The organism is Streptomyces sp. WM6378, assembly GCF_001279695.1.
In the GTDB taxonomy this organism is placed as follows: Bacteria; Actinomycetota; Actinomycetes; order Streptomycetales; family Streptomycetaceae; genus Streptomyces.
On the sequence record NZ_LGDD01000047.1, the window covers coordinates 55633 to 113303 of the forward strand.

Annotated in this window: 50 protein-coding genes and 2 tRNA genes (2 of these 52 only partly in view); 32 read left to right on the forward strand and 20 right to left on the reverse strand. The window is 68.9% G+C overall.

Annotation, left to right across the window (positions count from 1 at the left end; genetic code table 11):
* Window positions 1-477 carry the 3' end of an alanine racemase gene (locus ADK54_RS07275; RefSeq protein ID WP_053724704.1) on the forward strand. 555 nt of this gene lie to the left of the window's left edge, so 477 of the gene's 1032 nt are visible here — the last part of the coding sequence; its start codon lies beyond the left edge, outside the window; its stop codon occupies window positions 475-477.
* A gap of 92 nt (window positions 478-569) precedes the next feature.
* On the opposite strand, the gene ADK54_RS07280 is transcribed toward ADK54_RS07275, so the two are convergent.
* Window positions 570-2078 carry a glycosyltransferase family 87 protein gene (locus tag ADK54_RS07280; RefSeq protein ID WP_053724705.1) on the reverse strand — a complete coding sequence of 503 codons (1509 nt, stop codon included), beginning with the start codon at window positions 2076-2078 and terminating at the stop codon, window positions 570-572.
* Window positions 2079-2211: 133 nt separating this feature from the next.
* Window positions 2212-4887: a transglycosylase domain-containing protein gene (locus tag ADK54_RS07285; RefSeq protein WP_078966178.1), complete on the reverse strand. Its 2676-nt coding sequence runs from the start codon at window positions 4885-4887 to the stop codon at window positions 2212-2214.
* 375 nt (window positions 4888-5262) lie between these two features.
* Here ADK54_RS07285 and ADK54_RS07290 point away from each other — a divergent pair, with 375 nt between their 5' ends.
* From ADK54_RS07290 to ADK54_RS07305, 4 genes are all read left to right on the forward strand, one after another.
* The gene (locus ADK54_RS07290; RefSeq protein ID WP_053724706.1) at window positions 5263-5946 is read left to right on the forward strand and encodes a PadR family transcriptional regulator; all 684 of its coding nucleotides are present in this window, start codon (window positions 5263-5265) and stop codon (window positions 5944-5946) included.
* A gap of 50 nt (window positions 5947-5996) precedes the next feature.
* Window positions 5997-7079 carry an inositol-3-phosphate synthase gene (locus ADK54_RS07295; RefSeq protein WP_053724707.1) on the forward strand — a complete coding sequence of 361 codons (1083 nt, stop codon included), beginning with the start codon at window positions 5997-5999 and terminating at the stop codon, window positions 7077-7079.
* A gap of 83 nt (window positions 7080-7162) precedes the next feature.
* Entirely contained in the window at window positions 7163-8431 is a 1269-nt protein-coding gene (locus ADK54_RS07300) for an MFS transporter (protein WP_053724708.1), read from the forward strand.
* 105 nt (window positions 8432-8536) lie between these two features.
* Window positions 8537-9010 (forward strand): LppU/SCO3897 family protein, encoded by a 474-nt coding sequence (locus ADK54_RS07305; protein WP_053724709.1) that lies wholly within the window; start codon window positions 8537-8539, stop codon window positions 9008-9010.
* 84 nt (window positions 9011-9094) lie between these two features.
* Here ADK54_RS07305 and ADK54_RS07310 read toward each other — a convergent pair whose 3' ends face one another.
* Window positions 9095-10537 (reverse strand): CCA tRNA nucleotidyltransferase, encoded by a 1443-nt coding sequence (locus ADK54_RS07310; protein ID WP_053724710.1) that lies wholly within the window; start codon window positions 10535-10537, stop codon window positions 9095-9097.
* A gap of 193 nt (window positions 10538-10730) precedes the next feature.
* On the opposite strand from ADK54_RS07310, the gene ADK54_RS07315 reads away from it, so the two are divergent.
* The 7 genes from ADK54_RS07315 (at window position 10731) to trxA (ending at window position 20313) form a co-directional block, all read left to right on the forward strand.
* Entirely contained in the window at window positions 10731-13052 is a 2322-nt protein-coding gene (locus ADK54_RS07315) for a DUF6049 family protein (protein WP_078966179.1), read from the forward strand.
* A 45-nt stretch (window positions 13053-13097) separates the two neighbouring features.
* Window positions 13098-15266, forward strand: a complete 2169-nt coding sequence (gene murJ / locus ADK54_RS07320) for a murein biosynthesis integral membrane protein MurJ (protein ID WP_053724711.1) — start codon at window positions 13098-13100, stop codon at window positions 15264-15266.
* A 128-nt stretch (window positions 15267-15394) separates the two neighbouring features.
* Window positions 15395-17143, forward strand: coding sequence for a protein kinase family protein (locus ADK54_RS07325; RefSeq protein ID WP_053724712.1), 1749 nt, complete (start codon window positions 15395-15397; stop codon window positions 17141-17143).
* A gap of 26 nt (window positions 17144-17169) precedes the next feature.
* On the forward strand, window positions 17170-17874 hold the full coding sequence (gene sigM, locus ADK54_RS07330; RefSeq protein WP_053724713.1) for an RNA polymerase sigma factor SigM: 705 nt from the start codon (window positions 17170-17172) through the stop codon (window positions 17872-17874).
* Window positions 17871-18827 (forward strand): anti-sigma factor family protein, encoded by a 957-nt coding sequence (locus tag ADK54_RS07335; protein WP_053724714.1) that lies wholly within the window; start codon window positions 17871-17873, stop codon window positions 18825-18827. Before sigM ends, ADK54_RS07335 begins: the two co-directional genes overlap by 4 nt.
* A gap of 139 nt (window positions 18828-18966) precedes the next feature.
* The gene (trxB, locus tag ADK54_RS07340; RefSeq protein WP_053724715.1) at window positions 18967-19926 is read left to right on the forward strand and encodes a thioredoxin-disulfide reductase; all 960 of its coding nucleotides are present in this window, start codon (window positions 18967-18969) and stop codon (window positions 19924-19926) included.
* 51 nt (window positions 19927-19977) lie between these two features.
* Window positions 19978-20313 (forward strand): thioredoxin, encoded by a 336-nt coding sequence (gene trxA / locus ADK54_RS07345; RefSeq protein ID WP_053724716.1) that lies wholly within the window; start codon window positions 19978-19980, stop codon window positions 20311-20313.
* 79 nt (window positions 20314-20392) lie between these two features.
* Here trxA and ADK54_RS07350 read toward each other — a convergent pair whose 3' ends face one another.
* The 9 genes from ADK54_RS07350 to rpmH form a co-directional block, all read right to left on the reverse strand.
* On the reverse strand, window positions 20393-21010 hold the full coding sequence (locus ADK54_RS07350; RefSeq protein ID WP_053724717.1) for a GNAT family N-acetyltransferase: 618 nt from the start codon (window positions 21008-21010) through the stop codon (window positions 20393-20395).
* 306 nt (window positions 21011-21316) lie between these two features.
* Window positions 21317-22414 (reverse strand): ParB/RepB/Spo0J family partition protein, encoded by a 1098-nt coding sequence (locus tag ADK54_RS07355; protein WP_078966180.1) that lies wholly within the window; start codon window positions 22412-22414, stop codon window positions 21317-21319.
* Window positions 22411-23487, reverse strand: coding sequence for a ParA family protein (locus tag ADK54_RS07360; protein WP_078966181.1), 1077 nt, complete (start codon window positions 23485-23487; stop codon window positions 22411-22413). Before ADK54_RS07360 ends, ADK54_RS07355 begins: the two co-directional genes overlap by 4 nt.
* 292 nt (window positions 23488-23779) lie before the next feature.
* The gene (gene rsmG / locus ADK54_RS07365) at window positions 23780-24505 is read right to left on the reverse strand and encodes a 16S rRNA (guanine(527)-N(7))-methyltransferase RsmG (RefSeq protein ID WP_053724719.1); all 726 of its coding nucleotides are present in this window, start codon (window positions 24503-24505) and stop codon (window positions 23780-23782) included.
* Between the two features lie 110 nt (window positions 24506-24615).
* Window positions 24616-25128, reverse strand: coding sequence for a protein jag (locus ADK54_RS07370; RefSeq protein WP_053724720.1), 513 nt, complete (start codon window positions 25126-25128; stop codon window positions 24616-24618).
* A gap of 14 nt (window positions 25129-25142) precedes the next feature.
* On the reverse strand, window positions 25143-26441 hold the full coding sequence (gene yidC, locus ADK54_RS07375) for a membrane protein insertase YidC (RefSeq protein WP_053724721.1): 1299 nt from the start codon (window positions 26439-26441) through the stop codon (window positions 25143-25145).
* 3 nt (window positions 26442-26444) lie between these two features.
* Entirely contained in the window at window positions 26445-26780 is a 336-nt protein-coding gene (gene yidD / locus ADK54_RS43020; RefSeq protein WP_078966182.1) for a membrane protein insertion efficiency factor YidD, read from the reverse strand.
* Window positions 26777-27148, reverse strand: coding sequence for a ribonuclease P protein component (rnpA, locus tag ADK54_RS43025; RefSeq protein WP_078966183.1), 372 nt, complete (start codon window positions 27146-27148; stop codon window positions 26777-26779). The genes yidD and rnpA overlap by 4 nt, the downstream gene beginning before the upstream one ends.
* Before the next feature lie 20 nt (window positions 27149-27168).
* The gene (gene rpmH, locus ADK54_RS07380) at window positions 27169-27306 is read right to left on the reverse strand and encodes a 50S ribosomal protein L34 (protein WP_006381191.1); all 138 of its coding nucleotides are present in this window, start codon (window positions 27304-27306) and stop codon (window positions 27169-27171) included.
* 381 nt (window positions 27307-27687) lie between these two features.
* Here rpmH and dnaA point away from each other — a divergent pair, with 381 nt between their 5' ends.
* The 9 genes from dnaA (at window position 27688) to ADK54_RS07425 (ending at window position 40277) form a co-directional block, all read left to right on the forward strand.
* Window positions 27688-29499, forward strand: a complete 1812-nt coding sequence (dnaA, locus tag ADK54_RS07385) for a chromosomal replication initiator protein DnaA (protein ID WP_078966184.1) — start codon at window positions 27688-27690, stop codon at window positions 29497-29499.
* A gap of 936 nt (window positions 29500-30435) precedes the next feature.
* Window positions 30436-31566 (forward strand): DNA polymerase III subunit beta, encoded by a 1131-nt coding sequence (dnaN, locus tag ADK54_RS07390; protein ID WP_053724723.1) that lies wholly within the window; start codon window positions 30436-30438, stop codon window positions 31564-31566.
* 132 nt (window positions 31567-31698) lie between these two features.
* On the forward strand, window positions 31699-32574 hold the full coding sequence (gene gnd / locus ADK54_RS07395; protein WP_053724724.1) for a phosphogluconate dehydrogenase (NAD(+)-dependent, decarboxylating): 876 nt from the start codon (window positions 31699-31701) through the stop codon (window positions 32572-32574).
* A gap of 42 nt (window positions 32575-32616) precedes the next feature.
* Window positions 32617-33738 (forward strand): DNA replication/repair protein RecF, encoded by a 1122-nt coding sequence (recF, locus tag ADK54_RS07400; protein ID WP_053724725.1) that lies wholly within the window; start codon window positions 32617-32619, stop codon window positions 33736-33738.
* Window positions 33735-34277, forward strand: coding sequence for a DUF721 domain-containing protein (locus ADK54_RS07405; RefSeq protein ID WP_053724726.1), 543 nt, complete (start codon window positions 33735-33737; stop codon window positions 34275-34277). The genes recF and ADK54_RS07405 overlap by 4 nt, the downstream gene beginning before the upstream one ends.
* A gap of 487 nt (window positions 34278-34764) precedes the next feature.
* Window positions 34765-36828, forward strand: coding sequence for a DNA topoisomerase (ATP-hydrolyzing) subunit B (gene gyrB, locus ADK54_RS07410; protein WP_053724727.1), 2064 nt, complete (start codon window positions 34765-34767; stop codon window positions 36826-36828).
* 44 nt (window positions 36829-36872) lie between these two features.
* The gene (gene gyrA / locus ADK54_RS07415; protein WP_053724728.1) at window positions 36873-39470 is read left to right on the forward strand and encodes a DNA gyrase subunit A; all 2598 of its coding nucleotides are present in this window, start codon (window positions 36873-36875) and stop codon (window positions 39468-39470) included.
* Window positions 39471-39473: 3 nt separating this feature from the next.
* Window positions 39474-40106, forward strand: coding sequence for a DUF3566 domain-containing protein (locus ADK54_RS07420; RefSeq protein ID WP_078966185.1), 633 nt, complete (start codon window positions 39474-39476; stop codon window positions 40104-40106).
* Between the two features lie 97 nt (window positions 40107-40203).
* Window positions 40204-40277: transfer RNA gene (locus ADK54_RS07425), tRNA-Ile, on the forward strand.
* Window positions 40278-40566: 289 nt separating this feature from the next.
* Here ADK54_RS07425 and ADK54_RS07430 read toward each other — a convergent pair.
* Window positions 40567-40995 carry a DUF6344 domain-containing protein gene (locus ADK54_RS07430; RefSeq protein ID WP_063801911.1) on the reverse strand — a complete coding sequence of 143 codons (429 nt, stop codon included), beginning with the start codon at window positions 40993-40995 and terminating at the stop codon, window positions 40567-40569.
* Window positions 40996-41217: 222 nt separating this feature from the next.
* Between ADK54_RS07430 and ADK54_RS47325 the strand changes: the two genes are divergently transcribed.
* Complete coding sequence (locus ADK54_RS47325; protein ID WP_003958712.1) at window positions 41218-41352, forward strand: DLW-39 family protein; 135 nt, start codon at window positions 41218-41220, stop codon at window positions 41350-41352.
* A gap of 137 nt (window positions 41353-41489) precedes the next feature.
* Complete coding sequence (locus tag ADK54_RS07435; RefSeq protein WP_063801912.1) at window positions 41490-42782, forward strand: hypothetical protein; 1293 nt, start codon at window positions 41490-41492, stop codon at window positions 42780-42782.
* Between the two features lie 20 nt (window positions 42783-42802).
* On the opposite strand, the gene ADK54_RS07440 is transcribed toward ADK54_RS07435, so the two are convergent.
* A complete protein-coding gene (locus tag ADK54_RS07440) occupies window positions 42803-44104 on the reverse strand; it encodes a serine/threonine-protein kinase (protein ID WP_420717270.1) in 1302 nt (433 codons plus the stop codon).
* A 30-nt stretch (window positions 44105-44134) separates the two neighbouring features.
* Window positions 44135-44683, reverse strand: coding sequence for a helix-turn-helix domain-containing protein (locus ADK54_RS07445; protein ID WP_053724731.1), 549 nt, complete (start codon window positions 44681-44683; stop codon window positions 44135-44137).
* Window positions 44684-44835: 152 nt separating this feature from the next.
* On the opposite strand from ADK54_RS07445, the gene ADK54_RS07450 reads away from it, so the two are divergent.
* A tRNA-Ala gene (locus ADK54_RS07450) sits at window positions 44836-44908 on the forward strand.
* Window positions 44909-45272: 364 nt separating this feature from the next.
* Here ADK54_RS07450 and ADK54_RS07455 read toward each other — a convergent pair.
* Window positions 45273-45977, reverse strand: coding sequence for a DUF5324 family protein (locus ADK54_RS07455; protein ID WP_420717271.1), 705 nt, complete (start codon window positions 45975-45977; stop codon window positions 45273-45275).
* Between the two features lie 304 nt (window positions 45978-46281).
* On the opposite strand from ADK54_RS07455, the gene ADK54_RS07460 reads away from it, so the two are divergent.
* Together ADK54_RS07460 and ADK54_RS07465 are read left to right on the forward strand one after the other, a co-directional pair.
* The gene (locus ADK54_RS07460) at window positions 46282-46815 is read left to right on the forward strand and encodes a peptidylprolyl isomerase (protein ID WP_053724733.1); all 534 of its coding nucleotides are present in this window, start codon (window positions 46282-46284) and stop codon (window positions 46813-46815) included.
* Window positions 46816-46900: 85 nt separating this feature from the next.
* Window positions 46901-47788 (forward strand): rhomboid family intramembrane serine protease, encoded by an 888-nt coding sequence (locus ADK54_RS07465; protein WP_053724734.1) that lies wholly within the window; start codon window positions 46901-46903, stop codon window positions 47786-47788.
* A 277-nt stretch (window positions 47789-48065) separates the two neighbouring features.
* Here ADK54_RS07465 and crgA read toward each other — a convergent pair whose 3' ends face one another.
* On the reverse strand, window positions 48066-48320 hold the full coding sequence (gene crgA, locus ADK54_RS07470; RefSeq protein WP_053724735.1) for a cell division protein CrgA: 255 nt from the start codon (window positions 48318-48320) through the stop codon (window positions 48066-48068).
* A gap of 137 nt (window positions 48321-48457) precedes the next feature.
* On the opposite strand from crgA, the gene ADK54_RS07475 reads away from it, so the two are divergent.
* The 6 genes from ADK54_RS07475 to ADK54_RS07500 all read left to right on the forward strand — a co-directional run bounded on the left by ADK54_RS07475 (window position 48458) and on the right by ADK54_RS07500 (window position 52735).
* Complete coding sequence (locus ADK54_RS07475) at window positions 48458-49237, forward strand: DUF881 domain-containing protein (protein WP_078966187.1); 780 nt, start codon at window positions 48458-48460, stop codon at window positions 49235-49237.
* A gap of 22 nt (window positions 49238-49259) precedes the next feature.
* Entirely contained in the window at window positions 49260-49943 is a 684-nt protein-coding gene (locus tag ADK54_RS07480; RefSeq protein ID WP_053724736.1) for a class E sortase, read from the forward strand.
* Window positions 49944-50011: 68 nt separating this feature from the next.
* Complete coding sequence (locus ADK54_RS07485) at window positions 50012-50191, forward strand: hypothetical protein (RefSeq protein WP_053724737.1); 180 nt, start codon at window positions 50012-50014, stop codon at window positions 50189-50191.
* A complete protein-coding gene (locus ADK54_RS07490; RefSeq protein WP_053724738.1) occupies window positions 50188-50826 on the forward strand; it encodes an aminodeoxychorismate/anthranilate synthase component II in 639 nt (212 codons plus the stop codon). The genes ADK54_RS07485 and ADK54_RS07490 overlap by 4 nt, the downstream gene beginning before the upstream one ends.
* Window positions 50757-51968 carry a class E sortase gene (locus tag ADK54_RS07495; RefSeq protein ID WP_078966188.1) on the forward strand — a complete coding sequence of 404 codons (1212 nt, stop codon included), beginning with the start codon at window positions 50757-50759 and terminating at the stop codon, window positions 51966-51968. Before ADK54_RS07490 ends, ADK54_RS07495 begins: the two co-directional genes overlap by 70 nt.
* Before the next feature lie 26 nt (window positions 51969-51994).
* A complete protein-coding gene (locus tag ADK54_RS07500) occupies window positions 51995-52735 on the forward strand; it encodes a class E sortase (protein WP_053724740.1) in 741 nt (246 codons plus the stop codon).
* Between the two features lie 112 nt (window positions 52736-52847).
* Here ADK54_RS07500 and pknB read toward each other — a convergent pair whose 3' ends face one another.
* The 3 genes from pknB to ADK54_RS07515 all read right to left on the reverse strand — a co-directional run.
* Window positions 52848-54884 (reverse strand): Stk1 family PASTA domain-containing Ser/Thr kinase, encoded by a 2037-nt coding sequence (pknB, locus tag ADK54_RS07505; RefSeq protein WP_053724741.1) that lies wholly within the window; start codon window positions 54882-54884, stop codon window positions 52848-52850.
* A gap of 188 nt (window positions 54885-55072) precedes the next feature.
* Complete coding sequence (locus ADK54_RS07510; RefSeq protein WP_053724742.1) at window positions 55073-56536, reverse strand: penicillin-binding transpeptidase domain-containing protein; 1464 nt, start codon at window positions 56534-56536, stop codon at window positions 55073-55075.
* Window positions 56533-57671, reverse strand: the 3' portion of a protein-coding gene (locus ADK54_RS07515) for an FtsW/RodA/SpoVE family cell cycle protein (protein ID WP_053724743.1). 277 nt of this gene lie beyond the right edge of the window; only the last 1139 of its 1416 coding nucleotides appear in the window; its start codon lies off the right edge, out of view — the gene reads right to left on this strand; the stop codon is at window positions 56533-56535. The genes ADK54_RS07510 and ADK54_RS07515 overlap by 4 nt, the downstream gene beginning before the upstream one ends.

The following is a 57671-nucleotide window of genomic DNA, read 5'->3' on the forward strand; positions in this document are numbered from 1 at the left end:
GAGGAGCAGGCCCGGCTGCAGCAGCAGTTCCCGCAGACCCGTTTCCGGGCCCGCATCGGTACGCGGCTGTGGCTCGGCGACCACGAGGCGACCGAGTACCGCGGCTCCGTCCTCGACGTCACCCGGGTCGCCAAGGGTGACCGGTTCGGATATCGCCAGCAGAAGGTCGCCTCGGACGGCTGGCTGGTCGTGGTCGCCGGCGGCACCTCGCACGGAGTGGGCCTGGAGGCCCCGAAGGCCCTGCACGGCGTGATGCCGCGGGCCAAGGGCGTCGCCCGCGCGGGGCTCGCCACCGTCAACCGCAACCTGTCGCCGTTCGTCTGGGCGGGCAAGCAGCGCTGGTTCGCGGAGCCGCCGCACATGCAGGTGTCGATCCTGTTCGTGCCGTCGGACTCCCAGGAGCCGCACGTGGGCGACGAGTTGGTGGCCCACCTGCGCCACACCACCACGCAGTTCGACCGCCTGGTCGAGCGCTAGACAGAACCGCCCTCGGGGCGCTCAGAACATCGGGCCCCTGGCCGACGACAGCCGCCGTCGGCCAGGGGCCCGAGCTTTTTCTACGCGCTTCTCTAGGACGCCGGGGTCCTCGTGCCCCACTCGACCCGCGGCCCCTCTTCGAGCGTCGCCGCATGCCGCGGGGGATGTGCCGCCTGGCCCAGCACGAACACGTCCTCGGCCCGGTCCAGAACCCCGCCCGACGGGTCGTCCGAGCCGTCCCGCCGTACGACGTCCCGGTCCGGCAACAGGATGTCGCGCACCACGACGGCGCACAGGTAAAGGGTGGTCAACAGGTGTGCGGCGATGGCCAGTTGATAGCCCTCGGGCGGCAGGCCCTGGTGCTTCTCGCCGCTCATCGTGTAGGCGAGGTACAGCCAGATCCCCAGGAAGTAGACGACCTCGCCGGCCTGCCAGATCAGGAAGTCCCGCCAGCGCGGCCTGGCGAGCGCGGCCAGCGGGACGAGCCACAGGACGTACTGCGGCGAGTAGACCTTGTTGGTGATGATGAACGCGGCGACGACCAGGAAGGCGAGCTGCGCGAAGCGCGGGCGGCGCGGTGCGGTGAGCGTGAGCACCGTGATTCCCGCGCAGGCGAGGACCATGAGGAGCGCGGCAAGGGTGTTCACCATGTCGGTGTCCAGGCCCTTGCCCGTACGCTGCGAAATGATCAGCCAGAACGAGCCGAAGTCGACGGACCGCTCCTGGCTGAAGGTGTAGAACTTCTTCCACCCCTCGGGCGCGAGCATCATCACCGGCAGGTTCACGACCAGCCAGGCACCGGCGGCGCCCAGCACCGCGGCCCCGAACTCCCGCCATTTCCCGGCCCGCCAGCACAGCACGAGCAGTGGTCCGAGGATCAGTACCGGGTAGAGCTTCGCGGCCGTCGCCAGGCCGATCAGGATGCCGAAGGCGAGCGTCCGGCCACGCGACCACATGAACATGGCGGCGGCGGTGAGCGCGACGGCGAACAGGTCCCAGTTGATCGTGGCCGTGAGCGCGAAGGCGGGGGCCAGCGCGACGAGGAGGGCGTCCCAGGGCCGGCGGCGGTGCGTGCGCGCGACACAGACGGCGATGACGGCCGTGCAGGCCATCAGCATCCCCGCGTTGACCATCCAGTACATCTGCTCGCGGTGCTGCATGTCGCCGCTGCCCGGCGTCAGCCAGGAGGCGACCTCCATGAACAGGCCGGTCAGCACCGGGTACTCGAGATAGTTCATGTCGCCGTTGAGGCGGTCGAAGTACGGCACCAGGTTGTCGGCGAAGCCGCGGAGCGAGTACAGGTGCGGGATGTCCGAGTAGCAGGCGTGCGTGTACTGCGAATTGGCGCCGCGGAACCAGGCCCAGTCGTAGCACGGCAGCTTCTGGGCCATTCCCAGGGCGAACATCCCGATCGCGACGAGCACCACGATTCTGATCGGGGTGAGCCAGTGGTAGCCGGGCCTGGCCCAGCGGCCGAGCGGGCCGCCGATCAGCTCGCTGCCGGCCGCGGCGACCTCGTCCTGTTCCGTGGGGCGCACGACGGGTTCCGCGGAGTCTCCGCGCCGGTCCTCGTACACACGGGGGCTCGTCTCGCTCGTCATGCCGACATCCTGCCGTACAGCGCTGTGGATACGGGGAGCGGCCGTGTTTCACGTGAAACGGAGACGCTGTTTCACGTGAAACGAGGGGTGGTGTTTCACGTGAAACACCACCCCTCGTCTTCAGTCGGCGCGTCTAGCCGTTGGGTCCTGCGATCCAGCCGCCAGGGCCATTACCGGGTTTCGATCTGCTGGGCGTCGGGCTGGGACTGATCCCGCCGTCTGCTCCACCAGTCGTCGGGCCCTGATTGGTGCCGCCCGTGTCGTTACAAGTCCAGTCCCACTTGCTGCAGGAACTGCTTGGACTGGGGGATGGAGACATCGACGGCGTGCTGGAGGGCTTACCGGACGGGGACTGCGAGGGCGCGGGGTTCGAGGATGGGGGCGCGCTGGGGGCGGGCGACATGCCGCCGCCGTAGACCTTGTCGCCGATCTTCTCGGGAGCCGGGAAGGACTCGGCAGGGGAGTCGCCAAGCGCCTGCTGCATGTAGTCGTGCCAGATGGTCGACGGGAACGACGCACCATGGATCTTCTCCTGGCCGCCCGTCCCGAACATCTTCAAGAACTCGCGCTTCTTGCTGGTCTCGTTGTCGTCGAGGCGGTACATGCCGACGGCGGTCGAGTACTGCGGGGTGTAACCGACGAACCACGCCGACCGGTTGCCGTCGGTGGTACCGGTCTTGCCCGCCACCTGACGCCCGCTGAGCTTCGCGTTCGTTCCGGTGCCCTTGTCGACCACGCCCTTCAGCACGTCCGTGACGTTGTTGGCCACAGCGGCGGGGAAGGCGCTCTTGGCCTGGTCCTCGTGCTTGTAGATCGTATTGCCGTTCTTCTTCACCAACGTCACGGAGAACGGGTCGCGCTGCGTGCCGCTGGCGGCGAAGGTGGCGTACGCACCGGCCATCCGGATCGCGCTCGGCGACGACGTACCGATGGAGAACGACGGCACGCTGGAGGAGGCCATGCTGGTCTTGCTGTCGCGCAGGCCCGCCGCCATGGCGGCCTGCTTCACCTTGTCGGTGCCGACGTCCATGCCGAGCTGGACGTAGGGCGTGTTCACCGACTCCTGCATCGCGTAGCGGAGGTCAATGGCGTAGCTCGGCGGGTTGTACGACTCGTTGCCGTCGTTGGTCTGCAGCCACTCGCCGCCGTTCTGGTCCTTCCAGACGGTCCCGTCATAGTTCTTGATCTTCAGCTTGTTCTTGCCGCTGTAGATGCTGTCCGGCGAGACGGGAGTGCGATCCGCGTCGCTCTGCGAGGCGGGCTTGTTCGGGTCGCGCTTTCCGTACTCCATGCCGGCCGCGAGGACGAACGGCTTGAAGGTCGAGCCGACCTGGGCACCGGTCTCGTCGGCATTGTTGGTGAAGTGCTTGGTCGCGTCGTCACCGCCGTAGATGGCCACGATGGCCCCGGTCTTCACATCCACCGAAGCGGCGCCGAACTGGACGAAAGTGTCCACATCGGGGCGCTTCTTCGGGTCAATGTTCTTGTCCCGGACCTTCTTGACCACGCCCTCCATCTCCTGGACCTTCTTCTTGTCGAAGGTCGTGTAGATCTGGTAGCCGCCCTTGGCCATGTCGATGTCCGGGTTGTTGTTCTTCGCGGACGCCTGGGCGAGGGACACCAGGTAGCCGATCTGCCCGCCCAGATTGGCGTTCTTCTTCGGCTTGTCGGGCATCGGGAACATCTTGTACTTCGCGCGCTCGGCCGCGTCCATGTGCTTGTCCTTGACCTCTTGGTCGAGGATCCAGCCCCAGCGCTCCGTAGCGTTCTTGGTGTTCTGCTCGGCGGTGGCCGCCGGGTCGATCTCCGGGGCGCCGGCCGGGTCGAAGTAGGTCGCGCCCTTGAGGAGCGAGGCGAGGAAGGCGCACTGGCTCGGGTCGAGGTCCTTGGCGTCCTTGCTGTAATACGTGCGGGCCGCGGCCTGGAGGCCGTAGGCGCCCCGGCCGTAGTACGCGGTGTTCAGGTACCCCGCCATGATTTCGCTCTTCTTCCTGGTCGCGCCGACCTTGATGGAGATGAAGAGCTCTTTGAACTTGCGGGTGATCGTCTGCGACTGGTCGTCGAGGCGGGCGTTCTTCACGTACTGCTGCGTGATGGTCGAGCCACCCTGGGTCTGACCGCCCTTGGCCATGTTCAGCAGGGCGCGGGCGATGCCCTGGGGGTCGACGCCGCTGTCGGTCTCGAACGTCTTGTTCTCGGCCGAGATGACGGCGTACCGCATCGCCGCCGGGATCTGCTCGTACGGGATGATCTGGCGGTTGACCTCGCCGCCGGTGGCGACCATCTGCGAGCCGTCGGCCCAGTAGTAGACGTTGTTCTGGGCCTGCGCCGCCTGGGCCACGTCCGGGACGGCCACCATGTAGTACGCCGCACCGATGAAGGCGACGAGCAGGCCGAAACAGCCCAGGCAGCAGGCGCTGACGAGCTTCCAGGACGGCACCCAGCGCCGCCAGCCCTGCTTCCCGAAGCGGGGGTAGTCGATAAACCGCTTCTTGGGCGGCCGGCCGCCTGCCGCGCCGCCCCGGCCCGCCCGGCGCCCCGGCCCGCCCGGAGGCCCCGCGCCGTCGGGGCCGCGCCTGCGGCCGCCTCCGCGCTGGGCCCGGCGGGCCTCGGCCCGGCCACCGTAGCCGGACTCCGCGTGCGGGGCCGACGGCGATCCGTACGAACCGGACGGCGAGTGGGCCGAGGCGTCCGGGGATCCGGCCGCAGGCCGGGCCGCTCTGCGACCGGAGGGCTGCTGCGCGGCGCGCCGGGCCGCGGCACGCCCACCGCCCTGGGGCTGCGGCGGTTTGCGACGGTGCTCGCTCATCGAACGACTACTCCTCGGGCAGGCGAGAGCGCCTGGAAACGGCAGCTGATTTCCTGTCCCCCCGGCGTGCGCGGCTACCCCGTGAAGGGCACGGCCACGCCGCAGCCCGTGTGCCGATGGCGCTGGACACGCCGACGCCCCCTGACGTCACTCGGCACACAGTGATCTGCATGGCGCACAGACTACGCACGCTCAAAACCGCCCTAGGGCCGAAGTTCACCCCAAATCAGGCATGTTGCTGGCTATGAATTGAGGATGTGACGCCGTTCACCATGACCCCTCTTGTCGCAGCTGCGACTCCGTTCTATCGTGCTGATGTATCGAGTCGATACATCAGCACGGCATAAAGGTCCCCGAAGGCCGAGGAGGCGAAGGATGAGCAGGCGCTCCGGCATCCTCGAATTCGCCGTACTCGGGCTGCTCCGCGAGGCTCCGATGCACGGTTACGAGCTGCGCAAGCGGCTCAACACCTCGCTGGGAATCTTCCGGGCCTTCAGTTACGGGACCCTCTATCCCTGCCTCAAGACACTGGTCGCCAACGGCTGGTTGATCGAGGAGCCGGGCAGCGCTCCCGAGGACGCGGTCGCCGCTTCACTCGCAGGGCGCCGCGCCAAGATCGTCTACCGGTTGACGGCGGAAGGTAAGGAGCACTTCGAGGAGTTGCTCTCCCACACCGGCCCCGATACCTGGGAGGACGAGCACTTCGCCGCCCGTTTCGCCTTCTTCGGCCAGACGGAGCGGGAGGTGCGGATGCGCGTGCTGGAAGGTCGTCGCAGCCGCCTGGAGGAGCGCCTCGAAAAGATGCGCGCCTCCCTGGCCCGCACGCGCGAGCGTCTGGACGACTACACGCTCGAACTGCAGCGCCACGGCATGGAGTCCGTGGAGCGCGAAGTGCGCTGGCTGAACGAGCTCATCGAGAGCGAGCGGGCGGGACGGGATCAGCGATCCGGCCCCGCCACCGGCTCGGCTCAGCAGGACCACACATCAGGAGAGACGGGCGGCCTGCCCCGGCACCGGGACAGCACCCGGCCGGATCCGTCCGAGGACACCGCCAACTGAAGGCCCTGCGCACGCAGGACTTCGAAGAGATCACACAGGGAGCAACCGGAATGGGTTCGGTTCGCGTAGCCATCGTCGGCGTGGGCAACTGCGCCGCCTCGCTGGTGCAGGGCGTCGAGTACTACAAGGACGCCGACCCGGCCACCAAGGTCCCGGGTCTGATGCACGTCCAGTTCGGCGACTACCACGTCGGTGACGTGGAGTTCGTCGCCGCGTTCGACGTCGACGCCAAGAAGGTCGGCCTCGACCTCTCGGACGCCATCGGTGCCAGCGAGAACAACACCATCAAGATCTGCGACGTCCCGAACAAGGGCGTCACGGTCCAGCGCGGCCACACCCTGGACGGTCTCGGCAAGTACTACCGCATGACCATCGAGGAGTCCCCCGAGGCTCCCGTCGACGTCGTCCAGGTCCTCAAGGACAAGCAGGTCGACGTTCTGGTCTGCTACCTGCCGGTCGGTTCCGAGGACGCCGCGAAGTTCTACGCGCAGTGCGCCATCGACGCCAAGGTCGCGTTCGTCAACGCTCTCCCGGTCTTCATCGCCGGCACCAAGGAGTGGGCGGACAAGTTCACCGAGGCGGGCGTCCCGATCGTCGGCGACGACATCAAGTCGCAGGTCGGCGCCACCATCACGCACCGCGTGATGGCCAAGCTGTTCGAGGACCGCGGTGTCCGTCTTGAGCGCACCATGCAGCTCAACGTCGGCGGCAACATGGACTTCAAGAACATGCTGGAGCGCGACCGCCTCGAGTCCAAGAAGATCTCGAAGACGCAGGCCGTCACCTCGCAGATCCCCGACCGCGACATGGGCGAGAAGAACGTCCACATCGGTCCGTCGGACTACGTGGCCTGGCTGGACGACCGCAAGTGGGCGTACGTGCGCCTCGAGGGCCGTGCCTTCGGTGACGTTCCGCTGAACCTGGAGTACAAGCTCGAGGTCTGGGACTCCCCGAACTCGGCGGGTGTCATCATCGACGCCCTGCGCGCCGCGAAGATCGCCAAGGACCGCGGCATCGGCGGCCCGATCCTGTCGGCGTCGAGCTACTTCATGAAGTCCCCGCCGGTGCAGTACTTCGACGACGAGGCCTTCGCCAACGTCGAGAAGTTCATCAAGGGCGAGGTCGAGCGCTAGAGCTCGCACCCCTGAGGACCGCCGAAGGGTCCCCGTGCGCCATGTGCGCCCGGGGACCCTTCGGGTATGTGACGCTTGCTCACATGCCCGTCGTACGTGATCTCCGCGTGCTCCTGCGCCTGAAGCATTTCCGGCATCTGCTGGCCGTACGGCTGCTGTCCCAGGCCGCGGACGGCGTCTACCAGGTCGCGCTGGCCACGTACGTCGTCTTCTCCCCCGAAAAACAGGCCTCCCCCGGGGCGATCGCCTCTGCCATGGCCGTCCTGCTCCTCCCGTACTCGCTCGTCGGCCCCTTCGCGGGAGTCCTGCTCGACCGCTGGCGCCGGCGCCAGGTCTTTCTGTACGGCAATCTCCTGCGGGCCGCCCTCGCCGGCTGCACCGCGCTGCTCGTCCTCGGGTCCGCGCCGGACTGGCTGTTCTACGCCTCCGCGCTCGCCGTGACGGCCGTCAACCGCTTCGTCCTGGCAGGGCTCTCGGCCTCGTTGCCGCGGGTGGTCGATGCCGAGCGGCTGGTCATGGCCAACTCGCTCTCCCCGACCGCCGGAACGCTGGCCGCCACCGCCGGCGGGGGACTGGCCTTCGCGTTACGTCTCGTGATCGACGCGGATGCCGCGATCGTCATTCTGGGCGCCGTCCTCTATCTCTGCGCGTCCCTGGCCTCCCTGCGCCTGCCACCCGGCCTGCTCGGGCCGGACCCCACAGCCGTCCAGCCCGGCCTGGCCGCGGTGATCCGCTCCACGGCACGCGGACTGGTCGACGGCGTACGGCACTTGAACCAGCGCAGGCCGGCCGCCCGGGTCCTCACCGCCATGACGCTCATGCGGTTCTGCTACGGGGCGCTGACCGTGATGCTCCTGATGCTCTGCCGGTACGCCTGGGCCGACGGGCCCGGAAAACACGCCGGGACCGGGGGTCTCGCTCTGCTCGGGCTCGCCGTTGGCGTCTCGGGAGCGGGCTTCTTCGCGGCGGCCGTGATGACCCCATGGGCCGTTGCGCGGCTCGGTCAGTACCGGTGGATCGTGGTGTGCGCGGCCACCGCCGCGGTCCTCGAACCCGCCCTCGGCCTGCCCTTCGCCCCCGCGCCGATGCTGGTCGGCGCGTTCGTCCTAGGCCTCGTCACCCAGGGGGCGAAGATCACCACGGACACGGTGATCCAGTCCACGGTGGACGACTCGTTCCGGGGCCGGATCTTCTCCCTCTACGACGTCCTCTTCAACATGGCGTTCGTCGGCGCCGCCGCGGTCGCCGCCCTGATGCTCCCTCCGGACGGCCGCTCGCCCTCCCTCGTCATCACGGTGTCCCTCATCTATGCGGCGGTAGCAGCGTTTATGACCCGGTTTCCGCGCGCGTGAGTGTCACATCGGGGCCACAGAGTGGACCGCGGTATCGGCGTTGATCTGGGAGCCCGCTAACTTACGGGCGTCATACATCGCCATCTTCATAGGGGGACCCTTTCCGTGACCACGCCGCCCCAGGGCCAGAACCCGTACGCCCAGAACCCCAACGCACCGTACGGGCAGCCGCAGGGGGGTGTCCCTCAGCAGCCGTCGCCCTACTTCAACCAGGGTGCGCCCATACCGAACGCCCCTGTGGGCACCCCGCCCCGCAAGACCAGCAAGGCGGTACTCCGTATCGTCGCCGTCATCGTGATCGCGATCCTCGTCGCGGTCGGCAAGTGGTGGTTCAGCCAAACCGACGCCGAGACCACCGCGGTCGGCAGCTGCATGCACAACAGTGGGACGGAGCTGAAGCCGGATCTGTCCACCGTCGACTGCTCGGCCGGCAACGCCCAGTACAAGGTCGTGGGCAAGTTCGACAACACCAGTGACGACAGCAAGTGCGCGGCCATCTCCGAGGCCCAGGTGTCCTACATCCAGTCGGGCAGCAGCGACCACAACGTGGTGCTCTGCCTCGCGCCCGTGAAGAAGTGACCTGCACGCGGGGGCGGTGTTTCACGTGAAACACCGCCCCCGCGTCATGCCGTCACCCGGTCATGTTTCACGTGAAACACGACCTCAGCCCTGCGCCGCCCACCATTCCTTCAGCGCCGCGACCGCCGCATCGTGCTCCATCGGCCCGTTCTCCAGGCGCAGTTCCAGCAGATGCTTGTACGCCTGACCGATCGCCGGGCCCGGGCCGATGCCCAGGATCTCCTGGATCTGGTTGCCGTCCAGGTCGGGCCGGATCGAGTCCAGCTCCTCCTGCTGCTGAAGCTCCTCGATCCGCTCCTCCAGGCCGTCGTAGGCCCGTGACAGGACGCTCGCCTTACGCTTGTTGCGCGTGGTGCAGTCCGAGCGGGTCAGCTTGTGCAGCTGCTCAAGGAGCGGGCCGGCATCGCGGACGTAGCGGCGCACCGCGGAGTCGGTCCATTCCCCGGTGCCGTAGCCGTGGAAGCGCAAATGCAGTTCCACGAGCTTCGAGACGTCCTTGACCATGTCGTTCGAGTACTTCAGCGCGGACATCCGCTTCTTGGTCATCTTCGCGCCGACCACCTCGTGGTGGTGGAAGGAGACCCGCCCGTCGGACTCGAAGCGCCGCGTCCTCGGCTTGCCGATGTCGTGCAGCAGCGCCGCGAGCCGCAGCACCAGGTCCGGCCCGTCCTGCTCCAGGTCGATCGCCTGGTCCAGAACCGTCAGCGAGTGCTCGTAGACATCCTTGTGCCGGTGGTGTTCGTCACTCTCCAGCCGCAGCGCCGGCAGTTCCGGCAGTACGTGATCGGCGAGCCCGGTGTCGACAAGGAGTCGCAGCCCCTTCTTCGGGTGGGCGGAGATCAGCAGCTTGTTGAGCTCGTCCCGCACGCGTTCCGCGGACACGATCTCGATACGACCCGACATTTCCGTCATGGCCGTGACGACCTCGGGGGCCACCTCGAAGTCCAGCTGGGCGGCGAAGCGCGCGGCGCGCATCATCCGCAACGGGTCGTCGGAGAAGGACTCCTCAGGAGTCCCGGGCGTGCGGAGCACCCGCGCGGCCAGGTCTTCGAGGCCCCCGTGCGGGTCGACGAACTCCTTCTGAGGCAGCGCCACCGCCATCGCGTTGACGGTGAAGTCCCGGCGGACGAGGTCTTCCTCGATGGAGTCGCCGTAGGACACCTCGGGCTTGCGCGAGGTCCGGTCGTACGCCTCGGAGCGGTACGTCGTGACCTCGATCTGGTAGCCGTCCTTCTGACAGCCGACGGTGCCGAAGGCGATCCCGACCTCCCAGACCGCGTCCGCCCACGGCCGCACGATCTTCAGTACGTCCTCGGGACGCGCATCGGTCGTGAAGTCCAGGTCGTTGCCGAGCCGCCCGAGCAGAGCGTCCCGGACCGAGCCGCCCACGAGGGCAAGCGAGAACCCCGCCTCCTCGAATCGGATGGCGAGGTCGTCCGCGACTGGGGACACCCGCAGCAATTCGGTCACCGCGCGGCGCTGCACCTGGCTCAGTGCACTGGGATTGTCTTCGTTGGCGTTCGGCACAACAGAAAAGGGTACGTGGCCCGGCCGACCGGGGCGTCACCGTTTATGACCGGCCCCGGTACGCACGCGCCCTCGTCGGTACGGCAATCTTCCGATCATGTGGAGCAGTCCGCGGCACTTCGCCACAGTCCGCCTCGTTACCATGCGTGGACGCAGCAACCGACAGCGACGACAGCGAGGGACGGGCGAGCGCGTGGCCGAGGCGGCAGATTCCCAGGGGATGACTCCCTCTCCTGCCCGCCGGTGGCTGCGCCGCACAGCGGCGCTGCTCGTCGGCGCCCCTTTGTTCGCGGGCCTGCTGTCCGCCACGGCCGCCCCTGCGGCGCACGCGGCCGAGGACGTGGTGGGCGGCCAGAGCGTCCAGGTGTCCCTCGACTCGGTGGCCCCCAAGGCCCCCGTCAAGAGCGACACGCTGACGATCTCCGGCACGGTGACCAACAAGGGCAAGCAGGCCGTCACCAGCGCCCATGTGGGGCTCCGGGTGGGGGCGAAGCTGCCCGGACGCAGTGGGATCGACGAGACGGCCGCCCGCACCGCCTACGCGCCGGGCACCGACGGCGCGGAGGTCGCCGACGGCCCCACGGCCAAGTTCGCCAGACTGGAGGCGGGGGTCAGCCAGGACTTCACCCTCTCCGTGCCGGTCTCCAAGCTGGGCCTGGGCGAGGACGGGGTGTATCCGCTCGGCGTCTCGCTGTCCGGCCAGACCCCGACCCAGCAGTACGACCAGGTGCTCGGCATCCAGCGCACGTTCCTGCCGTGGCAGCCGGATGCCGTCGAGGGCAAGAAGAGCCAGCTCACCTTCCTGTGGCCGCTGATCTCCTCCTCCCACCTCACCGCCCAGACCGGCTCGGACGCCCAGCAGACGCCGGTGTTCGCCGACGACTCTCTGGCCAGGGACATCGGCCCCGGCGGCAGGCTGGAGCAGATGGTCTCGCTCGGCAAGCAATTGCCCGTGACCTGGGTGATCGACCCCGACCTGCTGGCCACCGTCGACGCGATGACCCGCAACTACAAGATCAAGGCCGGCGACAACCTGGTCACCGGCACCAGCCAGGACGTGGCCAAGGCGTGGCTGAGTTCGCTGGAGGCCGCGGTGCAGGGCGAGAAGGTCGTCGCGCTGCCGTTCGCCGACCCCGACCTGGCCTCGCTCGCCCACCACGGCAGGGACGTCCCCGGCTCGCTGGGCCATCTGCAGAGCGCCACCGAGGTCGCGCAGAAGACCATCGACACGATCCTGCACGTGACCCCGTCGGTCGACTACTCATGGCCCGTGGACGGCGCCGTCGACCCGTCGATCGTCGACGTGGCCACCTCGGCCGGCGCGCACAACGTGATCGCACGCAGCGACAGCCTGCGGGACGGCGCCCTCGCGTACGCGCCCACGGCTACCAGGCCGATCGGCGGCGGCGCCAACGCGATCGTCGCCGACGCCCGGCTCTCCACCGCCTTCCAGGGCGATATGTCCATGGCCGACACCTCGACCCTGGCCGTGCAGAAGTTCCTCGCGCAGACCCTCTCGATCACGCTCCAGGACACCGAGAAGCAGCGCAGCATCGTCGTCGCCCCGCAGCGGATGCCGACCGTCAGCCAGGCGCAGACGATGGCCGCCGCCCTGCACGCGCTGGATCCGCAGCGCTGGACCCAGCCCCTCGACCTGTCCGCGGCGGCCACGGCCAAGCCCGACCCGCTCGCCGCCACCAAGGTGCCCGGCGCGGGCGCGTACCCGGACGCGCTGCGCCAGCAGGAACTGCCGCTCGACGCCTTCCAGGACATGAAGAACACCCAGGGCACCCTGGACCGGTTCAAGGTCATCCTGACCGCGCCCGACCGAGTGGTTACGCCCTTCGGCAACGCGATCAACCGCGAGATGTCAACGTCCTGGCGCGGCGACTCGGGCGGCGGCCAGAACTACCGGGCCGGCGTTCAGCTCTACCTGGACGGTCTGGCCGACCAGGTCCACCTCATCCAGAAGTCGACCGCCACCATGTCGGGGCGCAGCGCCACCCTCGCCGTCACCGTGCAGAACAAGCTGGTACAGGGCGTCGACCACCTGGTGCTGAGACTCCAGCCGAAGAGCCCCACCCGCCTACAACTGGGCGATGACGGCAACGCGATCGGCGAACAGCCGGTCAAGGTGGACGGCGACCGCAGCCAGTCGGTGAAGTTCACCGCCATCGCCAACGCCAACGGCCCCGTTCCGGTGACCGCTCGGCTCTACACCGAGGACGGCACGCCGTACGGTGAGCCGATGGAGTTCACCGTCCAGGTCTCCGAGATCACTCCGACGGTGATGCTGGTCATCGCCGGCGGTGTCCTGCTCCTGGTGCTCGCCGGCATCAGGATGTACACCCACCGCAAGCGCTCCATGGCTCGCGAGGAGTCCGAGGACAACGACGACCCCGGTCAGTCGAACGGTTCGGCGGACGCCGATCCCGGGCAGCCGAGTGACCCGACACCGGACACCGGTCCGGAAAGCGGGGCCGCACCCGGCCCGGGTGAGAAAGTGGACCATTGAGCTATGTCGTGGCCGGTCGGCCGGGGACGATGAGGTGGGGTAACCATGAACGCGCCGTACGACGGTGACCGTGGGCAGGGCGCTGGCAGCGGTGCCGCGCCCTCCGGGGGCATGCCTCCGGCACCCGCCCAGCCGGGCCAGGTCCCGCCGCCGCAGTCCGCGCCTGACCCGTACGTCCAGGACGCCTACGCCTACGACCCCTACCGGTCGCAGGACCTCTCCGCCCAGGACCCGGTGACCGAGGCGCTCTACGACCGCGCCGCGCACCCGCCGCCGCCCCCGGGCACCTACGCCGAGCAGCCGCCGCTCTACCAGCAGCCCGCCGCCCAGCAGTACGCGCCCGACCCGCGGATCTGGGCGCAGACCCCGCCGCCCGAGCCCGAGGGCCCCTCGCGCCACCTGCCCTACGGGGACGACGCGAGGACCACGCAGTTCGTGGGCGTCGACGACCTGGTCACCCAGGCGGGTGAGGAACTTCCCGAGCAGGACGCGTTCGCCCACCTCTACCGGGACCAGCAGCAGGCGGGCCAGCCCCCGGCGCCCGCGGCAGCGGAACCGGCCCCCGCTCCGCCCCGGAAGCCAGCTGGCCGCGCCTCCAGCCTGATGAAGTCCAGCGCCGTGATGGCGGCGGGCACGCTGGTGTCCCGCCTCACCGGCTTCGTACGCAGCCTGGTGATCACCGCGGCGCTGGGTGCCGCGCTGCTCGGTGACACGTTCACCATCGCGCTCACCCTGCCGACGATGATCTACATCCTCACCGTCGGCGGCGGCCTGAACTCGGTGTTCGTGCCCCAGCTGGTGCGCTCCATGAAGGACGACGAGGACGGCGGCGAGGCCTACGCCAACCGTCTCCTCACCCTCGTCATGGTCGCGCTCGGCGCCATCGTCGCGCTCGCCGTCATCGGGGCGCCGCTGCTGATCCAGCTGATGTCGCCGACCATCGGCAACGACGCGGCCGCGAACAGCGTCGCCGTCACGTTCGCCCGCTACTGCCTGCCCACGATCTTCTTCATGGGTGTGCACGTGGTGATGGGCCAGATCCTCAACGCCCGCGGCAAGTTCGGCGCGATGATGTGGACCCCGGTCCTCAACAACGTCGTGATGATCTGCACGTTCGGCCTGTTCATCTGGGTCTACGGCACCTCCGCCGAGTCCCACATGGGCGTCCAGACCATCCCGCACGACGGTGTCCGGCTGCTCGGCATCGGCACCCTGCTCGGCCTGGTCGTGCAGGCCCTGGCGATGCTTCCGTACCTCCGCGAGACCGGCTTCCGCTTCCGGCCGCGCTTCGACTGGAAGGGCCACGGGCTCGGCAAGACGGTCAAGCTCGCCAAGTGGACCGTGATGTTCGTACTGGCCAACCAGGCCGGAGTCATCGTCGTCACCCGCTTCGCCACGGCCGCGGGCAAGGAATCGGGGCGTTCCGGCGCCGGCTTCCTCGCCTACTCCAACGCCCAGCTGATCTGGGGCATGCCGCAGGCCATCATCACCGTCTCGGTCATGGCAGCCCTGCTGCCGCGCATCTCGCGTGCCGCGCACGACAACGACCCCGGCGCGGTCCGCGACGACATCTCGCAGGGCCTGCGGAACTCGGCGGTCGCGATCGTGCCGGTCGCCTTCGCCTTCCTCGCGCTCGGCGTCCCCATGTGCACCCTGCTGTACGCGTCCAGCGGCGTCCAGGCCGCCCAGTCCATGGGCTTCATCCTGATGGCCTTCGCACTCGGCCTGATCCCGTACTCCGTGCAGTACGTCGTCCTGCGCGGCTTCTACGCGTACGAGGACACCCGCACGCCCTTCTACAACACGGTCATCGTGGCCGCCGTCAACGCGGCCGCCTCGGCCGTCTGCTACGTAGTGCTGCCCGCCCGATGGGCGGTCGTGGGCATGGCCGCCGCATACGGCCTGGCCTACGCCGTGGGCGTCGGGGTGGCCTGGCGACGGCTGCGCAACCGGCTGGGCGGCGATCTGGACGGCGCGCACGTACTGCGTACGTACGCCCGCCTCTGCCTCGCCGCGGTGCCGGCCGCGGTGGTCGGTGGCGCGGTCGGCTTCGGCCTGCTGAAGTTCCTGGGCGAGGGCGCGGGAGGATCGGTCGTGGCGCTGGTCGCCGGCGGTGCCGTGCTGCTCGGAGTCTTCTTCGTCGCGGCCAAGCGGATGCGCATCGAAGAGCTCAACGCCATGGTCGGAATGGTGCGCGGGCGGCTCGGCCGCTGAGGCCGGAGCCCGCGCACAACCATCGTCGGCCACCGCGTGTCGTGCATAGTGCCGGACTGTGGGCACAATTGGCATGACTTTGCATGGCTGGCCTACAGCACGCAACGGATGGGGAGGCAGGAGCGACGGTGGCGGAACGTAGCACGGCTGCCGTCGACGTGGCCGACAACAGCGGCGACAACCCGCTGACCGCCAAGGCGGACAAGGCGACGACCGACGGGGTGACGGAGTCCATCGACACGGCAGACACGGCAGACACGGCTGAGCAGAGCACGAACGGCACCGGCGGCGAGCGCAAGGCCAGTGAGCCGTCCATCGCGACGCCGGAACTGCACAGCGGTCACAAGCTGGCCAGACGCTACCGTCTCGAGGAGTGCGTCACCCGTCTGGACGGTTTCAGCAGCTGGCGTGCGGTCGACGAGAAGCTCCGCCGGGCCGTCGGCGTCCATCTGCTGCCCGCCGACCACCCGCGGGCGCGCTCCGTACTGGCCGCAGCCCGCTCGTCAGCGCTGCTCGGCGACCCCCGCTTCGTGCAGGTCCTGGACGCCGTCGAGGAGAACGACCTCGTCTACGTCGTCCACGAGTGGCTGCCCGACGCCACCGAGCTCACCGCCCTGCTGGCACTCGGCCCGCTGGAAGCGCACGACGCCTACCAGATGGTCACGCAGGTCTCCCAGGCCATGGCGGCCGCCCACCGCGAGGGCCTCGCCCACCTCAGGCTCACCCCGAGCGCGGTCCTGCGGACCTCCACGGGTCAGTACCGCATCCGCGGCCTGGCCGTCGCCGCGGCGCTGCGCGGCATCAGCTCCGATACCCCGCAGCGAAGCGACACCGAGGCCATCGGCGCCCTCCTGTACGCCGTCCTCACCCAGCGGTGGCCGTACGAGAGCGATGCCTACGGTCTGCACGGGCTGCCCAAGGGGGTCGGCCTGATCGCCCCCGACCAGGTACGGGCGGGCGTCCACCGGGGCCTCTCGGAGCTCGCCATGCGGGCCCTGGTCAACGACGGGGCCACCGCGTCCCGCCAGGAGCCGCCCTGCACCACCCCGGACGAGCTGGTCAAGGCCGTCGGGGAGATGCCGCGCATCCGCCCTCCGGAGCCCGCGTTCACCGCCCCGCCCGAGTACCAGCGCACCACCTACCAGCAGGGGACGTATGGCCGCCCGGCCGCCGGCCCCGGCCCCTCCGTCACCCAGCCCGTGACGCCTCCGCCCCCGGCCCTCCAGGGACGCACCGGCAAGGCGCTCAAGTGGGCAGTCTCGGCGCTCCTCATCGCCGCGCTGGGCCTCGGCAGCTGGCAGCTCGCCGACGCCTTGCTCAACCGCGACAAGGGCGGCTCCACCGAGACGGGGAACACCCAGACGACGGACCACGGGAACGGGGACGGAGACAAGCCGAAGGCTCCCGTGCCGATCAAGATCCAGGATGCTCAGGAGTACGCGCCGGACGGGTCGCCGCAGAACGCGGCCGACGTCAAGAACACGTACGACGGCAGCACGGCGAGCTACTGGCGCACCAAGAAATTCAACGACGGCCCCGACTTGGTGCCGTCGGTGAAGACCGGCGTCGGGATCGTCTACGACCTCGGCTCGGCCAAGGACATCTCGACCGCGTCGATACTGTTGCGCTACGGCGGCGATCACACCACCATCACGCTGTACGCGACGGACTCGCTTTCCCCGTCGTCACCGGTCAAGTCGATGCAACAGATCGCCACCATCAAGACCAGTGACACCAAGGCCAATCTGAAGGCGAACACCCCGGTCAAGTCGCGGTACGTACTGCTCTGGATGACGGCCATGCCGTACTCGGCCCAGGACAACTACAGCGGCGAGGGCTTCAAGCAGGCCATCACCGACGTGAAGTTCGCCGGCTGACCGAAACGGCAGGGGGAGGCTCACCGTTGGACGAAGCCACACTGGGCGACATAAGCGACCAGGATCTCCTGGCGCGCCATGTCGAGGGAGACCCCGACGCCTTCGGTGAGATCGTGCGGCGTCACCGCGACCGGCTCTGGGCAGTGGCGCTGCGCACGCTCGGCGACCGCGAGGAGGCCGCTGACGCCGTCCAGGACGCCCTCGTCTCCGCCTACCGGGCTGCTCACACCTTCCGCGGCCAGTCGGCCGTCACCACGTGGCTGCACCGCATCACCGTGAACGCCTGTCTCGACCGGGCCCGCAAGGCGGCCTCCCGCAAGACGTCGCCGGTCGACGACACCGAACGCCTTGAGCAACTCCTTGAGCCACACGAGTCGGCCGAGGCACCCGCCGAACGGCAGGATCTGCACCGGCAGCTCATCGAGGCCCTGGGCACCCTCCCGCCGGACCAGCGCGCTGCACTCGTGTTGGTCGACATGCAGGGCTATGCAGTGGCGGAGGCAGCCGAAGTGCTCGATGTCCCCACCGGCACGGTGAAGAGCCGCTGCGCCCGTGGGCGGGCACGGCTGTTGCCGCTGCTCACTCATCTGCGCGCTGACGCGGGGGGTAGCGGTGAGTCCAGTGGGGGAAGGAACCGGACGCCGGGGACATCCGTCCCACCGGCGTCGGGCACGAACGATGCAGGACCGAGCGATTCGGCTGCCGTGAAGGGCGGAGGTGGGCGCGCGTGACATCCACGACCGGAACGACACAACACCCGGACGTCTCGGAGATCTCCGAACTCACCGAGGGCCTTCTGCCGCCGTCCCGCACGGCGGACGTCCGTCGGCATCTGGAGGACTGCGCTCTCTGCGCCGATGTACGGGCGTCCCTCGAAGAAATCCGTGATCTGCTCGGCACGCTGCCCGGGCCGCAGCGCATGCCCGCGGACGTAGCCGGACGCATCGATGCAGCGCTCGCCGCGGAAGCACTGCTGAACGCCACGGCTCCCGACGACCCCACGCGTGAAACCACGCATGTTTCACGTGAAACAGCCGCTGCGGAGACCGAATCGGCCTCAGATCCCGTCCCGCTCGCCGCTGGAGCCCCCGTGCCGTCGGCCGACCGGCCTGCCGGGCACAGCCGCGCCGCCACCGGTCCCGGTCGCGCCGCCAAGGCACGACGCCGCCGTGCGGCCGTGCTCAGCACGGTCCTCGGGGCCGCTGCCATCGGAGCGGGGATCTTCTTCGTGCAGAACAGCCAGTCGCCCATGCCGTCCTCTCGCGCCGACCACATCACGTCCGGCACGCCCGTGCCCGGCGGCACCGTCTACTCCTCGGGCATGCTTGAAGGGCGGGTTCAGTCACTTCTTGCGGCCCAGCACAGCCAGACCGCCCAGAGCGCTCCCTCGGCGAAGATCGCTCCGTCAACAAAGAACGCGCCCAGCGACGAGAACCCTTCGGACAGCGTGCGCTCCGCCGTCAGCGTCCCCGCCTGTGTCCAGGCAGCGACCGGGCAGACCTCTCGGGCGCCCCTGGCAGCCGAGCAGGGCACGTACGAGGGGGCCAAGGTGTATCTCGTGGTCCTGCCCGACCAGGCGAATCCTGCCAACGTGGAGGCCTACATCGTTGACGCTGCCTGCGAGAGCGCCGGGCCCTCGGCCCAGGGGAAACTTCTGCTGACCCACTCCTACCCGCGCCGCTGAGGCCTGGCGAGGACCGAGTCGCCGCGTCGCCCGTCCGGCTCGGGAATGCATCCCCCGTAGGATCCGTTGGGTGGGGTGAGAGTCCTGGACCGGGGCCCCGACAGGCAGTAGGCAGTCCGCAGAGACGAGGAAGAAACCCGTGAGCGACGTCCGTAACGTGATCATCATTGGCTCGGGCCCGGCCGGATACACAGCCGCGCTGTACACCGCACGTGCGTCGCTGAAGCCGCTGGTGTTCGAGGGCGCCGTCACCGCCGGCGGTGCGCTGATGAACACCACCGAGGTGGAGAACTTCCCGGGCTTCCAGGACGGCATCATGGGCCCGGAGCTCATGGACAACATGCGCGGCCAGGCCGAGCGCTTCGGCGCCGAGCTGGTCCCGGACGATGTCATCGCCGTCGACCTGACCGGGGACATCAAGACCGTCACGGACACCGCGGGCACGGTCCACCGCGCCAAGGCCGTCATCGTCACCACCGGCTCGCAGCACCGCAAGCTGGGCCTGGCCAACGAGGACAAGCTGTCCGGCCGCGGTGTCTCGTGGTGCGCCACGTGCGACGGCTTCTTCTTCAAGGACCAGGACATCGCCGTGGTCGGCGGCGGGGACACCGCAATGGAGGAGGCGACCTTCCTCTCGCGCTTCGCCAAGTCGGTCACGATCATCCACCGCCGCGACAGCCTGCGCGCCTCCAAGGCTATGCAGGAGCGCGCCTTCGCCGACGAGAAGATCAAGTTTGCGTGGGACAGCGAGGTCGCCGAGATCCACGGCGACCAGAAGCTCTCTGGCCTGACGCTGCGCAACACCAAGACCGGCGCCACCTCCGAGCTGCCGGTGACGGGCCTCTTCATCGCCGTGGGCCACGACCCGCGCACCGAGCTCTTCAAGGGCCAGCTCAACCTGGACGACGAGGGCTACCTGAAGGTCGACGCCCCGTCGACCCGCACCAACCTGACGGGTGTCTTCGGCGCCGGCGATGTCGTCGACCACACCTACCGGCAGGCCATCACGGCCGCCGGCACCGGCTGCTCCGCCGCCCTCGACGCCGAGCGCTTCCTCGCCGCCCTGGCCGACAGCGAGAAGGCCGCAGCCGGCGTCTGATCCGCCCGTTCCAGCTTCCCCCCTCCCCCCAACACCCCCTAGGAGACTGCCGTGGCCGGCACCCTGAAGCACGTGACCGACGCCGACTTCGACGAGGTCGTCCTCAAGAGCGACAAGCCCGTCCTCGTGGACTTCTGGGCCGAGTGGTGCGGCCCGTGCCGCCAGATCGCCCCGTCGCTGGAGGCCATCGCCGCCGAGCACGGCGACCAGATCGAGATCGTCAAGCTCAACATCGACGAGAACCCGACGACCGCCGCCAAGTACGGCGTGATGTCGATCCCGACGCTGAACGTCTACCAGGGCGGCGAGGTCGCCAAGACGATCGTCGGCGCCAAGCCGAAGGCCGCGCTGCTGCGTGACCTCGACGTCTTCATCGCCGAGAAGTAAGTCTCGACGCGCTCGTTGTTTCACGTGAAACGGGCCCGCTCCCTGATGGGGGCGGGCCCGTTTCACGTGGATGCGCCTTCTACAGCGGCCTGAGGGCCGGCTCTTTCTGGACCGCGCCGAGCAGCCGGTCCAGGGCCAGCTCGACGTCCTCCTTCCAGGACAGCGTCGTTCGCAGTTCAAGCCGCATCCGCGGATATCTCGGGTGGGGCCGTACGGTCTTGAAACCGACCGCCAGCAGATGATCGGCGGGCAGCACACACGCGGGCTCTCGCCAACGGGCGTCCCCAAATGCCTCGATGGCCTTGAAACCCCGGCGCAGCAGGTCCTTGGCGACCGTCTGCACCAGCACTCTCCCCAGCCCCTGCCCCTGATAGCCCGGCATGATCCACCCCGTCATCAGCTGTACGGCGTCGGGGGACACCGGGCTGGTGGGAAAGGCGGTGGAACGAGGCACGTAGGCCGGGGGCGCGTAGAGCACATAACCGACCGGGATGTCGTCGACATAGACGACCCGGCCGCAGGAGCCCCATTCCAGGAGCACTCCCGAGATCCAGGCCTCTTTCTCGAGTTCGGGCCTGCCCGCCTTTACCGCGGCTTCTCCGCTGACCGGATCGAGTTCCCAGAAGACGCAGCCGCGGCAGCGCTTGGGGAGGTCCGGAAGGTTGTCCAGCGTGAGCGGTACGAGCCGACGCCCCATGGAGGCTGTTCCTCACTTCCCTCGCCTGCCGCACCCTGCGCGGCCGACAGCGCGCTCCACTCCCGGAGCAGGCTGCCGACGAACCCGCCGACCGCCCCGAGACCGAGCCCTGCCGTCACCAGTTGAGTGCGGCTCACCGTTCGCATGGCCCCCGCCCTCCCTAGAGGATGGATCAAGGTGGATGTGCCATACCAGAACGCATCGTATCCACCACCTCACAGCGGGGATAGCGTCCTCATGCAAAGGGCGGGCCGTGTTCCGGTAAGAACCGGAACACGGCCCGCCCTCAAGCGGCGTTGAACGGACTCAGGTGTCGTCGTCCTCCGAGGCGTCCTCGGCGAGGCTCTTCTCCAGAACCCGTCCCTCACCCGGTGCGAGGGTGCCGAGAATCCTCTCCAGATCGTCCATCGAGGCGAACTCGACGACGATCTTTCCCTTCTTCTGGCCGAGATCGACCTTCACCCTCGTCTCGAACCGGTCCGAGAGCCGGGTCGCCAGGTCGGAGAGCGCGGGCGACAGACGAGTCCCCGCCCTCGGTCCCTTGGCCTTGGGAGCGGCCTGGGGCTCCGAGGACATCAGGCTGACGATCTCCTCGACCGCTCGCACCGAGAGCCCCTCCGCCACGATGCGGTGGGCCAGCCGGTCCTGCTCCCCGGTGTCCTCCACCGAAAGCAGCGCCCTGGCGTGGCCCGCCGAGATGACACCGGCGGCAACCCTGCGCTGCACGGGGGCCGAAAGACGCAGCAGACGCAGCGTGTTGGAGACCTGCGGCCGCGAGCGGCCGATGCGGTCGGCCAGCTGGTCGTGGGTGCACTTGAAGTCCCTGAGCAGCTGGTCGTAGGCGGCTGCCTCTTCCAGCGGGTTCAGCTGAGCCCGGTGAAGGTTCTCCAGGAGGGCGTCGAGCAGAAGCTTCTCGTCGTCCGTCTCCCGGACGATCGCGGGGATCCGCTCAAGGCCGGCCTCCCGGCAGGACCTCCAGCGCCGCTCGCCCATGATGAGCTCGTAGCGCTCGGGGCCGGTCTGCCGGACGACGACGGGCTGGAGAAGGCCCACTTCCTTGATGGAGGTGACCAGTTCGGACAGCGCGTCCTCGTCGAACACCTCACGCGGCTGACGTGGGTTCGGCGTGATCGAGTCGATCGGCAGCTCGGCGAAGAACGCACCGGCCGGGGTCACCGGCTCCGGCACGGCCTCCGGCTCGGGCGTCGGCGGCGTTTCACGTGGAACAGGAGCCGTTGGCAACGTCGTCACCTTCGCGGCCGCCACCCCCCGCTCCGCCGTCAGCACCGGCACCGACGACGGGGACGTGGAAGCCGTCCCCACCGAGGTCCCCGGCTTTTCCTGCGTGGCGGACGGGATCAGCGCACCGAGCCCACGCCCCAATCCTCTGCGTCGCTCACTCACTGGTTCCCCTCCGACATGCTGTGCTGGTTGTTCTGGCCGACCACATGCGCGTGCGTGGGGTCGTACTGCACGCCGACACCGCGCAGGGCGATCTCGCGGGCAGCTTCGAGATACGACAGCGAGCCGCTGGAGCCCGGGTCGTAGGTGAGCACCGTCTGCCCGTAGCTCGGCGCTTCGGAGATGCGGACCGAGCGCGGAATGCTGGTCCGCAGCACCTCCTTGCCGAAGTGGCTGCGCACCTCGTCGGCCACCTGCGAGGCGAGCCTGGTCCTGCCGTCGTACATGGTGAGCAGGATCGTCGAGACATGCAGCGCCGGGTTGAGGTGGCCGCGTACGAGATCGACGTTCCTCAGGAGCTGGCCCAGGCCCTCCAGTGCGTAGTACTCGCACTGGATCGGGATCAGGACCTCGGCCCCCGCGACCAGTGCGTTGACCGTCAGCAGGCCCAGCGAGGGCGGGCAGTCGATCAGGATGTAGTCCAGCGGCTGCTCGTACGCCTGGATGGCGCGCTGCAGTCGGCTCTCCCGGGCCACCAGGGACACGAGCTCGATCTCCGCACCGGCGAGATCGATCGTGGCCGGTGCGCAGAAGAGACCCTCGACGTCCGGGACAGGCTGCACCACTTCGGCGAGCGGCCTGCTCTCGACCAGGACGTCATAGATCGAAGGGACTTCGGCGTGGTGGTCGATACCCAGTGCCGTCGAGGCGTTGCCCTGCGGATCGAGGTCGACGACCAGGACCCGCGCGCCGTGCAGCGCGAGGGAAGCGGCGAGGTTGACCGTGGTGGTGGTCTTCCCTACGCCGCCCTTCTGGTTGGCAACGACCATGATTCGGGTCTGCTCCGGCCGGGGCAGACCCTCGCCAGCGCGGCCGAGAGCTTCCACCGCCAGCTGGGCAGCGCGACCGATGGGGGTGTCGTCCATCGGGGGCGGTGTTTCACGTGAAACATCCTCCCCCGCCGATTCGGTTCGGGGACCGGGGACCGGATCGGTCATCGGTCCCGCGATGTTGGCGTCGGACCGCAAGGATTCACTCTCCTCGACTTCAGGCTCGCAATGAACAGAGCCTCCCATGTCTTCGGGGTCGTGAACCAGCGAGGCCCGGTCTTCTGTGGATGAATCCACCTCTGTGGACAACTCCATGGCCCCCGCGGGGGACTCAGGGCCCCCCGCGAACGGTTTGCGGTCGCGCGGCGAGGAAGCCGCACGGCCGCGGCTGATGATTCCGTGCAGCAGTGAGCGACGTTTCACGTGAAACACGATGCATCCGCGCTACCTGGAGACCGTTACGACACTCCGAAATGCGTACGTATGCCGCCTTCTATGGAGCATTTGTCCACTGAACACCCCGGCCTGGGGCGAAAGCTCAGCGGCGGCGCCGGGTGCGGCTGGTCCTGGCGGCCTTGGCACGCTTCGCGGCGAACCGCACACCGCCGGGGCTCTCGCCGACCTCGACCCGTACGACCGTGGACAGCGGGTCCACAATGCCCTCGCCCACGTGAAGCACCGTGGTCTCCACCACACCGAGCTTGCTCAGCGCGGCACGCGCGCCCAGGATCTCCTCCTCGGCCGTGTCGCCCTTGAGCGCGAGCATCTCGCCGTACGGACGCAGCAGCGGAACACCCCAGCCGGCCAGCCGGTCGAGCGGTGCCACCGCGCGGGCCGTCACCACGTGTACCGGCGCGACCTTGCCCAGCATCTCCTCGGCACGGCCACGCACCACGGTGACGTGGTCGAGGCCCAGGAGCTCCACGGCTTCCTGGAGGAAGTTGGTGCGCCGCAACAGCGGCTCAAGCAGCGTGATCTTCAGGTCCGGGCGCACCAGCGCCAGCGGGATACCGGGCAGTCCCGCACCCGAGCCGACGTCGCACACCGTGACGCCCTCCGGGACGACCTCGGAGAGCACCGCGCAGTTGAGCAGATGCCGCTCCCACAGACGCGGCACCTCACGCGGCCCGATGAGACCTCGCTTGACCCCCGCATCCGCGAGCAGCTCCGCATACCGCACGGCCTCCGGGAAGAACTCACCGAAAACCGTCCGCGCCTCTTCGGGCGCCGGGGGAAGCTCCGCTGCTGCCTCTGCCTCCGTCACGGGGACCGTCCTTCCCTACCTATGCGTGACCGCACTCCGGCGGCTGACTATCAGGCTGACAAAGATCGGCCCCGCCTGCGAACAGACGGGGCCGACAAAGCAATGACCGCTCAGGCGGGCAGCACGACGACGAAGCGCTGCGGCTCCTCGCCCTCCGACTCGCTGCGCAGCCCCGCGGCCGCGACGGCGTCGTGCACGACCTTGCGCTCGAACGGCGTCATCGGGTCCAGCTTCACCGGCGCACCGGTGCTCTTCACCTCGTCCGCCGCCTTGGCACCCAGCTCGGCGAGCTCCGTGCGCTTCTTGGCCCGGTAGCCGCCGATGTCCAGCATCAGCCGGCTGCGGTCACCGGTCTCACGGTGCACCGCGAGGCGCGTGAGCTCCTGGAGCGCCTCCAGCACCTCGCCGTCCCGGCCGACCAGCTTCTGCAGGTCACGGCTGCTGCTGTCACTGATGATCGAGACCGCGGCCCGGTCCGCCTCGACGTCCATGTCGATGTCGCCGTCGAGGTCGGCGATGTCGAGCAGGCCCTCGAGGTAATCGGCGGCGATCTCCCCTTCCTGCTCCAGGCGGGAGAGGGTGTCGACGCCCTCAGCGGCCGGGGAGGTGGTGCCTTCCGTCACGGATGGACTCCTTCTTACTTCTTGGTCGGGTGCTTGGGCCGCTGCTGACCCTTGCGCTGACCCGACTTGGCTCGTGCCTGGCCGGCGGTGGGCTTGCCCTGCTTCGGCTTGGCATCCTGCTTGGGCTTCGCGTCCTGCGGTTCGGCCTTCTCCCCGGACGCCTCGTCCACGGAGTCACCGGCATCGGCGGAGTCCTTCGACAGCGAGGTCTTCGCGGCCGCGTCGTCCTGCTGAGCCGCGCCCGCCTGCCGCTGCGCCTTGGTCTGCCGCTTGGGCTGCTGGCGCTTGGGTGCCGCCGTGCCATCGGCCTCGGCGGCCGCCGTGTCGCTCTTCACCACGGAGCCGTCGGCCTGGGCGGCGAAGCCCTGCTTGGCGAGCCCGGTGACGAACTTGCGCTCGTTGTCGTTGCGGTCCGGGCCCTTGGCCACGATCGCCTGGACGACGGCACGCCGCCGCTTGCCGCGGACCTCACCGTGCAGGGAGACGCTCTTGACCAGGCGGTCCAGGTAGTGCGCCTGAGCCTTGGAACCCGGCGTCGGGTTCTGGTTGATGACGTACATCTGCTGGCCCATGGTCCACACGTTGGTGGTCAGCCAGTAGACGAGGACACCGACGGGGAAGTTGATGCCCATCACGGCGAACATGACGGGGAAGACGTACATCAGCATCTTCTGCTGCTGCATGAACGGCGTCTTGACCGTGAGGTCCACGTTCTTCGTCATCAGCTGGCGCTGGGTGAAGAACTGCGAGGCCGACATCAGCACGATCATGATCGCGGTGACGACCCGGACGTCGGTCAGCGTCGCGCCGAGGCCCTCGACCTTCGAGGCGCTGTCCATGAACTTCGCGGCCAGCGGAGCACCGACGATGTGGGCCTTCTGGGCGCTCTCGAGCAGCGGCTGATTGATGACGCCGATGGTCTTGCCGTTGGCGATGCCGGCGAGCACGTGGTAGAGCGCGAAGAAGAACGGCGACTGAGCGAGGATCGGAAGGCACGAGGAGAGCGGGTTGGTGCCCGTCTCCTTGTACAGCTTCATCATCTCTTCGGACTGACGCTGCTTGTCGCTCTTGTAGCGCTCCTGGATCGCCTTCATCTTCGGCTGGAGCGCCTGCATGTTCCGGGTCGACTTGATCTGCTTCACGAAGAGCGGGATCAGGCAGATACGGATCAGCACCACAAGGGACACGATCGACAGGCCCCAGGCCCAACCCGTGTCCGGCCCGAAGATCGCGCCGTACAACTTGTGGAACTGGACGATGACCCAGGAAACAGGCCAGGTGATGAAGCTGAACAGACTGGCAATCGTGTCCACTAATCAGGCTCCTTGAGCATTGGGCGGGGTCTCTGCGGCCGGGCTTGTCTCGGTCTCAGCGGCGGACTGCCCGCCCTTGTCGCCGCGCCAGGCAGCGCGCAGCGCCTCGTGCCATCGAGGTCGCTTGCGCTCCGGTACGTAGTCCACACCGCCCGGCGACCACGGATTGCACCGCAGAATGCGCCAGGCGGTCAGGGCTGTGCCTTTGACGGCACCGTGCCGGTCGATCGCCGTATATCCATAGTGGGAACACGACGGGTAGTACCTGCAGACGGGCCCCAGAAGTGGGCTGATCGTCCACTGGTACAGCTTGATCAGGGCCAGCAGCGGGTACTTCATCGCGCGCCCCCTCCCAGCAGCCGCGCGAGGGCGGCGTCCAGGTCTCGGGCCAGCTGTGCATGGTCTGCATCACCCGCACCGGGCAATGCCCGTACGACCACCAGGCTACCGGCGGGCAACTGGGGCAGCCGTTCGCGCATCAGATGGCGAAGCCTGCGCTTCACCAGATTGCGGACGACAGCCACGCCGACGGCCTTGCTGACAACGAAACCCGCACGCGTCGGGGGAGCGCTCTCCCCAGGCGCATGCGGGTCCGTTGTACCGCTGCGTAGATGGACGACGAGGAGCGGGCGGCCGGCCCGGCGTCCTCGGCGTACCGCGGTCGCGAAGTCCTCGCGCCGCCTCAGCCGATTCTCGGTAGGCAGCACGTCATGACCTGTTAGCTGATTTACGCGGACAGGCTGGCGCGACCCTTGCCACGACGGTTCGCGAGAATCGCGCGGCCGGCGCGGGTACGCATCCGCAGGCGGAAGCCGTGGGTCTTGGCGCGGCGACGGTTGTTCGGCTGGAAGGTGCGCTTGCTCACTCGGGGGCTCCAGAAATGATTCGTTGGCGGCGGGACATCGCCTGGCTGTCACCGTGCGCCCACGAGTAGCTCGCGTATACGCCCGTGTGCACCGCTTCACGATCACAGATCGTGATCTTTGCCCATCGGAGGCAGGCGGCAGCAGCCATCGACAACTCGACCTGGTTACGGTACGCGCGGCTACGCCATCCGGTCAAACCGGCGGCTGACCGGCCCTCGGTATGCACAGGCTGTGGACAACAACTTGAACCACGTCAGTGGGCCCGACTACCGTGGCTGAACTCCGAATCTTTTCCCCATCTGTCCTTGCCTGTCTGTCTGTGCCAACCCATCCCGTCCCGAGAACCACACATTCGTGGGACCTGCGAGAGAGCGTGCCCTGTGGCTGAAGTACCTGCCGATCTTGCCGCAGTGTGGCCACGAGTGCTGGAGCATCTCCTCGGGGAGGGGCAGCAGGGCATCGAGTCCAAGGACAAGCAGTGGATCGAGCGCTGCCAGCCGCTCGCGCTGGTGGCCGACACCGCGCTGCTCGCCGTACCCAACGAGTGGGGCAAGCGCGTCCTGGAGGGCCGGCTCGCCCCGCTGATCAGCGAGACCCTGAGCCGGGAATGCGGCCGCACCATCCGGATCGCGATCACCGTCGACGACTCGGTGGGCGAGCCCACGCCGCCCGCCCCGCAGCAGCCCTCCCAGCAACAGCAACAGCCGCGCTACCAGGACGACCCCTACGCCCGGCCCGCCGACGACGGACTGCCCACCGTGCGCCCCGCCTACCCCGGCGAGTACCAGCAGCGCCCCGAGCCCGGCTCCTGGCCGCGCGCCCAGGAAGACCTGTGGCAGCAGCCCCGGCTCGGCGGCTTCCAGGACCGGGACTCCCCGGGCGAGCAGTGGCGCGAGCCCTACGGCGGCGCCCGCCCGCAGCAGCCCCAGCACGACTACCGCTCACAGCAGCTGCCCGAGCGCGGTCAGTACGACCAGGACCGCGGCCAGTACGAGCAGGGCCGCCCCTCCTATGAGCAGCCCAAGGCACAGCAGTACGAGCAGCAGCGGTCCGAGCGGCGCGAGCTGCCGGACGCACAGCCCCCGCAGCGCGGCGGCTCCGGCCACCTCGCGCCGTCCCCGGCCGGCGGGGCGCCCGCGCAGGGCGGCCCGGGCGAGCCGCACGCGCGGCTGAACCCGAAGTACCTCTTCGACACCTTCGTCATCGGCTCGTCGAACCGGTTCGCGCACGCCGCGGCCGTCGCGGTCGCCGAGGCGCCGGCGAAGGCGTACAACCCCCTCTTCATCTATGGGGAGTCGGGCCTCGGCAAGACCCATCTGCTGCACGCGATCGGGCACTACGCCCGCAGCCTCTACCCCGGCACCCGGGTGCGCTACGTGAGCTCCGAGGAGTTCACCAACGAGTTCATCAACTCGATCCGCGACGGCAAGGGCGACACCTTCCGCAAGCGTTACCGCGATGTCGACATCCTGCTGGTCGACGACATCCAGTTCCTGGCGAGCAAGGAGTCGACGCAGGAGGAGTTCTTCCACACCTTCAACACGCTCCACAACGCCAACAAGCAGATCGTGCTGTCCTCGGACCGGCCGCCCAAGCAGTTGATGACCCTGGAGGACCGGCTGCGGAACCGTTTCGAGTGGGGCCTCACCACCGATGTGCAGCCGCCCGAGCTGGAGACGCGTATCGCGATCCTCCGTAAGAAGGCGGTGCAGGAGCAGCTCAACGCCCCGCCGGAGGTCCTTGAGTTCATCGCGTCCCGGATCTCGCGGAACATCCGCGAACTGGAGGGCGCGCTGATCCGGGTGACGGCGTTCGCCTCGCTGAACCGGCAGCCGGTGGACCTCGGGCTCACCGAGATCGTGCTCAAGGACCTGATCCCCGGCGGCGAGGACTCGGCGCCCGAGATCACCGCGAGCGCCATCATGGCGGCGACCGCCGACTACTTCGGTCTGACGGTGGAGGACCTCTGCGGATCCTCGCGCAGCCGGGTCCTGGTGACGGCCCGCCAGATCGCCATGTACCTGTGCCGCGAGCTCACCGACCTCTCCCTGCCCAAGATCGGGGCCCAGTTCGGCGGCCGCGACCATACGACGGTGATGCACGCCGACCGCAAGATCCGCGCGCTGATGGCCGAGCGCCGCTCCATCTACAACCAGGTCACCGAGCTCACCAACCGCATCAAGAACGGCTGACGCAGCCGGCACGGACACTCCGAGGGGCGCCCAGGGATCCATTCTCCGGGCGCCCTTCGGCGTTCCCGGCCCCCGATCCGAGCCCCGTCCGGACGCCGAGAAGCCGCCGAGAAGCCGCCGAGAGCCCTCCGAGAGGCCCCTCGATACGTGCGTACGACGCCGAAGGAAGCGTGTGTACGAGTCCGGCGGAGCCCCCGGCGTTCGAATACCGGCTGGTCAGAGGCGGTTCTCCACAGATCTGGGGACTTTCCTCCGTCCACACCCTGGGGACTGTGAAGTTGTCCAGATTGCTTCCACAGGCACGGCGGCTGATACTCCATCACCCCAGGTCAACAGCCTGTGGATTTGTGGGCAGGCTCGTTCCACAGCTTGTGGACGAATCCTCTGTCCACAGCCTGTGGGTTCAGTTGTCCACCGGCGGCCCACAGGTCTTGATCTGTTGTCCCCAGCTTCTCCACACCCCTGTCCACTGTTCGGCAACGAAACACCCGGGATCACCGGACCGAGTGAAAGCCGTCACACGATGGGGACGGGTTGGCCTGTGGGGAACCTGGGTAAAGCTGGGGACAGCGTTGGGGAGAAGTACCCCTGTCCTGTGCATTGGATGTGCAGAACTTTCGGGCGTCCACAGAAACCCTGAGTTGTCCACCGGCTCCACCCACAGGGGCGGTGGACAAAAAAGCGGCCTTGACCTGCGCAAACGGGGTTATCCACGGTTTCCACAGGCCCTACTACTACTCCCACTCAGAGTTAGCTAGGAATCCGTTTCGAAGTGGGGCCTGTGCACAACTGGCCGCCGGAGCTTCTGGCGCCGCTCGACGCGACTTGACCCCGACTCGCACCGACTGTCAGCGGCGTACGTCAGACTGGTCCCCGGCGATACAGCCGACGACGAAAGCCAGCAGGGCGAGCCAGCAACAGCAGGAGGCGGTTCCGGTGAAGATCCGGGTGGAGCGCGATGTACTCGCGGAGGCGGTGGCCTGGGTGGCCCGCAGCCTCCCGGCCCGTCCGCCCGCGCCCGTACTCGCGGGCCTTCTTCTGAAGGCGGAGGACGGCGCGCTCAGCTTCTCCAGCTTCGACTACGAGGTCTCGGCGCGGGTCTCGGTCGACGCCGAGGTCGACGAGGACGGCACGGTGCTCGTCTCCGGCCGCCTCCTCGCTGACATCTGCCGCGCCCTGCCCAACCGGCCGGTGGAGATTTCCACAGACGGTGTACGGGCGACCGTGGTCTGCGGCTCCTCGCGATTCACACTCCACACCCTTCCTGTGGAGGAGTACCCGGCGCTGCCGCAGATGCCGACCGCCACGGGCACCGTTCCCGGTGAGGTCTTCGCCTCCGCCGCCGCCCAGGTCGCCATCGCGGCCGGCCGCGACGACACGCTGCCCGTCCTGACCGGTGTGCGCATCGAGATCGAGGGCGACACCGTCACCCTGGCCTCGACGGACCGCTACCGCTTCGCGGTCCGCGAGTTCCTGTGGAAGCCGGAGAACCCGGAGGCCTCCGCGGTCGCCCTGGTGCCCGCCAAGACGCTCCTGGACACCGCCAAGGCGCTCACGAGCGGCGACACGGTCACCCTGGCGCTGTCGGGCTCCGGTGCCGGTGAGGGCCTGATCGGTTTCGAGGGGGCCGGCCGTCGCACGACCACACGTCTTCTTGAGGGCGACCTGCCGAAGTACCGGACGCTTTTCCCCACCGAGTTCAACTCGGTCGCGGTGATCGAGACCGCTCCGTTCGTCGAGGCCGTCAAGCGCGTGTCCCTGGTGGCCGAGCGCAACACCCCGGTGCGGCTCAGCTTCGAGCAGGGCGTCCTCATCCTGGAGGCCGGTTCCAGCGACGACGCACAGGCTGTGGAAAGGGTCGACGCCAATCTGGAGGGCGACGACATCTCGATCGCCTTCAACCCGACCTTCCTGCTCGACGGCCTGAGCGCCATCGACTCGCCGGTCGCCCAGCTCGCGTTCACCACCTCGACCAAGCCGGCGCTGCTCAGCGGCAAGCCCGCCCTGGACGCCGAGGCGGACGACGCGTACAAGTACCTGATCATGCCGGTGCGTCTTTCCGGCTGAGTGGCTTGAAGACGTACGCCCCGGGCTCCCCGGGGCGTACGTCTGAGCGGCTGACCCCGCAGGTGTGTACCAAGGCCCCGGCGTAGGCTCGGACGCGGGTACGAAAACGCCACAACGTCAAAGGATCATGTGATGGAGCTCGGTCTCGTCGGCCTCGGCAAGATGGGCGGCAACATGCGCGAGCGCATCCGCCGCGCAGGCCACACCGTCATCGGTTACGACCGCAACCCGGACGTCGCCGATGTCCACAGCCTCAAGGAGCTTGTGGACAGTCTCAAGGGCCCGCGGGTCGTGTGGGTGATGGTCCCGGCGGGCGCCGCGACGCAGTCCACCGTGGATGAGCTCGCCGAGCTCCTGTCGCCCGGCGACATCGTCGTGGACGGCGGCAACTCCCGCTGGACGGACGACGAGAAGCACGCCGTCGAGCTGGGCATCAAGGGCATCGGCTTCGTCGACTGCGGCGTATCCGGCGGCGTCTGGGGCCTTGAGAACGGCTACGCACTGATGTACGGCGGCGACGCCGAGAACATCGCGAAGGTCCAGCCGATCTTCGACGCGCTGAAGCCCGAGGGCGACTTCGGCGCGGTGCACGCGGGCAAGGTCGGCGCCGGCCACTTCTCGAAGATGGTCCACAACGGCATCGAGTACGCCATGATGCAGGCCTACGCCGAGGGCTGGGAGCTCCTGGAGAAGGTCAACTCGGTCACCGATGTGCGCGAGGTCTTCCGCAGCTGGCAGGAGGGCACGGTCATCCGTTCCTGGCTGCTCGACCTGGCGGTCAACGCGCTCGACGACGACGAGCACCTCGACAAGCTCAAGGGCTTCGCGCAGGACTCCGGCGAGGGCCGGTGGACCGTGGAGGCCGCCATCGACAACGCCGTGCCGCTGCCCGCGATCACCGCTTCGCTGTTCGCGCGCTTCGCGTCCCGGCAGGACGACTCCCCGCAGATGAAGATGATCGCCGCGCTGCGCAACCAGTTCGGCGGCCATGCGGTCGAGTCCAAGTAGCTGTAAAGAGCAGTAGGTAAGCCGGGGGAGGTCGGCGACACCATGCACGTCACGCATCTCTCGCTGGCCGACTTCCGCTCGTACGCCCGGGTCGAGGTTCCGCTCGACCCGGGCGTCACCGCTTTCGTGGGGGCGAACGGGCAGGGCAAGACCAACCTCGTCGAGGCCGTGGGCTATCTCGCCTCGCTCGGCAGCCACCGCGTCTCCTCGGACGCGCCGCTGGTGCGCATGGGCGCCGAGCGCGCCGTGATCCGCGCGGCCGTCACCCAGGGCGAGCGCTCCCAGCTGATCGAGCTCGAACTGAACCCGGGCCGCGCCAACCGGGCCCGCATCAACAGGTCCTCGCAGGTCAGACCCCGCGATGTGCTGGGGATCGTACGGACCGTGCTGTTCGCGCCGGAGGATCTGGCGCTGGTCAAGGGCGACCCGGGCGAGCGGCGCCGCTTCCTCGACGAGCTGATCACCGCGCGCTCGCCGCGGATGGCGGCCGTACGGTCCGACTACGACCGGGTGCTCAAGCAGCGCAACACCCTCCTGAAGTCCGCCGCGATGGCCCGCAGGCACGGCGGCCGTGGCATGGACCTGTCCACCCTCGACGTGTGGGACCAGCACCTGGCCCAGGCCGGCGCCGAGCTCCTCGCCCAGCGCCTCGATCTGATCGCCGCGCTCCAGCCCCTCGCGGACAAGGCGTACGAGCAACTCGCCCCGGGCGGCGGCCCGTTGACGCTGGAGTACAAGCCGTCGGCGCCCGGCCCAGGACACACCCGCGAGGAGCTGTACGGCCAGCTCATCGCGGCCTTCGCGGACGTCCGCAAGCAGGAGATCGAGCGCGGTGTGACGCTGGCCGGGCCGCACCGCGACGACCTGGTGCTGCGCCTCGGCGAGCTGCCGGCGAAGGGGTACGCGAGCCACGGCGAGTCCTGGTCGTACGCGCTGGCGCTGCGGCTCGCCTCGTACGACCTGCTGCGGGCCGAGGGCAACGAGCCGGTGCTCGTGCTTGACGACGTGTTCGCGGAGCTGGACGCCAAGCGCCGCGAGCGGCTCGCGGAACTGGTGGCTCCGGGCGAGCAGGTCCTGGTGACGGCCGCGGTGGACGACGACGTTCCGGGGATCCTCGCGGGCGTCCGGTACGAGGTCGCGGCGGGCGAGGTGAGGCGGGTATGAGCGAGGAATCCGGACCGGCCGAGCAGCCGAAGGTGCCCGAGGCCTCCGGCATCGACCTGGCGCGGGTCGCGCTGCGCGCGGCCAAGGAGCAGGCCAAGGCGCGGGGCGAGGCCGCGCAGCAGAGGAAACAGGCCCGACGGGGCGGCGGGCTGCGCTCCGGCGCCCGCGCGGACGGGCGCGACCCGATGCCGCTCGGCTCCGCGATCAACCGGCTGATCAGGGAGAGCGGCTGGGAGACGCCGACGGCGGTGGCCGGGGTCCTCGGCCGCTGGCCGGAGATCGTCGGCGAGGAGCTCGCCAACCACACGACGCCCGGCCCGCACGACGCAGAGGAGGGCATCCTCGTCGTGCGGTGCGACTCGACGTCCTGGGCGACTCAGCTGCGGCTGCTCGCGCCCCAGCTGGTGGCACGCATCAACACGGACCTGGGCCACGGCACGGTCCGGCTGATCAAGGTGTACGGCCCGAGCGGTCCGCCACAGCGCTACGGCAGGCTGCGGGCGCCCGGGAGCACCGGGCCCGGCGACACCTACGGGTGAGCCGCCCCGGCGTGCCCCTTCGGGCGCGCCGGCTTCTGCGCGCCCGCCTCTTTGCGGAGGGCGTCGTGCCCGCCTCGGTAGGAGGCGGCCGTCCGCGCTTTCCGAGCGTCTCCCCCGCCCCTCCCCGGCACCCCTTGTGACGTGCGGAAACGGGGCGCTAGAGGGCTCTGGAACCCGGTGGGGAACATGAGGCGTCCCTCACGGTAGTCGGAGGTTGACAGGCCGAAGCGCTGAAAGCCCGTGTGAGGCTCTTGGGGCCCCTCCCCGAATATGGGGAGTCGGTCGGCGCCCGCTCAGGGCGGCACATGCGGACTCAGGTACCGGCAAACCCCCATTCATGTCGGCGCTACCGGTAGACTGGTCAATAATCCCGCCGTCCTCGCGGGACCCACCGAAAGACGCGATCGGACGCTTGCCGCCACGGCAACGTCCGACGCTGACCATCGCTGAACGACGCAGCCGCTCCTGCCTGTACAGGGGAAGGCTTGTGCTGTGCCAGAAAGGGCGCTTCGTGGCCGATTCCGGCAACCCCAACGAGAACTCCCCGTCCACTGCCGTCGGCGGGAACGGCGAGGTCACCGCCTCGTACGACGCCAGCGCGATTACCGTCCTCGAAGGTCTGGACGCGGTCCGCAAGCGACCCGGCATGTACATCGGCTCGACCGGTGAGCGGGGTCTGCACCACCTGGTGCAGGAGGTCGTCGACAACTCCGTCGACGAGGCCCTCGCCGGTCACGCGGACACGATCGACGTCACGATCCTGCCGGACGGCGGCGTGCGCGTGGTCGACAACGGGCGAGGCATCCCCGTGGGCATCATCCCCTCCGAGGGGAAGCCCGCCGTCGAGGTCGTACTCACTGTCCTGCACGCGGGCGGCAAGTTCGGCGGCGGCGGTTACGCCGTCTCCGGTGGTCTGCACGGCGTCGGTGTGTCCGTCGTGAACGCGCTGTCCACCAAGGTCGCGGTCGAGGTCAGGACCGAGGGCTATCGCTGGACCCAGGACTACAAGCTCGGAGTCCCGACGGCGCCCCTGGCGCGCAACGAGGCCACCGAGGAGACCGGCACGTCGGTCACCTTCTGGGCCGACGGCGACATCTTCGAGACCACCGAGTACTCCTTCGAGACGCTCGCCCGGCGCTTCCAGGAGATGGCCTTCCTCAACAAGGGCCTGACGATCAAGCTGACCGACGAGCGCGAGTCGGCGAAGGCGGTCTCGGGCGCGGACTCCGCGGAGGAGGCCGAGGAGCAGCAGCCCCTCTCGGTGACGTACTTCTACGAGGGCGGCATCGTCGACTTCGTGACGTACCTCAACTCGCGCAAGGGCGAGCTGATCCACCCGACCGTGATCGACATCGAGGCCGAGGACAAGGAGCGACTCCTCTCGGCCGAGATCGCGATGCAGTGGAACTCCCAGTACAGCGAGGGCGTTTACTCCTTTGCGAACACCATCCACACGCATGAGGGGGGTACGCATGAGGAGGGATTCCGCGCCGCGCTCACGGGCCTGGTCAACCGGTACGCCCGTGACAAGAAGCTGCTGCGCGAGAAGGACGACAACCTCTCGGGCGAGGATATCCGCGAGGGTCTGACGGCGATCATCTCCGTCAAGCTGGGCGAGCCGCAGTTCGAGGGCCAGACCAAGACCAAGCTGGGCAACACCGAGGCGAAGACGTTCGTCCAGAAGGTGGTGCACGAGCACCTCACCGACTGGTTCGACCGCAACCCCAACGAGGCCGCGGACATCATCCGCAAGTCCATCCAGGCGCAGACGGCCCGCGTCGCCGCCCGCAAGGCGCGTGACCTGACCCGCCGCAAGGGGCTCCTCGAATCGGCGTCGCTGCCCGGCAAGCTCTCGGACTGCCAGTCCAACGACCCCACCAAGTGCGAGATCTTCATCGTCGAGGGTGACTCCGCCGGTGGTTCGGCGAAGTCCGGCCGCAACCCGATGTACCAGGCGATCCTGCCCATCCGAGGCAAGATCCTGAACGTCGAGAAGGCGCGGATCGACAAGATCCTGCAGAACACCGAGGTCCAGGCGCTGATCTCGGCGTTCGGTACCGGGGTCCACGAGGACTTCGACATCGAGAAGCTCCGCTATCACAAGATCATCCTGATGGCGGACGCCGACGTCGACGGCCAGCACATCAACACCCTGCTGCTGACCTTCCTGTTCCGCTTCATGCGGCCGCTGGTCGAGGCCGGGCACGTGTATCTGTCGCGTCCGCCGCTCTACAAGATCAAGTGGGGCCGGGACGACTTCGAGTACGCGTACTCGGACCGTGAGCGCGACGCGCTCGTGGAGCTCGGCAAGCAGAACGGGAAGCGGATCCGCGAGGACTCGATCCAGCGCTTCAAGGGTCTGGGTGAGATGAACGCCGAGGAGCTGCGCGTCACCACCATGGACGTAGAGCACCGGGTGCTCGGCCAGGTCACCCTGGACGACGCGGCCCAGGCCGACGACCTGTTCTCGGTGCTGATGGGCGAGGACGTCGAGGCACGCCGCTCGTTCATCCAGCGCAACGCCAAGGACGTCCGCTTCCTCGACATCTGAGGTCGGTCCTCGCTGACCGCTTCGAAAGGACTTGAGAACCAGCAATGGCCGACGAGAACACTCCCGCGACCACTGAATCCACCGAGGAAGACCCTGTACTGCGCATCGAGCCCGTCGGGCTCGAAACGGAGATGCAGCGCTCCTACCTCGACTACGCGATGTCCGTCATCGTGTCGCGCGCGCTGCCGGACGTGCGGGACGGCCTGAAGCCCGTCCACCGCCGTGTGCTGTACGCGATGTACGACGGCGGCTACCGGCCCGAGAAGGGCTTCTACAAGTGCGCCCGCGTCGTCGGCGACGTCATGGGTACGTACCACCCGCACGGCGACTCCTCGATCTACGACGCGCTCGTCCGCCTCGCCCAGCACTGGTCGATGCGCATGCCGCTGGTGGACTCCAACGGCAACTTCGGCTCCCCCGGCAACGACCCGGCCGCCGCCATGCGGTACACCGAGTGCAAACTGATGCCGCTGGCCATGGAGATGGTCCGGGACATCGACGAGGAGACCGTCGACTTCCAGGACAACTACGACGGCCGCAACCAGGAGCCGACGGTCCTGCCCGCGCGGTTCCCGAACCTCCTGGTCAACGGCTCGGCCGGCATCGCGGTGGGCATGGCCACCAACATCCCGCCGCACAACCTGCGCGAGGTCGCCGAGGGCGCCCAGTGGTACCTGGCGAACCCGGAGGCCTCCCACGAGGAGCTCCTGGACGCGCTGATCGAGCGCATCAAGGGCCCCGACTTCCCGACTGGCGCGCTGGTAGTGGGCCGCAAGGGCATCGAGGAGGCGTACCGCACCGGTCGTGGCTCCATCACGATGCGCGCGGTCGTCGCGGTCGAGGAGATCCAGAACCGCCAGTGCCTGGTGGTCACCGAGCTGCCCTACCAGGTCAATCCGGACAACCTCGCGCAGAAGATCGCCGACCTGGTCAAGGACGGCAAGGTCGGCGGCATCGCGGACGTCCGCGACGAGACCTCCTCGCGCACCGGTCAGCGCCTGGTGATCGTCCTGAAGCGGGACGCGGTCGCCAAGGTCGTCCTGAACAACCTGTACAAGCACACCGACCTGCAGACCAACTTCGGCGCCAACATGCTGGCGCTGGTCGACGGTGTGCCGCGCACGCTCTCGATCGACGCGTTCATCCGCCACTGGGTGACGCACCAGATCGAGGTCATCGTCCGGCGCACGAAGTTCCGGCTGCGCAAGGCCGAGGAGCGGGCCCACATCCTGCGCGGCCTGCTCAAGGCGCTCGACGCGATCGACGAGGTCATCGCGCTGATCCGGCGCAGCGACACCGTCGACGTCGCGCGCGAGGGCCTCATGGGCCTGCTCTCCATCGACGAGATCCAGGCCAACGCCATCCTTGAGATGCAGCTGCGCCGGCTCGCCGCCCTGGAGCGCCAGAAGATCGTCGCCGAGCACGACGAGCTCCAGGCGAAGATCAACGAGTACAACGCGATCCTCGCCTCGCCGGAGAAGCAGCGGGCGATCGTCAGTGAGGAACTGGCCGCGATCGTCGACAAGTTCGGCGACGACCGGCGCTCGGCCCTGGTGCCGTTCGACGGCGACATGTCCATCGAGGACCTGATCGCCGAAGAGGACATCGTCGTCACCATCACCAACGGCGGCTACGTCAAGCGCACCAAGACCGAGGATTACCGCTCGCAGAAGCGCGGCGGCAAGGGCGTACGCGGCACCAAGCTGAAGCAGGACGACATCGTCGACCACTTCTTCGTGTCCACCACGCACCACTGGCTGCTGTTCTTCACCAACAAGGGCCGCGTCTACCGGGCCAAGGCATACGAACTGCCGGACGCCGGACGCGACGCGCGCGGCCAGCACGTCGCCAACCTGCTCGCGTTCCAGCCGGACGAGAAGATCGCCCAGATCCTCGCGATCCGCGACTACGACGCGGCGCCCTATCTGATCCTGGCCACCAAGGCCGGCCTGGTGAAGAAGACGCCTCTGAAGGACTACGACTCGCCCCGTTCGGGTGGTGTCATCGCCATCAATCTGCGGGAGACCGCGGACGGCGGCGACGACGAACTGATCGGCGCGGAGCTCGTGTCGGCCGAGGACGATCTGCTGCTCGTCAGCAAGAAGGCGCAGTCCATCCGCTTCACGGCGACGGACGACGCGCTGCGCCCGATGGGCCGCGCCACGTCCGGCGTCAAGGGGATGAGTTTCCGCGAGGGAGACGAACTGCTCTCGATGAATGTCGTCCGGCCCGGTACGTTCGTCTTCACCGCAACCGATGGCGGGTACGCGAAGCGCACTCCCGTCGACGAGTACCGCGTCCAGGGTCGCGGCGGCCTCGGCATCAAGGCCGCCAAGATCGTGGAGGACCGGGGCTCGCTGGTCGGCGCGCTGGTGGTCGAGGAGAGCGACGAAATCCTCGCCATCACGCTCGGCGGCGGTGTGATTCGCACGCGAGTCAACGAGGTCAGGGAGACGGGCCGTGACACCATGGGCGTCCAACTGATCAACCTGGGCAAGCGCGATGCCGTGGTCGGCATCGCCCGTAACGCCGAGGCGGGCAGCGAGGCCGCAGAGGTCGACGGGGCCGACGACGCCGAGGGCGCTACTGCCGAGTCTGCTGCCGAGGGCGCCCAGCCCTCGGCCGGGGAGCACGAGGAGTAAAGCGTGAGTGGAGCCACGGGCGCCGGAGCGGCCGCTTCCGGAGCGAACGGTGCCCGTGGCTCTGCCGCGGACTCCCAGGGGGTAACGGTGACGGACACCCGGGGGCCTCAGGGCCGCGCGGAGTACGAGAGCGGGGCGCTGCCCGGCGAGCGCGGGAAGCCGGCCGGCGGCCAGCAGCCCTATCACCCGCCGCAGGCCTACCCCGCGCCGCAGCGCGGCGCCGAGGGCGTGCGTCGGCCGCGCACCGGGGCACGTACGGCGCCCCGTACGCGCAAGGCACGGCTGCGGGTGTCCAAGGCCGACCCCTGGTCGGTGATGAAGGTCAGCTTCCTGCTGTCCATCGCGCTCGGCATCTGCACGGTGATCGCGGCCGCGGTGCTGTGGATGGTCATGGACGCCATGGGCGTGTTCTCCACGGTCGGCGGCACGATCAGCGAGGCCACCGGCTCGAACGAGTCCAACGGCTTCGACCTCCAGTCCTTCCTGTCGCTGCCGCGGGTGCTGCTCTTCACCTCGGTCATCGCGGTGATCGACGTGGTGCTCGCCACGGCGCTGGCGACGCTGGGAGCGTTCATCTACAACCTCTCGGCGGGCTTCGTGGGCGGCATCGAGCTCACGCTGGCCGAGGACGAGTAGCCGCAGTTCACAGCCGCTCGGCTATCGATTTTGGGACTGGCCGTCCCGTGCGCTAATCTTCAGAGGTCAGCGCGCGGGACATCCCGCAAAGCGCGGCGGGGCTATAGCTCAGTTGGTTAGAGCGCATCCCTGATAAGGATGAGGCCACAGGTTCAAATCCTGTTAGCCCCACAGTGACGAAGACCCCCGAGGCGAAAGCCCGGGGGTCTTCGGCGTTCGCGGGGGCGGGTGCGGTTGCTCAGGGGCCGGTGGTGGTCCCGGCTTCGGGCGCCTTGCGGACCGTACGGCAGTGGTGTGCGCCGGGGCCGGGCGGGCCGGGTGGTGCACGGGGAGGGCGCGGGCGCCCGGGGCCGGACAGCGGGGAATCCGAATCCGTGCGGCCCATGGCCCCCGGGACACCGAAGAGCCCGGCAACTCGGGGGAGTTGCCGGGCTCGCAGCTCGGGCGGAGCGTGGTGGGATCAGCGGGAAGGGCCCTCGGCCCCGGCCGAGTCGTCGGGGGCCTGCGCGGCGGTGTCGCCGCCGGACGCCGACGGGCTGTCGGGGGCTTCCACCCCGGTGTCGCCGCCGGGCGTCGACGGGTCGTAGGACGGGTCGTCGGACGAGTCGCGGTCGTCGGCGCGGTGGCGCGAAGAGGGCGAGGCGCCGTGGGCCTCGGCGCGGATGCGCTGCTTCATGGTGGGCGGCAGGGCGGATGCGGCGGGCACGGCCCAATGCACGGCCGGCGCAACGGGGATGTCCGGTTCGCTGCGGTTGTACGTCGCGCTGTGCTGGGGTACGGAAGCCGCGGGGGCGGCGGTGGCCTGGCCGGCCAGGCCGAGGGAGGCGAGGAGGGCGACGAGCGCCCCGATGAGTGCGGTCCACCAGGTCGTGAGCTTGCTGGTTGCCATGACGTCCTCGCTTCTTCCGTAAGCAGTGTGTGCTGATGGCTTGCCCGAATTGCGTTGTATCCGATGATGTGCGGGGGGCATGCGGGAGGCGAGGAGCGACGCACCGTATCGCCGGATCTTCCGATGAACTACACACGGATGGAGCATCACCGATTGATATCGATCGGTGTGTATAGTCGGGCGACAGAGGTCCCTTACGTCAAGGAAAGACGAGGTCGCGCGGTGAAGAAGCTTCTCCTGGTCGCACTGGCCGCCATCGGCGGGCTCCTCGTGTACCGCCAGATCCAGGCGGATCGCGCCGAGCAGGATCTGTGGACGGAGGCGACCGACTCCGTGCCCGCAGGTTCGGGTGTGTGAGACCGAAAGACCCGGTTGCGAAGCCCCGGCCACTGAGGTGGCCGGGGCTTCGTGCTGTCCCGGGGGACACCCCGGGCGCTGTTGAGTTCACGTGAGCAAATAGTTGACTTGCGAGGGCAAAGGTGGGGCGGGGCGACGTGAGGACGAGGCACAGCAGGTCCCGGCGGACGGCACGGCGGATCGGGGCGGCGATCGCCGCGCTCGGCGTGCTCCTGGCGGCGCCGGGGCCCGGGCACGCGGCCGGGCAACCGCCTTCGTACCGGTTTCCCGATGGCGTGCAGGACGTGTCGGGAGGTGCCAAGAACACCGACGGGCCGGTCCTGAAGGCCGACACCGCCTATAGGTCGGTCATCAAGCCCGGTGGCAAGCTCTATTTCCAGCTGATTCTGGACGGCGAGAACGACGCCTACGCGTCGGCGGTCGCCCTGCCGGGGCCGGCGGGCGCGAAGCTCGCCTACGGCGACTCCATCAAGGTGTCGCTCCAGGACGCGCACGGCGAGGACTGCGATTCCCAGCGCCGTTCGATCGGCTCGGCGCAATACCCGCACCCCATCGCCGCGTACGCCTACCGCGCCCTGCGCAAGAGCCTGTCGACCTGTCAGGAGCCGGGCACCTACTACATGGTGGTCGAGCGGGAGAGCGATGCGACCTCCACGCCCTCGGACTGGGGGCTCGACCTGAGCTACACGACCGAGCCCACCCGCAGCGGGGCCGGGCCGAGCACGGCGCCCTCCGGCTGGTCCTCCGCGTCACCGGCTCCGCAGGACGCAACCCCGCGCCGAGCCCATGGCGGCACCGGCTTCCACGATGCGACCGCCCTGTCCCAAGGGCAGTGGAAGGACGCCATCCGGCCGGGCGAGACGCTCTTCTACCGGGTGCCGCTCGACTGGGGCCGGCAACTCTTCGCCAGTGGAGGTTTGGGCAGCGTGTCGGCCGCCAAGGACGGCTACATCGGCACCGCCCTCTCCCTCCAGCTCTACAACCCCGCGCGGGGCTTCGTCTCCGGGGCGTCGGCGCCGTACGACGGAAAGCAGAAGGAGGCCGCGCTCGACCCCCTCGCGCCGGTCGCGTACGAGAACCGCTACTCGACCACCGACGAGACCTCGGCGATGCGGGTCAGCGGCTCCTACTACCTGGCCGTCTCCCTCAGCCCCGAGGTGGGGCAGACCTTCGGGAACGCGCCGTACGACCTGACGCTGCGCCTGACCGTACGGGGCGAGGCGACGGCCGGTCCGGCCTATGCGGGCCGCGCGCCCGACTTCGGGGCGGGCGGTTCCTCTGCCGGCGACAGCACGATGAAACTTGTCGCCGCCCTCGGAATCGGCACGGGCACGGTGCTCGTGGCCGGGCTCGGGGTGTGGACGCTGGTCGCCCGCAGGCGCGCGGCCGCCCCCGGCCCGCAGGGCTTCGGACCGCCCAGCGCCTGGTAGCCGGGACCCTCAGATCCGCGTCAGCGCCCAGAAGCCGACCGCGAAACACACCAGCGCCACCAGGAGCACCGGCACCACGGCCTTGGCGGGCGGCCCCGGCCGAGGCCGGGGTGCGGAGGGCCCGAAAGAGGTTCCCCGGACGGGAACTTGGGGCGGCACGGCCGCATTGGGGTACGGCGCCGTGTACGGGGTCGTCGCGGGCGTGGGCGGCGTCTGCTCGTGCTGCGGAGGGACGTACGCGGGGGGATGGCGCCGGGGACGGGCAGCGAAGGCATCTGGCCGGATGGCGACGGCCCGGACGTGAACTGCCGCGACCGCCCGGTCTGTTGGGGCTGGCCTTGCTCCATGCGCCCGTGCATGTCAGGCTGTTGTACGTCCTGCTGCCGTACGCCCTCCCTCCTTAAGGAGGCGGACGTTTCCGGGGACGGGGACGGGGCTGGGTTTTCGGGGCCCTGCTCGGCGAAGCCGGGGGGCAGGGGGCCGATCTGGTCGAAGACTTCGACGGGCTCCTCGTCCGGGTCCTGCTCGGGCAGCAGCTCCACCGCCGAGGCCAGCGCCTTGCGCGCCCCCGTGGCCGTGCGGAACCGGTTCTGCGGGTTTGGCTGGAGCAGCCCCGCGAGGACCTGCCAGAGGGGCTCGGGGATGCCCTGAGGGGCGCCGGGAGTGCCGTGGGCGGTGAAGTACTCGACGAGGGCCCGCGCGTCCGGCTTGCTGCCCTCCAGGAGGTAGAGCGCGACCAGGCCGACGGCGAACAGGTCGGCCGGGAAGTCGGGTTCGGCGCCCATCATCTGCTCGGGCGCGAAGTAACCAGGCGTCCCCACCACGTAGTTGGTCTCCGTGAGGCGGGGCTCGTCCTTGCGCATCGAGATGCCGAAGTCGGACAGCCGCAGATGGGGGCGGCCGCTTCCGGTGGCCTCCAGGAGGATGTTGGCCGGTTTGATGTCGCGGTGCACGACGCCCTCCGCGTGGACCGCGGCGAGGCCGGCCAGGAGCTGGTCGAGCAGGGTGCACACGAACCGGGGCGGCAACGGCCCGTAGTCGCCGATCAGATGGGCCAGCGAGCCGCCGCCGACCAGGTCCATGGTGAACAGGACCTGGTCGTCGTCGGCGGCCCAGCTGGCCGGTGCGAGCACGTGCGGGTGGTCGATCCTGAGAGCCTGCTCGCGGACGAACCGCAGCAGGGTGTGGGCATCGCTCTGCTGGAGCACCTTCGCCGCCACATAGCGGCGCCGGCGCCGGTCCCAGGCGCGCCAGACGGCTCCGGCCCCGCCCCGCCCGACCGGGTCGACCAGCTCGTACCGACCGGCGAAGACCTCGCCCACCCGATGCCCCCAGGATCGATCGGACCGTTGTCAGCTCTGGTGCGACTCGTAGTGCGAGACCGCCTCTGCGGTGCGACCCGCGCCGTACACCCGGAGGAACTCTGCCAGCTCGGGGTGGGCGGGGGCGAGGGTCTCGGCGGCGTCGATGATGTCGCCCGCGGCCGCCACAGAACGCAGCAGCGACTGGATCTCGCGCACCACACGTCGTACCGTCGGTGCGCCCGAACTGGACGTCGTCTGGCCGGTGTTGGTCAGCACCGAGCCTCCCTGGGACTTCTTGATCTCTTCCATCCGGTCGGTGGCCTCCACGGCGCTCACACTGCCGTCGGCGACCTGCCCCGCCAGGTCCTGGAGCGCCTGGACGCGCTGCACCACGGCCGGATTGCCGATCTTGGCGCGCTGCCCGCTCATCAGCTGCGACAGCATGGGCGCCGAGAGCCCCAGAACAGCGGCGAGCCGGGCCTGATTGAGCCCGAGGTCGTCTATCAGCCGTCGGAAGAGCGCCCCCAGTGGCTCCCCGTACCAGCTGCGCTGAAGCTCCCTGGCTCTGGCGGTCGCTTCCTGCTGTGCTGTGTCCATTGCGCGTCTCCCCATCGCTTCCCCATTGAGGCCGCTTCACGGGTGCGAACCTCGACGAGCATCTTACGGAGAGTGGTCGTTCACCGGGAGTCCCAATCCTTTTGCGAGATCCCCGGTTCCACCCGGTACTCTGGTCCCGCAACACCTCATCCGGGGCCTTAGCTCAGTTGGTAGAGCGCTGCCTTTGCAAGGCAGATGTCAGGAGTTCGAATCTCCTAGGCTCCACATCACTAGAGGTCCCCTGACCTGCGGAAACGCGGGGCAGGGGACCTTTTTCGTGCCCGGGGCGATCTTGGTTGTCGGGAGGGGACGCAGCCTGACGATGTCGTGAAGGCGGACGTCGAACCGCTACGCGGCGAAGGTGAGTTGGGGGTGGGAAGCGAGCGGACCTCGGTCTGATGGCGCGCCCGGTGGTCCGCTCGGTGACGTTCGTGGTCCTCGGCGGCGGCGCCTGGTGCCTGGTGCGGGCCGGAAAGCAGCGCGCCTGACGGCGGCGCGGCCAAGACGGACGCCCGGCGGCCTCAACAGGCCGCCGGGCGTCCGCCGCGTTTCGTGCCGATCGGTTCCGATCGGTGTCGCTCAGTTCTGCTCAGCGCCGTTCGTCGCGCTCCGCTGCCTCTTCCGCCGCTTGCTTGGCCTGGACCTCGGGATCGAGGGCGTCGGTCGCGCTGCCGTCCACGGAGGTGAGCGGGGGGCGGTCGGCGACCTCGGTCGGCTCCGGGGGCTCGACCAGCCAGTCCGGGTTGGCCTGCTTGTCCCACCACCGCCACGCGGCGAACGCGCCGCCCGCCAGGATGCCGAGGATCGCGAAGCCCTTGCAGGCGCGGGCCGCCGTGGCCCGGCGCCGGTGCTTGCGCGCGAGCTTCTCGATCTCCTGCGTCGTCACCTGCCCGCGCAGCGCCGCCAGGGCCGCCGCCGAGCGTGCCATGGCCTCCTCGCGCAGCGGCTGGGCGGCGGCGACCGCCTGTTCCACGCGCGGGGCGGCGTAGTCGGCGGCCTGCCGGGCGGCCCGGCGCGAGCGCTCCGCGGCCTGGTGGGCCACCTCGTCCACCCTCGCCGGAACGCGCGGCGCGAGGTGGACGTCGTACTGCTGCCGGGCCTGGGTGCGGGCCTGGGCCGCGGCCTTCGACACCTTCGGCGCGACGCGGACGCGCGCTTCCTGGGCGTAGTGCTGGGCATACTGTGCGGCCTGCTGCCTGGCCGAGTCGGCGTAGGGCGCCACCACTTCCGCGGCGTGCAGCACGCTCTCCTTCGCCGTTCCGGTCGCGGCGCGCACGCTCTCCATGCGGGTCACGTGATCCTCCTCCTTGGTGGCGGTTCGGTATGTCGCCTTTCCACCCATCTCGAAATCATGCCTGTCCTGCGGGTACCCGGCATGTGCTCAAAGGCATCCGGGTGGGCATCGAGTCTTCGAAGCACCTGGGGGCGCGGTGCGGGGCGCAGTACTGGAGGGAGCTTGCCGTCGACAATGCCACGGTTGCGGGCAGTACGGGACCGTTCAGCGGGTATCTGTCGGTAACCGGGCGCTTTCCCGTTCGCCGGTGCGGTCCGTGCGAGGATCGTGGGACGTCAGCGCAGACCTCTAAGGAAGGCAGATCGTGGCCGAGCAGCTTTACGCCACCCTGAAGACCAACCAGGGCGACATCGAGATTCGGCTCCTGCCGAACCACGCACCCAAGACGGTCAAGAACTTCGTGGAACTCGCCAAGGGCGAGCGCGAGTGGACGAACCCGGCGACCGGCCAGAAGACCACGGACCCGCTGTACGACGGCACCGTCTTCCACCGCGTGATCAGCGGCTTCATGATCCAGGGCGGCGATCCGCTGGGCAACGGCACCGGCGGCCCGGGCTACGAGTTCGCCGACGAGTTCCACCCGGACCTCGGCTTCGACAAGCCGTACCTCCTTGCCATGGCCAACGCAGGCCCGGCCACCAACGGCTCGCAGTTCTTCATCACCGTGTCGCCCACCGCGTGGCTGACCCGCAAGCACACCATCTTCGGCGAGGTCTCGAACGACGCGGGCCGCAAGGTGGTGGACGCCATCGCCGCCGCCAAGACCAACCCGCGCACCGACCGCCCGGTCGACGACGTGGTCATCCAGTCGGTCGTCGTGGAGACCCGCGAAGGCTGATCTCCGGCTCCGCAGGGAACCTTTCCGCCCCGCCCGTCCGTATGACGGGCGGGGCGGAGCTGCTGCACGAGGACGAGGGAGCCCGATGAACCAGGACGAGGATCAGGCGCGGCAGGCCGGCCTGCCCAGCTGCTACCGGCACCCCGGGGTGCACACCGGCATCAGCTGTGCCCGCTGCGAGCGCCCGATCTGCCCCGAGTGCATGATCAGCGCGTCGGTCGGCTTCCAGTGCCCCGAATGCGTACGCTCCGGCTCCGGCACCGGTCACGCCCCCACCGCGAACCAGCCGCGCACGCTGGCCGGCGGGGTCCTGGCGGCGGGCGACCCGCAGCTGTTCACCAAGATCCTCATCGGGATCAACGTCGCCCTGTTCCTGGTGCAGGAGACGGTCGGGGACCGGTTCACCGACGCGTTCTTCCTCCTTGGCCGGGCCGGCATCCCTGGCTTCGACGGCGTGCAGGGTGTCGCCGAGGGCCAGTGGTACCGCCTGCTGACCTCGATGTTCCTGCACGGCGGCATCGCCCACATCGCCTTCAACATGCTCAGTCTGTGGTGGCTCGGCGGCCCCCTGGAGGCCGCGCTCGGCCGGGCCCGCTATCTCGCGCTGTACTTCGTGTCGGGCCTGGCGGGCGGCGCGCTGACGTACCTGCTCGCCGCCTCCAACGAGCCCTCGCTCGGCGCGTCCGGCGCGATCTTCGGCCTGTTCGGTGCCATGGCGGTGCTGATGCGGCGGATGAAGTACGACATGCGGCCGGTCATCGGGCTGCTCGTGGTCAACCTGATCATCACGTTCGCGTGGTCGGGCATCGCCTGGCAGGCCCATGTGGGCGGTCTGGTCTCCGGCGTCCTGGTCGGCATCGGCATGGTCCACGCCCCTGCCGAGCGGCGCGGTCTCGCGCAGTGGGGGACCTGCGCGCTGGTGCTCGCGGTCTCGGCCGTCATCGTGGTGATCCGCACCGCGCAGCTCACCTGACCACAACGGGTACGAGCTTTCCCCAGAGTTGTCCACAGCGAGTGCTCGAACTTGTGCACCGGGTGGGGAACGCCTGCGCCCCTCGCTCCTGGCCTGGGTCTTTCCAGGCGGGGCAAGGGGCGTATGGGCTGTGGAGGCCGGTGGAACCAGTCACACCGGCGTCAACCTTCCGGAAGTTATCCACAGATCGTCTGAGTTATCCACTCCCCGTGGATAGCGCTGTGGATAACTGGGGGCAGAGCTTGCTTTCGCCGCTCCCGCCCCTACGTGAACAGCGCTACTTCCACTGCGTGGACACGCCGAAGCCGCCCGCGATGAAGCCGAAGCCGACGACGATGTTCCAGTTGCCGAGCGCCTTGAGCGGTAGGTCGCCCTCGGTCACATAGAAGAGGACGATCCAGGCGAGCCCGATGAGGAAGAACGCCAGCATCACCGGGGCCACCCAGCCGCGGCTGCCCAGTTTGATGGCGGTCGCCTGCTTCGCGGGCGGCGGCGTGAAATCGGCCTTCTTGCGGATACGTGACTTCGGCACGAGGAACTCTCCTGTCGATGCGCTGCGTGACCGCGCAGGGAACTGTGGCGGCGCCGGGGGACTGGACTGCGGGGGAAGCCTCCCCCAAGCGTCCGTTAGCGTAGTGCTTCCGTGGCGCCGAAGGAGATAAGGGTACGTTGAGCAATTCTGCCGACTCCCCCGACGGGGTCCCCGAGCAGCCCCGGCGCCGCCTGCGCGCCCGCCCCGTACGGCTGCTCTCCGCCGCCGTGTTCGCGCTCGCCGGCCTCATCTTCGTCACCAGCTTCAACACGGCCAAGGGCACCAACATCCGCACCGACGCGTCGCTCCTGAAGCTGTCGGACCTGATCAAACAGCGCGACCACAAGAACAAGGAACTCGGCGATTCCACCGCGGCGCTGCGCGGCGACGTCGACGCGCTCGCCCAGCGCGACGATGGCTCCACCAAGGCCCAGGACCAGCTCCTCAACGGGCTCAAGGACGCCTCGGGCACCGCGCCGGTCTCCGGCAAGGGCCTGACCGTCACGCTCAACGACGCCCCGCCCAACGCCACCGCCGCCCCCGGCTACCCGGCCCCGCAGGCCAACGACCTCGTCATCCACCAGCAGGACCTGCAGGCCGTCGTCAACGCGCTGTGGCAGGGCGGCGCCCAGGGCATCCAGGTCATGGACCAGCGCCTGATCGCCACCAGCGCGGTGCGCTGCGTCGGCAACACCCTGATCCTCCAGGGCCGCGTCTACTCGCCCCCGTACAAGATCACGGCGGTCGGGGACACCGGGAAGCTGCGCGGGGCGCTCGGCGCCTCCAAGGCGATCCAGAACTACCAGCTGTACGTGAAGGCCTACGGGCTCGGCTGGAAAGTCGACGAGCACAAGACGATGACTCTCGCCGCCTACTCGGGCACAGTGGATCTCCACTACGCGAAACCGGTGAAGTAGCGCGCGGGAGGGGGCATCTCCGATGTCCGTGCGGATCGTCGTGAGGACCTTCAGCGAGCTGTGCCTGACCGTCGGCACCCTGATCGTCCTGTTCGTCGCGTACCTCCTGTACTGGACGGGCGTGAAGGCCGACAGCGCCGCGAGCGACCAGATATCCGGCCTGCAGCAGCAGTGGGCCCAGAGCCCGCCGCCCCGCCCGGCCGCACCGCAGAAGGCCGCCCCGCCGCCCGCGTACACCGAAGGCCGCTCCTTCGCCGTCATGTACATCCCCCGGCTCGGCGAGGGCTGGCACAAGCCCGTCCTCGAAGGCACCGCCGTCAAGGACCTCCAGAAGGGCCTCGGCCACTACGCCAACACCACCCGGCTCGGCCAGCAGGGCAACTTCTCCGTCGCCGGCCACCGGCGCACCTACGGCGACCCGTTCAAGGACTTCCCGCAACTGCGGCCCGGCGACGCGGTCGTCCTGCGCGACGACACCACCTGGTACACCTACCGCATCGACAACAAGCCCTACCGGACCGTGCCCAGCGACGTCGGCGTCATCGACCCCGTCCCCGCCGAGTCGCCGTTCCGTTCACCGGGCCGCTATCTGACCCTCACCACCTGCGACCCGGAGTGGGGCAGCAGCCACCGGCTGATCGCCTGGGGACACCTCGACTCCACCCAGCCCGTGACGCAGGGCAAACCCACAGCTTTGGACGGCTGACCCCACACCACAGCCCGGCCCCTTAGTCTGGTGCCGTAACGATCGTCGGAAGGGACAGCGGGGACAGCATGTACGGCTGGATCTGGCGGCATCTGCCGGGCAACGCGTGGCTGCGGGCGCTCATCTCGCTCGCGATGGTGCTCGTGATCGTCTACGTGCTCTTCCAGTACGTCTTCCCGTGGGCGGAGCCGCTGCTCCCGTTCAACGACGTGACGGTGGACCAGGGGATGGGGACGGCAGCCCGGTGAGCGCGCGCATTCTCGTAGTCGACAACTACGACAGCTTCGTCTTCAACCTGGTCCAGTACCTGTACCAGCTCGGCGCCGAGTGCGAGGTCGTCCGCAACGACGAGGTCTCCCTCGAACACGCCCAGGACGGCTTCGACGGCGTCCTGCTCTCCCCCGGCCCCGGCGCCCCCGAACAGGCGGGCGTCTGCGTCGACATGGTGCGCCACTGCGCCGCAACCGGCGTCCCCGTCTTCGGCGTCTGTCTCGGTATGCAGTCGATGATGGTCGCGTACGGCGGCGTCGTGGGCCGGGCCCCCGAGCTGCTGCACGGCAAGACGTCGCCGGTGCTGCACCAGGGCACAGGCGTTTTCGCGGGGCTCCCCTCTCCCTTCACGGCGACCCGCTACCACTCGCTGGCCGCCGAGCCGGCGACCCTGCCGGGCGAGCTCGAAGTCACCGCCCGCACCGAGGACGGCATCATCATGGGGCTGCGCCACCGTGAACTGCCGGTCGAGGGCGTCCAGTTCCACCCCGAGTCGGTCCTGACCGAGCACGGTCACCGCATGCTGGCCAACTGGCTGGTCCGATGCGGGGACGCGGGGGCCGTCGAGCGGTCGGCGGGGCTCGCGCCGGTGGTGGGCAAGGCCGCAGCGTGACTGCGGTGCGTCCGGAGCACGAGTACGACCCGCTGACGGACCCGCTGCCACCGGGCGGGCACGGATCGCCCTGGTTCCGGACCGACAACCTGCCGCCCGAGGCTTCAGCCCCCGTACAGGAGCCCGTATCCGGGCCTGTGGCCGAGCCTTTGGCGGCGCCCGCCACCGAGCCGCTGACGGAACCTCAGGAGTGGTACGAGCCGGGCCCCGCGGCCTATCAACAGGACTGGTACCCCGCGCAGGAGCCGATAGCCGAGCCGGTCGCGCCGGACTTCCGGGCCGAGCCTGAGATACCCGTCTCGGAACCGATATCGGTCCCCTCGGCCACCGCGGTCCCGCCGGCCACCGGAGGGCGGGCCGAGCGGCGCAGGGCCGCCAAGGGCAAGGGACGCGCGGCTCCCACCCCCGCTCCCGAGCCGGACGGGCGGCGGCTCACCCGGGCCGAGGCGCGGCGGGCGGCCAAGGCGCGCAAGGACAGCGCCGCCGTGATCGCCAGCCGGGTCGTGGGCGAAGCGTTCATCACGCTGGGCGTGGTGATGCTCCTGTTCGTGACGTACCAGCTGTGGTGGACCAACGTCCGCGCACATCAGGAGGCGGGCAGCGCCGCCAAGAAGATCGCGCAGGACTGGGCGGACGGCCGCAAGCCGGGCACGTTCGCGCCCGGCCAGGGCTTCGCCATCATGCACATCCCCAAGCTGGACATCGTCGCCCCCATCGCGCAGGGCACCAGCAAGGCGAAGGTCCTCGACAAGGGCATGATCGGCCACTACGACGAGGGCTCCCTCAAGACGGCCATGCCCGCGGACGCGACCGGCAACTTCGCGGTCGCCGCCCACCGCAACACCCACGGCGAGCCGTTCCGGTACATCAACCGGCTGAAGGCGGGCGACAAGGTCGTCGTCGAGACGCAGGACGCGTACTACACCTACGAGATCACCAGCGAGCTCCCGCAGACCTCGCCGGCGAACGTGTCGGTGCTCAAGCCGATCCCCGTCGGATCCGGATTCACCAAGCCCGGCCGCTATCTGACGCTGACGACATGTACGCCGGAATTCACGAGTACCTACCGGCTGATCGTGTGGGGCAAGATGGTCGACGACCGACCGCGCAGCAAGGGCAAGCCCGACGCGCTCGTGGAATGACCGAACGGACAGCAGGGGCGGGTGCGGTGGCGACAGGAACCGACCACGACGAGCGGACCGGCACGCCCGGACCTGCTCCGGCCCGGCGCGGCCGCGGCGCCCTCGCCGGCGTCATCAGCGTCTTCGGCGAACTCCTCATCACCGCGGGCCTGGTGCTCGGCCTCTTCGTCGTCTACTCGCTGTGGTGGACGAACGTCATGGCCGACCGCGAGGCGTCCGCGCAGGGCGACAGCGTGCGCCGCGACTGGGCGGCCTCCACCGGCCCGGGCGCCCTCGACACCAAGGGCGGCATCGGCTTCCTGCACGTGCCGGCGATGAAGAACGGCGAGGTGCTCGTCGAGAAGGGCACCGACACCGACGTCCTCAACGGCGGTGTGGCCGGCTACTACACGGACCCGGTCAAGGCGACGCTGCCCGGCGCGGGCAAGAACGGCAACTTCACGCTCGCCGCCCACCGGGACGGCCACGGCGCCAAGTTCCACAACATCGACAAGGTGAAGACCGGCGATCCGGTCGTCTTCGAGACCAAGGACACCTGGTACGTCTACAAGGTGTTCGCGGAGCTGACCGAGACGTCGAAGTACAACGTCGACGTCCTGCAGCCGGTCCCGAAGGAGTCGGGTGCCAAGAAGCCCGGCCAGTACATCACCCTGACGACCTGCACCCCGGTCTACACCTCGAAGTACCGCTACATCGTGTGGGGCGAGCTGGTGCGCACCGAGAAGGTCGACGCCAAGCGCACCCCGCCGGCCGAACTGCGCAAGTAGTAAGCCGAGTTGCTACGACACCGCCTATACGGCGCTGAGACCGAGCCAGTACGGCACTGAGCCCCGGCACCCTCATAGGGTGCCGGGGCTCAGTGCTGAGCGCGGTGGCGGACTAGGTCAGCGGGGCGCCGCCGGACGGGCCGCCGAACGGGAAGTTGCCGCCGCCGTCGCCTTGGGATCCGCCGCCGCCACCGATCGTGGTCAGCGTGACCGGCTGGTTCGGGTCGACCATGGTGCCCGAGCCGGGCGTGACCATCGTGACGTGCGCCTTCTCGTCGTTCGAACTGCCCGGTGCGAACTGGATGTTGCTGAAGCCCGCGTCGTTCAGGATCTGCGTGGCGTTCTTCACGGTCTTCAGGACCAGACCCTGCGGAATCGCCACCTGGCCGCTGGGCGGAGTCTGGCTCTGCGGCCCCTTGGAGACCTTCAGGACGATCTGGACGTCCTTGGGCTGGCTGGTGTTGCCGGTCGGGGTCATCGAGACGACCTGGTTGACCGGGCTCTGGTTGTCCACGTCCTGGCGGGAGACGTTCGTGAAGCCGAGGGCACTGAGCTGCTGGACCGCGGTGTTGTAGTCCGAACCCGTCACATCTGGCATCTTCGTCGTCTGCTTCTTGGCGATCTGAAGCGTGACCGTCGAGTTCTTCTCCGCCTGCGAACCGCCCGTAGGGTCCTGGTTGACGACCGTGCCCGGCGTCGAGCTGGACTCGACCTCCTTGGTCTTCACCTGGAAGCCCTTGTTCTGGAGCAGCTGCGTGGCGCTGTCCTTGTCCTTCTGCGTGACGTCCGGGACCTCGATCTTGGGCGCGCCCGTGGAGACGGTGACCGAGACGGTCTGGCCCTTCTTCATGTTGCCGTTCGCCGGGTCCTGGGTGCAGATGTTGCCCTTGGGCTGGTCCGCGCACGGCTCGTTCTTGGTCACGGACATCTTGACGCCGGCGTTGGTCGCCAGCTTCTCCGCGTCGCCCTGGCTGCTGCCGACGAGGTTGGGCACGCTCACCGAGGTGCTGTCGGCGTTGCCGCTGAAGACGGACTTGCCGATCAGGATCGCGCCGACCAGCACCAGGACCCCCGCCAGGATCAGCAGGACCGTCGAGGTGTGGGACTTCTTCTGGCGGCGCCGGTCGGGGCGGTCGTCGTAGCCGTAACCGCCGTCGTCCGGATTGACCGGCGGCAGCATCGAGGTCTGGCCCGCACCCGGGTCGGCCTGGCGCAGTGCGGTCGTCGGCTGGTCGTTGCCGTAGCCGCTGTTGTACCCGTTGCCGTTGCCGTAGCCGACCGCGCCCAGGGTGGCGGTCGCGGCGACCGGCTGACCGTCGAGGTAGGCCTCGATGTCGGCGCGCATCTCGTCCGCCGACTGGTAGCGGTAGTCGGGGTCCTTGACCAGCGCCTTCAGGACGATGGCGTCCATCTCGGGCGTGATCTCGGCGTCGAAGTTGGAGGGAGGCTGCGGCTCCTCGCGTACGTGCTGGTAGGCCACCGCGACCGGCGAGTCCCCGACGAAGGGGGGCCGGACGGTGAGCAGCTCGTACAGCAGGCAGCCCGTCGAGTACAGGTCGCTTCGCGCGTCGACCTGCTCGCCCTTGGCCTGCTCCGGGGAGAGGTACTGGGCGGTGCCGATCACGGCGGCGGTCTGCGTCATCGTCATGCCGGAGTCGCCCATGGCGCGGGCGATGCCGAAGTCCATGACCTTGACCTGGCCGGTGCGCGTCAGCATGACGTTCGCCGGCTTGATGTCGCGGTGGACGATCCCGTTGCGGTGCGAGTACTCAAGCGCCTGGAGGATGCCGATGGTCATTTCCAGGGTGCGCTCGGGCAGCAGCTTGCGCCCGGAGTGCAGCAGCTCACGCAGGGTCGAACCGTCGACGTACTCCATCACGATGTACGGGATGGAGACGTTGTCGACGTAGTCCTCGCCGGTGTCATAGACAGCGACGATCGCCGGGTGGTTGAGCGAGGCGGCCGACTGGGCCTCACGGCGGAACCGGGCCTGGAAGGACGGGTCGCGGGCGAGGTCGGCCCGCAGCGTCTTCACGGCGACGGTGCGGCCGAGCCGGGTGTCGTGCGCGAGGTAGACCTCCGCCATGCCACCACGGCCGAGCACCTGGCCCAGCTCGTACCGGCCGCCGAGGCGACGCGGCTCTTCCATAGCTAATCCAGCCCTCTCCGTCTGTCCCGACCGTACCCATGGGTGGTCCGGCGGTGTGCTGTTCGCGCATACGCTACCGGGCACCGCAAGCTGATCAGCTCGCGACCGTCACCTGATACCGGACCGGTACAGGGCACGTGTGATGTTTCACGTGAAACGAGCGACCGTTTCACGTGAAACAGCCCGGATCACTTCTTGCTGTCGAGCACCGCCTTCATCACGTTCCTGGCAATGGGGGCCGCAAGCGCGCCACCCGCGATGTCGTCACGGGTCGTGTCGGAGCCTTCGATCACCACGGCGACCGCGACCGGGGAGCCGTCCCCGGTCTTCGCGTAGGAGATGAACCAGGCGTAGGGGTTGCCGTTGTTGTCGACACCGTGCTGGGCGGTACCGGTCTTGCCGCCGACGGTCACGCCCGGGATCTGGCCGTTCTTGCCGGTGCCGTCGGTGACCACGAACTCCATCATCTTCTGCAGCTTCTGGGCATTGGCGGCCGACAGCGGCTGGCTCATCTGCTCCGGCTGGGTCTTGGAGAGCACGTCCACGTTCGGTGCCTGGAGCTGGTCGACCATGTACGGCTTCATCAGCTTGCCGTCATTGGCGACGGCGGCGGCGACCATGGCCATCTGGAGCGGGGTCGCACGGTTGGAGGCCTGCCCGATGCCCGCCATGGCGTTCTGCGGGCGGTTGTCCTTCGGGTAGATGCTGGCGTCGGTGCGGACCGGGTTGAAGATCTGCTTGTTGAAGCCGAACTTCTCGGCCTCGGCCTTCATCTTCTCGTTGCCCAGGTCGGCGCTGATCTTGCCGAAGACGGTGTTGCAGGACCACTGGAGAGCCACCTTCAGCGTGGCGTTCTCACAGGGGATGTTGCCCTCGTTATTCAGTGGCTGGTGGGCGGTGTCCGGCAGGATGTACGGCACTGGCGACCGCGTCGGGTCGTCGATGCCGGAGTACAGCCCGTTCTCCAGGGCCGCGGCGGCGGTGACCACCTTGAAGGTGGAGCCCGGAGGGTAGGTCTGGCGCAGCGCCCGGTTCAGCATGGGCTGGTTCTTGTCGTCCAGCAGAGTCTTGTAGGCGCTGCTGTCCTTGTTGCTGCTGCCCGCGAACACCGACGGGTCGTACGAGGGCGTCGAGGCCAGCGCGAGGATGGCGCCGGTCTGCGGGTTGATCGCCGCGACCGCGCCCTTCTTGTCGCCGAGGCCCTGGAACGCGGCCTTCTGGGCGGCGCTGTTCAGGGTGGTGACGACGTTGCCGCCCTGCTTCTTCTCGCCGGTGAACATCGACAGCGTGCGGTCGAAGAAGAGCCGGTTGTCGGTGCCGGAGAGGATGCCGTCCTCGAGCTTCTCCAGCTGCGACGCGTCGAAGACCTGCGAGGCGTACCCGGTGACCGGCGACCACATGGCGCCGTCCTTCCAGACCCGCTTGTACTTGAAGTCCGTGCCCGAGGTCTCCGTGGAGCCGGTGATCGTCTGGCCGTCGGCCGTGATGATGTTGCCGCGCTCGTGGGCGAACCGCTCGATCTGGACGCGGCGATTGAAATCGCTCGCGTTCAGCTCGTCGGCCCGCACGTACTGGAGCCAGTTGTCGCGGATCATCAGCGACAGGATGAGCAGCCCGCAGAAGATCGCGATCCTGCGCAGGGGCTTGTTCACGGTCGGACCACCTGGGTCATCTCGGCGTCGGGGGACGGGGCGGGCGCCGGCGCGGGGCGGCGCGCGGTGTCGCTGATCCGGATCAGGATGCCGATCAGGGCCCAGTTGGCGATGACGGACGAACCGCCCTGCGCGAGGAACGGCATCGTCATACCGGTCAGCGGGATGAGGCCCATCACACCGCCGGCCACGACGAAGACCTGGAGCGCGAAGGCGCCGGACAGACCGATCGCGAGGAGCTTGCCGAACGGGTCGCGGGCGGCGAGCGCGGTGCGCACCCCGCGCTCCACGATCAGGCCGTAAAGGAGCAGCAGCGCCATCATTCCGGCCAGGCCCAGCTCCTCGCCGACGGTGGAGAGAATGAAGTCGGCGTTGGCGGCGAAGCCGATGAGGTCGGAGTTGCCCTGGCCGAGGCCGGTGCCGAGCGTGCCGCCGGAGCCGAACGACATGATCGCGTCGCCGATCTGCTGGCAGGCGCCGTCCGTCTTGTAGCAGGCGAAGGGGTCCATCCACGCCTTCACCCGCTGCTGCACATGCGACTCGAAGGTGGCCACACCCACCGCGCCGACCGCCGACATCAGCAGGCCGAACACGATCCAGCTGGTCCGCTCGGTGGCGACGTACAGCATGATCACGAAGAGGCCGAAGAACAGCAGCGAGGTGCCGAGGTCCGTCTCGAAGACCAGGATCAGGATGGACATCGCCCAGATGACCAGGATCGGTCCGAGGTCACGGCCGCGCGGCAGGTACAGGCCCATGAAGCGGCGGCTGGCCAGCGCGAGCGCGTCCCGCTTCACCATCAGGTAGCCGGAGAAGAAGATCGCGATGATGATCTTCGCGAACTCACCGGGCTGGATGGTGCCGAGGCCGGGGATCGAGATCCAGATCTTCGCGCCGTTGACGGCCGGGAAGAACATCGGAATGACCAGCAGGAACAGCGCGGCCGCCATCGAGATGTACGTGTACCGCTGCAGGATCCGGTGGTCCTTGAGCAGCAGCAGCACGCCGATGAACAGGGCGACGCCGACCGCGGTGAACAGCAGCTGGTGCGGGGCGTCCGGGGAGAACTTGCCCCATGCGCTCTTGGCGCGCTGGATCAGCCGCGGCGACTGGTCCAAGCGCCAGATCAGCACCA

Bases quoted from the DNA above. Each gene is read 5' to 3' on its own strand.
- yidD (WP_078966182.1), bottom strand. From the start codon at position 26,780: ATGAAGTACCCGCTGCTGGCCCTGATCAAGCTGTACCAGTGGACGATC.
- ADK54_RS07430 (WP_063801911.1), bottom strand. From the start codon at position 40,995: ATGGCAACCAGCAAGCTCACGACCTGGTGGACCGCACTCATCGGGGCG.
- ADK54_RS07295 (WP_053724707.1), top strand. From the start codon at position 5,997: ATGGGTTCGGTTCGCGTAGCCATCGTCGGCGTGGGCAACTGCGCCGCC.
- ADK54_RS07495 (WP_078966188.1), top strand. From the start codon at position 50,757: ATGCGGGGACGCGGGGGCCGTCGAGCGGTCGGCGGGGCTCGCGCCGGT.
- gyrA (WP_053724728.1), top strand. From the start codon at position 36,873: ATGGCCGACGAGAACACTCCCGCGACCACTGAATCCACCGAGGAAGAC.
- ADK54_RS07405 (WP_053724726.1), top strand. From the start codon at position 33,735: ATGAGCGAGGAATCCGGACCGGCCGAGCAGCCGAAGGTGCCCGAGGCC.
- gnd (WP_053724724.1), top strand. From the start codon at position 31,699: ATGGAGCTCGGTCTCGTCGGCCTCGGCAAGATGGGCGGCAACATGCGC.
- ADK54_RS07300 (WP_053724708.1), top strand. From the start codon at position 7,163: ATGCCCGTCGTACGTGATCTCCGCGTGCTCCTGCGCCTGAAGCATTTC.
- ADK54_RS07485 (WP_053724737.1), top strand. From the start codon at position 50,012: ATGTACGGCTGGATCTGGCGGCATCTGCCGGGCAACGCGTGGCTGCGG.
- murJ (WP_053724711.1), top strand. From the start codon at position 13,098: ATGAACGCGCCGTACGACGGTGACCGTGGGCAGGGCGCTGGCAGCGGT.
- ADK54_RS07290 (WP_053724706.1), top strand. From the start codon at position 5,263: ATGAGCAGGCGCTCCGGCATCCTCGAATTCGCCGTACTCGGGCTGCTC.
- pknB (WP_053724741.1), bottom strand. From the start codon at position 54,884: ATGGAAGAGCCGCGTCGCCTCGGCGGCCGGTACGAGCTGGGCCAGGTG.
- ADK54_RS07465 (WP_053724734.1), top strand. From the start codon at position 46,901: ATGAACCAGGACGAGGATCAGGCGCGGCAGGCCGGCCTGCCCAGCTGC.
- ADK54_RS07280 (WP_053724705.1), bottom strand. From the start codon at position 2,078: ATGACGAGCGAGACGAGCCCCCGTGTGTACGAGGACCGGCGCGGAGAC.
- recF (WP_053724725.1), top strand. From the start codon at position 32,617: ATGCACGTCACGCATCTCTCGCTGGCCGACTTCCGCTCGTACGCCCGG.
- ADK54_RS07480 (WP_053724736.1), top strand. From the start codon at position 49,260: ATGTCCGTGCGGATCGTCGTGAGGACCTTCAGCGAGCTGTGCCTGACC.
- ADK54_RS07350 (WP_053724717.1), bottom strand. From the start codon at position 21,010: ATGGGGCGTCGGCTCGTACCGCTCACGCTGGACAACCTTCCGGACCTC.
- ADK54_RS07445 (WP_053724731.1), bottom strand. From the start codon at position 44,683: ATGGACACAGCACAGCAGGAAGCGACCGCCAGAGCCAGGGAGCTTCAG.
- ADK54_RS07285 (WP_078966178.1), bottom strand. From the start codon at position 4,887: ATGAGCGAGCACCGTCGCAAACCGCCGCAGCCCCAGGGCGGTGGGCGT.
- ADK54_RS07360 (WP_078966181.1), bottom strand. From the start codon at position 23,487: ATGGGAGGCTCTGTTCATTGCGAGCCTGAAGTCGAGGAGAGTGAATCC.